The sequence below is a fragment of the Roseisolibacter agri genome (assembly GCF_030159095.1).
Taxonomy (GTDB): domain Bacteria; phylum Gemmatimonadota; class Gemmatimonadetes; order Gemmatimonadales; family Gemmatimonadaceae; genus Roseisolibacter; species Roseisolibacter agri.
Genome location: NZ_BRXS01000009.1, coordinates 1 through 57671, shown reverse-complemented (window position 1 = coordinate 57671; position 57671 = coordinate 1). Strand labels below are relative to the sequence as shown.

Sequence of the window (57671 nt, the reverse complement as noted above, 5' to 3'; positions counted from 1 at the left end):
CGCTAGGGCGCGTTGAAGCGGAGGACGGAACGGCGGAGGACGGACGGGCGGAAGACGATGAAGCGTGAAACGATGAGGCGGACCCTTCGAGCTTGACGCTTCAAGCTCGAAGGGTCCGCCTCTCCGTTTCACGCCTTTCCGTCCTCCGCTTCACCGTTCTCCGCCGTTCCGTCCTCCGCTGTCCGCCCTGGCCATTTCCGGACGTTCCCAGGCAACGAACCCCCCTCAGACAGCGTATATCCGGGGCCATGAAGCCCCCGTATTCCCGGGTCGCGCGCGCCCTGCGCGCCGCCCAGACGCTGTCCATTCTCGCGGCGCCCGTCCTCGGCGCGCAGCCGCCCGCCACTCCCGTGCCCCGCGCCGCCGTCACGGCCGCCGCGGGCGACTCCACCCGCACCGACGCCATCGCGCTGTCGCTCGCCGACGCCGTCGCGCGCGGGCTGCGCCTCGGCGACGAGGTGCGCCAGGCCGAGGCCTCGGTCGACGCCACCGACGCGCAGGTCGCCATCGCGCGCTCGTCCGCGCTGCCGCAGCTGCGCGCCACCGGCAACTACCAGCAGGTCCTCGAGAACGCCCGCGCGACCATCGTCGGCTCGGTGTTCGGCCAGGCCTACACCTACCAGGGCAACGCCGTCCTGTCGCAGTCGCTCTTCCAGGGCGGCCGCATCGTCGGCGGGCTGCAGGCCGCGTCGCGCGCACGCGCGGCCAGCCGCTTCGACCTCGACGAGGTGCGCGCCACGCTCACCGTCGCCGTCCAGCGCGCGTACCTCGGCGCGCAGGCGGCCGACCAGCTGGTCGCGATCCAGGAGCGCAACCTCGCGCTGTCCGCGGAGCGCGTGGGGCAGATCGAGCAGCTGGAGCGCGGCGGCCGCGCGGCGCGCTACGACGTGCTGCGCGCGCGCGTCGAGCGCGCGAACCTCGAGGCGCTCGTCATCCAGGCGCGCAACGATCGCGAGCTCGCGTACCTCGAGCTGCGCCGCCTGCTCAACCTCCCGACCGACCGCCCGCTGCGCCTGACGACGGCGCTGGCGTCCGACTCGAGCGCGGTGCTCGCCGTCCTCGCGAGCGCCGAGGAGATGGGCCGTGAGGGCGCCGCGCGCGCCGCCGCGGCGGGCGTGCGCGACGAGGCCGCGCCGCTGGGCGACCGGGCCGCCGTGCGTGCCGCCGAGGCCACCGCGGCCGCGCGGCGCGCCGGCATCCGCGTCGCGCGCGCCGACTTCCTGCCGACGGTCGGCGTGTCGTTCACCACCGGCGTCCTCGCGCTGCCGACGAGCGCGGGCTTCCCGACGCGCCTCGGCCGCTCGGGCCCCGAGTACTGCCCCGAGGGCTCGCCGGCGACGCGCATCTGCCAGAACAACGGCTTCTTCGCCGACCGCTCGTTCCGCGTCGACGTGAGCTGGCCGCTGTTCGATGGGCTGCGCGCGAAGGGGAACCTCGACCTCGCGCAGGCGCAGGCGCGCACGGCCGAGCTGCAGCTGGCGCAGGTGCGCGAGCGCGTGGCCGTCGAGGCCGCGCAGGCGCGCGCCGGCGTCGAGCGCGCGCGCGCCCTGTACGCCGCGCAGCGCGCCAACGCCGCCGACGCCGACGAGGCGTTCCGCCTCGCCACGCTGCGCTTCCAGCGCGGCCTCGGCACCCAGCTCGAGGTGTCCGACGCGCAGCTCGCGCTCCTCACCGCGCAGACCAACGCCCTGCGCGCCACCTACGACGTCTACCTGGCCGCCGCCGAGCAGGCGCGCGCGCTCGGGCGCCCGATTCCGATTCCATGAGCTCTCGTTCGATGCACTCCCCACGCGCGTCGAGCGTCGAGCGCCTGCTCGTCCTCGGTGTGACCATCCTCTCGCTCGCCGCCTGCGGCGACAAGGGCGCCAACGCCGCCCCCACCGCGAAGGGCCCCGGCGGCGCCGGCGGTCCCGGTGGCCGCGGACGCCCGCCGCTCGTGCTGGCCGCCAGCGACGTCGCCGAGATCAAGCGCGGCCCCATCGAGGCGGGCATCCCGCTCTCGGGCGACCTGCGCCCGCTGCAGACCGTCGTCGTGCGCGCGCGCCTCGAGGGCGACCTCACGGGCGTCTACGCGCGTCCCGGCCAGGCCGTGCGCGAGGGCCAGCTGCTCGCGCAGTTCGAGCCCAACCAGCAGACGAGCGATCGCCGCAGCGCCGAGGCGGACCGCGAGAGCGCGCGCACCGAGGTGAGCGCCGCGCAGTGGAACCTCGACCAGACGCGCGAGCTGTTCCGCGCCGGCGCGGTCGCCGAGCGCGAGGTCCGCGTCGGCGAGCAGTCGCTGGCGGCGGCGAAGGCGCGCCTCGCGGCCGCCGAGGCGCGCGTGCGCGCGACGTCCGAGGGGCTCGCCGACACGCGCGTGCTGGCGCCGATGTCGGGCGTCGTCGAGTCGCGCGCGGTCGAGGGCAACGAGCGCGTGACGCGCGGCGCCGAGCTGTTCACGCTCGTGCGCGGCGACCGGCTGGAGCTCGCGGCGTCGGTGCCCGAGCGCCTCGCGGGCACGCTGCGTCCGGGCCAGGCGGTGCGCTTCTCCGCGCAGGGCCGCACGCTCGAGGGCACGGTGGCGCGCGTCAGCCCCACCATCGATCCCGCCACGCGCGCGGTGACCGTGTTCGTCGAGGTGCCCAACCCGGGCGGCGCGCTGCGCGGCAACACGTTCGTCACCGGCCGCGCGGTCGGCCGCACGATCGACGACGCGGTGCTCGTGCCGACGACCGCGCTGCGCCAGGCGCAGGAGGGCGTCGGCGCCGGCCGCGGCGCGGGCTCCAGCACCTTCGTCTACCGCCTCCGCGGCCAGAACGCCGAGCGCGCGCCGGTGAACCTCGGCCTCATCGACGAGGCGGCGGGCGTCGCCGAGGTGCTCGACGGCCTGCAGCCGGGCGACCGCGTGATCGTCGGCAACGTCGCCGGCGTGGGCCCGGGTACCACCGTGCAGATCCTCGGCGGGGAGGGCGGCCGACCCGGGCGCCAGGCGGCCACGGGCGCCCGTCCCGCCACCGACAGCGGCTCCAAGCGGCCAGCGCCATGATCCTCTCCGACGTCTCCATCAAGCGCCCCGTCTTCGCCACCATGCTCATGGTGGCGCTGGTCGTCCTGGGCGTCGTCAGCTACCAGCGGCTGGCGATCGACGAGTATCCCGACGTCACCCGCCCCGTCGTCAGCATCCAGACGGCGTACCCGGGCGCCTCGCCCGAGGTGATCGAGCGCGAGGTCTCCAAGCCGATCGAGGAGGCGGTCAACACCGTCCAGGGGATCCGCGAGGTCTCCTCCACGTCGTACGAGGGGAACTCGAACGTCCGCGTCCTGCTCGAGCTCTCCACGAACCCGATGGAGGCGCTGCAGGAGGTGCAGGGCAAGGTCGCGCGCATCCGGCGGCAGCTGCCGCAGGACATCCTGGATCCGGTCATCCAGCGCTTCGACCCGAACGACTCGCCCATCATGTCGATCGCGCTGCAGAGCGCCGACCGGCCGGTGCGCGAGCTGACCGACATCGCCGAGGAGGTCGTCGCGACGCGCTTCGAGTCGATCCCGGGCGTCGGCGGCGTGAACGTGGTCGGCGGCGCGGCGCGCCAGATCAAGGTCCAGCTGGACCCGGCGGCGATGCGCGCCTACGCGGTCGCGCCGCCGCAGGTCATGGCGGCGCTGCAGCGCGAGAACCAGGAGGTGCCGGCCGGCCGCGTGCGCAGCGGCTCGGTCGAGCGGCTGGTGCGCGTCACGGGGCGCGTGCTCGATCCCAAGCACTTCGCCGACATCACCGTCGGCGAGCGGCGGACGGCCAGCGGGACGGTGCCGGTGCGCCTCGGCGACGTGGCGACGATCGTCGACGGGACGGCGGAGCGCCGCTCGGCGACGCTGATCGGGCGCGGCAACGGGCAGGACGCGATCGCGGTCGCGGTGGACGTGCTGAAGATCTCGGGGAGCAACACCGTCGAGGTGGCCGAGCGCGTGCGCGCGGCGGCGGCCGAGCTGGACGAGACGCTGCCGCCGGACGTCAGCCTCACGGTCATCCGCGACGACTCGCAGCGCATCCGCCAGGCGCTCGACTCGGTGGAGCACGAGCTGGTCCTCGGCGCGATCCTCTGCGTCGTCATCATCTACTTCTTCCTGAACTCCTGGCGCTCGACGGTCATCACGGGGCTGGCGCTGCCGATCTCCATCATGTCGGCGTTCTTCGCCATGTGGATCTGCGGCTTCACGATCAACACGATGACCCTGCTCGCCCTGTCGCTGGCGATCGGGCTGCTGATCGACGACGCGATCGTGGTGCGCGAGAACATCGTCCGCCACCTGGAGATGGGGAAGGACCACGAGCGGGCGGCGAAGGAGGGCACCGACGAGATCGGGCTGGCGGTGTTCGCCACGACGATGGCCGTCATCGCGGTGTTCATCCCCGTGGCGTTCATGGGCGGGCAGATCGGCAAGATCTTCTTCCAGTTCGGCGTCACCGTGGCGGCGGCGGTGATCGTGTCGCTGTTCGTGAGCTTCACGCTCGACCCGATGCTCTCGAGCATCTGGCACGACCCCGAGGTCGACCTGCACCACCGCGGCGCCGACGGGCACCTCGCGGTCGACGCGCCGGTCCGGAAGCGGAACTTCATCCAGAAGGTCGCCCAGCGCTTCAACGACTGGTTCGAGCGCGTGGCCGACCGCTATCCGCGCGGGCTGTCGTGGGCGCTGTCGCACCGCCTGACGGTGGTCGGGATGGCCGCCTCGTCGATCGTGGTCGCCTTCCTCCTGATCGGGAAGATCGGCTTCACCTGGCTCCCCGACTTCGACGGCGGCGAGTTCAACGTCGGCTTCCGCACCACGCCCGGCTCGTCGCTCGAGTACACGATGAACCGCGGGCTGGCCGTGGCCCACGCGCTGCGCAAGAACCCCGAGGTCCAGTTCACGTACCTGAACATCGGCGGCGGCTTCCGCGGCTCGCCGAACAACGGGTCGATCTACGTGCGGCTGAGCCCCAAGGCGGAGCGCACGCGCTCGCAGCAGGACATCCAGACCGCGCTGCGCCGGGAGCTGCCGCGCATCCCCGGCGTGCGCGCCAACGTGCAGGGCACGCAGACGATCTTCGGCGGCTTCGGGCAGCCGATCCGCATCAACGTGCAGGGCCCGGAGGCGTCGCGCCTGAAGCTGGCCGCCGCGGAGGTGCTCGAGGTGCTGCGCCGCGTGCCCGGCGTCGCCGAGCCGCAGTCGAGCGAGGAGGGCGACATCCCGCAGCTCGACGTGCGCGTGGACCGCGACCGCGCGTGGGCCGCCGGGCTCGGGATCGGCCCGATCTCGACGACCATCCAGCCGCTGTTCACCGGGCTGCGGGCGACCGAGTGGGAGGATCCGCAGGGCTACTCGCACGACGTCGTCGTGATCTACCCCGACTCGCTGCGCGCCTCGGCCGCCGACGTCGCCAACATCGTGATCCCCAGCACGCGGCAGGACCCGCGCACCGGGCAGGCCGCGATGGTGCCGCTGTCCGAGGTCGCGGAGGTGCGCCCGGGCGTCGGCCCGCAGCAGATCGAGCGCTCGATGCTGGAGCGGCAGGTGAGCCTGTCGGCGGGCGTGCTGCCGGGCTATGCGATGGGCGAGGTGGCCGACCGGGCGGCGCTGGCGATCGACTCGGTGGGGCTGCCGCCGGGCTACCGGACGGTGTTCCGCGGCGACGTGCAGAACCTCGAGGAGACCAAGGGCTACGTGCTCGAGGCGATCGTCCTCGCGGTGGTGTTCATCTACCTGATCCTGGCGTCGCTGTTCGGCAGCTTCGTCCAGCCGCTGGCGATCATGCTCGCGCTGCCGCTGAGCTTCATCGGCGTGGCGGTGGCCCTGCTGGCGACGGGCGGGAGCCTCAACGTCTACACGATGATCGGCATCATCATGCTGATGGGGCTCGTGACCAAGAACGGGATCCTGCTGGTGGACTTCGCGAACCAGCAGCGCGCGGCGGGGATGGCCCGCGTCGACGCCCTGCTGACGGCGGCCCGCACGCGCCTGCGCCCGATCATCATGACCACCGCGGCGATGATCTTCGGCATGGTGCCGCTGGCGATGGCGCTCGGCGAGGGGGCGGAGCAGCGGGCGCCGATGGGGCGCGCGGTGATCGGTGGGCTGATCACGTCGACGCTGCTCACGCTGTTCGTGGTGCCGGTCGTGTACACGCTGCTCGACGACCTGGCGGCGTGGCTGAAGGCGCGCTTCGGCAGCCGGCCGACGCCGGCGCCCACGCCGGCGACCGCCCCCGCGCCGACGCCGATGGCCGGCGACTGATCGCCGGCGACTGATCACCGGCGACCGATCGCGGACGGACGACGGCTCGATGCACCGAACGGGCGGCTCACACGAGCCGCCCGTTCGCGTTGGTGGCTGTCGCGTGATGCACGCGCGCGCCGACGACGCACGCATGGCACGCGGATGGCGTGTGCGGCGTGCGTGCGACACGTGCGCGCGTGCGTCGACACCGCGTCGAGGACGCGTCGAGGACGCGTCGAGGACGCGTCGAGGAGGTGTGCGTGAGGTGCTCGCGAGGTGCTCGCGAGGTGCTCGTGAGGTGCGTCGGATGCGATTTGGAGCACGTCGGAGACGTTTTTTCGCGCGATCCGCGCCTTTTTCGCGCCAATCTCTTGACGACGCGCTTTCCTGCCCTTACTACGTCGTCGTTGCGTTGCGCATCACATGCTGCACGAGGGCTGTCGATGCGCGCGCGGTGCCGAGGCGCCGCGCCCCCGCTTTCGTCGCTTTGTGAATCCAACACCCCGCCCTGCCCGCCCCTGCGTGACGCGCTGCCGGTGCGCGTCGTCAACGCCGCGATCCGCGTCCCGACGCGGTCGGCGGCGTCGGTCGGTCGCCCCCGTGTGCGGCCACCGCGCGGCGTGCACGCGGTGCGGGCGGTCGCGCAGGACGCAGGACCTGGCCGATGGCACGCCACCCCGCTCCCGCGACGCGCGGGTCCGCGACCCGCGGCCGCGCGGCACGGAGCGACCCGGGCGGACCGTCGAATGACTCAGAGGAGGCCACATGCCGATGGGTGACGAGTTGGACGAGGGCCTTCGCTTCAGGCGTCGCGGGAACGACGACGACGACGAGGACCTGGGCGGCTACGGCTACGAGGACGCCGAGGAAGAGGAAGAGGAGGAGGACGAGGAAGACGACGGATTCGGGTCGCTGCGGCGCGGACGGAGTGAGGCGCTGTTCGACGACCCGGTTGCCGCCGCCGAGGAGGAGGAGGACCTCGACGGGGACGTCGAAGAGGAGGAGCTGGACGTCGACGACGCGACGGACGCCGGGGAGGCAGCAGACGATGCCGGGGACGATGCCGGCGACGACATCGGCGACGATGTCGGCCCCGTGGCCGCCGACGACGAGACGGAGCAGGACGACGCCGACCTGTTCGGCGCGAGTGGCGCAGCGACGGATCTCGACGACGCAGAACCCACCGAGGAACCCACTATGGAAGACAACACGATGATGGGCGGCGCCGAGGGCGCTGGCACGGACAACGAGGGCGGCAGCACGTCGGGCCGCGGCCGCCGCGGCGGCGCCAAGAAGGGCGGCGCGCGCAAGGGTGGCGCTCGGAAGGGCGGCGCCAAGAAGGCGGCTGCCAAGAAGGGCGGCGCGCGCAAGGGCGCGGCCAAGAAGGGCGGCGCCAAGAAGGCCGCCGCGAAGAAGGGCGGCGCGAAGAAGGCGGCCGCCAAGAAGGGTGGCGCGCGCAAGGGCGCCGCGAAGGGCGGCGCGCGCAAGGGCGGCGCCAAGAAGGCGGCCGCGAAGAAGGGCGGCGCCCGCAAGGGCGCGGCGAAGGGCGGCGCGCGTAAGGGCGGCGCCAAGAAGGCCGCTGCCAAGAAGGGCGGCGCCCGCAAGGCCGCGTCGAAGGGCGGCGCTCGCAAGGGCGCAGCCAAGAAGGGCGGCGCGCGCAAGGCGGCGGCCAAGAAGGGCGGCGCCCGTCGCGGGCGCTGAACCACTCACCGTCCGTCCGCGCGCCAGCGACACGGCGGCGGTCCCACTCCGGGACCGCCGCCGTGTCGCATCCGCGCCATCCGCGCGGTAATATCGGACCATGACCCTCTCCACCGAGCGGTCGCTGCTCACGCCCGCCAGCGAGGCCCTCGTCGTCGACGCGGCCGCCGCCCCGAGCTTCGCGCGCGCCGTGCTCGACGCGCTCCCGCTCACCGTGTGGACGTGCGACCTCGAGGGTCGCATCACGAGCTTCAACCGCGCGTGGGCGCGCTTCGCCGAGGCGAACGGCGCGCCGCGCCTCGCCGACGCGGCCCTCGTCACCGGCCGGTCCATCTGGGACGGACTCGGCGACACCGCCTCGCGCGAGCAGCTGGAGCGCGGCCTCGCGCTGCTGCGCACCGGCCGCGCGCCGATGGTGCAGTGGGAGTTCCCGTGCGACGCGCCCGACGAGGAGCGCGTCTTCCTGATGCAGCTCTCCCCCGTGCGCGCGTCGCCCGACGACCCGCACGCGATCACGGGCTTCGCCTTCTCCACCGTCGACATCACGCCGAGCCACCGCTCGCGCGAGGCGCTGATCGACACGGGGATCGCGCTCTCGCGCACGCTCGACCTGGAGCGCGTCTACGCGGAGGTCGCCCAGCAGGTGCGGCGCGCCGTGCGCGGCGAGGCGTTCTGCCTCGCCATCGCCGAGGAGGAGACGGGCGCGTTCCGCGTGGTGCACCAGTACGGCTTCGACCGCGACGGCGACCGCGACGGCGACGAGTCGACGGCGGCGCTCGCGGCGCGCCTGGAGCCGGCGTGGCGGGAGGCGCTGGCCGAGGAGCACGTGGTGCTGCGCCACGGCGACCGCGGGCTGGAGCTCACCGCGCCCGTGACGAGCGCCGAGGGCGTGCTGGGGGCGATGACCGTGCGCGCCGACGACATCGAGAGCCCGCAGCGGCTGGACGAGGCGACGCGCCTGCTGACGACGCTCGCCGCGCAGACGGCGGCCGCCATCGAGCGCTCGGGGCTGGTGCGGCGGGTGGAGCAGAAGCGCCGCCTGGAGGCGATCGGCGAGGTCGCGGCCGGCGTCGCGCACGAGCTGCGCAACCCGCTGTTCGGCATCTCGTCCGCGGCGCAGCTGCTCCGCTTCCGCGTCGCCGACGATCCGGTGGTCGAGCGGAACGTCGGCCGCATCCTGCGCGAGGTCGAGCGGCTGAACCGCATGGTCACCTCGCTGCTGGAGTACGGGCGGCACAGCGCCGCGGTGCTCGCGCCGGGCGATCCCGAGGCGGTGTGGGACGACGTCCTGGAGGGCGAGCGCGGACGGCTGGAGAGCCGCGGCCTCGTGCTCGTGAAGGAGCGCGTGGGCGCCGTGCCGCCCGGGGGCGTCGTGTGCCGGATCGACGCGGAGCAGCTGGCGCAGGTGTTCGTCAACGTGCTGGTGAACGCGATCGACGCCGCGCCCGAGGGGAGCGACCTCACGCTGACCTTCGCGTCGCTGCCGAACGGCGCGTGGCGCTGCCGCCTGCACGACGGCGGCCCCGCGATCCCGGCCGAGGTGCAGGCGCGCGCGTTCGAGATCTTCTACTCCACCAAGCCGGGGGGCACGGGGATCGGGCTCGCGCTCTGCCAGCGCATCGTCGACGAGCACGGAGGCACGATCACGCTGGAGAGCGCGCCCGAGGCGGGCACGGCGCTGACCATCACGCTCCCTCCGGCCTGACGTCGCACGGGATGCTGTCGGTGCTGGTCGTCGACGACGACGACACGATCCGCGAGACGCTCGTCGACTTCTTCGACTCGCTGGGCCACGTCACGCGCGGCGCGCGCACGGCGACCGAGGGCCGCCAGGTCGCGGCGGCGCACTCGCCCGACGTCGCGCTGGTGGACCTGCGCCTCCCCGACGCCGACGGGCTGCGGCTGATGGAGGCGCTGCGCGCGGACCATCCGGAAGTCGCGGTCATCCTGCTCACCGGCCACGGCGACGTCGCGACGGCGGTGCGCGCGATGCGCGAGGGCGCGGCGGACTTCCTGGAGAAGCCGATCGACCTCGCGGCGCTCGACGCCGCGGTGCGACGCGCGGCGGAGCATGCGCGGCTGGCGCGCGAGGTCGCGGTGCTGCGCGCGCGCGAGGCGGGTGCGCTCTGGACCGAGACGGCGCCGGCGGCCGAGCGGGCGCCGGTGCCCGATCTCGACCGGCTGGTGGAGCTGGCGGCGCGCAACGACGACGCGCCGGTGCTCGTGATCGGCGAGACGGGCACGGGCAAGGGCTACGTCGCGCGGCAGATCCACGAGCGCTCGCCGCGCCGCGCGCAGCCGTGGGTCGAGATCAACTGCGCGTCGCTGTCGGCGACCTTCGTGGAGAGCGAGCTGTTCGGCCACGAGAAGGGCGCGTTCACCGACGCGCGACAGGCGAAGCGCGGCCTCGTCGAGGTGGCGGGGCGCGGCACCCTCTTCCTGGACGAGGTGGCGGAGCTCGCGCCCGAGGTGCAGCCGAAGCTGCTGAAGGCGATCGAGGAGCGCGCGTTCCGGCGGCTGGGCGGCACCGCGACGCTGACGAGCGACGCGCGGCTGATCGTGGCGACGAACGTCCCGCTGGCGGACGCGGTGGCGCGCGGGCGCTTCCGCGCGGACCTGTACTACCGGCTGCAGGTGCTGACGATCGCGCTGCCGCCGCTGCGCACACGGCGCGACGAGATCCCCGCGCTGGCCGCGGCGCTGCTCCCGCGCGGCGCGCGGCTGGCGGAGTCGGCGCGCGCGGCGCTGCAGGCGTACGACTGGCCGGGGAACATCCGCGAGCTGAAGAACGCGCTGTGGCGCGCGAGCATCCTCGCCGACGGCGCGCCGATCACGCCCGCGCACCTGGGCCTGACGCCGTCGAACGGCGCTGCCGTCGCACCACTCGACGATCCGGTGACGCTCGCGGACGCCGAGCGCCGCGCGATCGCGGCCGCGCTGGCGGCGACGGGCGGGAACCGCGCGCAGGCGGCCGCGCGACTGGGGATCGCGCGCTCGACGCTGCAGGAGAAGCTGAAGCGCGGCGGCTGAGACCTCCGCGTGCTGCGGCACCGTCGCGCCGGACCCGAACCGCAACAGCAGCAAGGATGAAAGTCTGACAGGATCTGATAACGACGGATGGCTCCGGTGGAGTGCGAGCGACATCGCACCCACACGGAGCCATCCGTCGTTATCGGACGTTATCCGATCTTCATCCTTGCAATGCCGTTCGCCGTTCGGGTCCGGCGCACCGACGCGTCCCGAGCGGCCCGACACGCAGCACGCACTACGCAGCCGCCCGATTTCCGGTCAGCCCGGCGGCCCCTCGTCCGGAATCCGGACGCTCGCGCCGCGCGCCGCGCACGGGCGCGAACGCACAACCCGCTGGCGCGCAAGCACTTCCGGAAATCCCACGACGCGGCCCGGTTGTCGCCTTGAGGATGGCCGTGCGACGACCACCTCGGTCGATCCGCCGCCTGATGTCCGCCGCCCGCAGCCCCTCATGCGCCAGGTCCTCATCGTCGAAGACGAGCAGTGCATCCGCGACGTGCTCGCGGAGCTGTTCGACGTCGCGGGCAGCGCGGTCGACACGGCCGGCACCCTCGACGAGGCGAAGGCCGCGCTCGCACGCCACGCCTACGACCTGATCGTCACCGACATCCGGCTCGGCGGGAAGCGCGACGGCGGACTGCAGGTCATGGCCGCCTCCGGGCTGCTCTCGCCCGACGCGGCGGTCATCGTCCTCACCGCCTTCCCCGACGCCGACAACCGCCACGCCTCGCTGCGGCTCGGCGCCACGCACTTCCTCGAGAAGCCCGTGGACCTGTCGACGATCGCCGGACTCGCCGCGTCGGCCGGCGTCGCCAGCGCGCTCGTCCCCGCCACGACGCTGCCGTCCGCACGCCCGGAGGCGCCGACGCTCCACTAGCGCTCCACGAGCTCCGGCACGGCGACGGGCCACGGCCCGTCGCGATCGCTAGCGCCGCTCCCGCAGGTGGGGAAAGGGTGTTGTGTGGGCGGGACGGCCTAGCGATTCCGGCGCTGCTCGTGGACGTCGGCGACGTCGCGCGCGAGCACGAGCCGACCCGCCGTGCGCTCCCACATCGCGCTCAGCGAGCCGCGCCCCTCCAGCACGACGCGATACCCCGACGGCGACGGATCCAGCAGGTCGCCGTCCAGCCGCGCCAGCTCGTCGCGCAGCGCGCGCTCCAGACGCCGCGTCCGATGCGCGGCCGCGCGCATCGCCCCCGCCAGCGCGGGCGGACCGGGCTCCGGCGCCACCGGCGCGCCCACGCGCACGAACAGCTCCGGACGCTGCTCCGCGCGCAGCTCGTAGCGCAGCGCCACCGGCACCACGACCGCCTCCGGCACCGCGTGCTGCAGCCGCGCGAGCCCCGACCGGAACGCGAGCGGCACGCGCGCCGGCAGCAGCGCCCCCTGCGGGAAGATCCACAACGTGCGACCCGGCGCGTCGCGCAGCAGCGCGGACGCATGCGCGACCACCGCCCGCGCGTCGTCGATCCCGTCGCCCGTCGCGCCGAAGCAGCCGATCTGCCGGAAGAACGGGAAGCGCCGCAGCTGCTCGCCCTGCATGAGGCCGAAGCCGTCGCACCGGAACACGTCGTGCGAGAGGAACAGCAGGACGATCGGGTCCCACCACGCGCTGTGGTTCAGGAAGCCGATCACCGGGCCCGCGCCGGCGTCCGGCCACGGCGCACCCCCGACCCACACGCGCGCGAACGCGCGACGCAGCAGGCGCCGGCCGTAGCGGGCGTACAGCGGCAGCAGCAGCGGCGACTTGCGGGCGGGCAGCAGCATGGCGGCACGTTGCGCCGCGCACCGGACGGGCGCAACGCGACACCGCCACGCGTTCGCGCGGTACGACCACCACTCCCCGACGACGACATCCTGCGATGCGGTGGCGAACGGTCGCGCTCTCCGGTGGTGCAGCACTCGGCGTCGCGGCGCTGTTCAACGCGGTCGCGGAGACCGGCGTCACCCCCCTCGCCAACCCGCTGGGCGGCGAGACGGGGACGTGGCACTGGCGCGGCCACCGCATCGCCTGGACGCGCCGCGGCGACGGCCCCGCGGTGCTGCTGGTGCACGCCCTCCACGACTCGGCCTGGAGCCACGAGTGGCGGCACGTCGTCGCGCCCCTCGCCACCGACCACACCGTCTGGACGCTCGACCTCCCCGGCTTCGGCCGCTCCGCTCGGCCCGCCGCACGGTACTCCGCCGCCCTCTACGTCGCGCTGCTCGACGAGTTCGCGCGCACCGTGATCGGCGCGCCCTGCGCGCTCGTCGGCAGCGCGCTGGGTGGCGCGTACACCGTGGCGCTGGCCGCGCGTGACGCCCGGCGCTTCCCCGCCCTCGTGCTCGCGTGCCCCGCGGGCGTCACGCACCTCGCGTCGGCACCCACGGCCGCCAGCGACGCCGCACGCACGCTGCTCGAGAGCCCCGTCGTCGGCACGGCGGCGTTCAACGCCCGCGTCACCCGCGCCAGCCTGCGCCACGCCCTGACGCGGGCCTACGCCGACCCGTCGCGCGTCACGCCCGCGCTGCTCGATGCGCACCACGCCACCGCGCACCAGCCGGGCGCGCGCTTCGCGCCGGCGGCCTTCGTCGGCGGCGCGCTCAACCTCAACGTCCGCGACGCGCTGCGGCGGCTGGAGCAGCCCGTGCTGCTGACGTGGGGGCGCCGCGCCCGCGACCTCCCACCCACGGAGCGGGACGCCTACCGCACGCTGCTGCCGGATGCCGAGGTCGCGACGTTCGCGTCCGGCAGCCTCCCGCACGACGAGTGCGCGGACGAATGGGTGGCCGTAGTGCGCGACTTCCTGATGCGCGCTGGGGCAGTCGGAGGGGCGCACCAGGTGCGCTGAGCGTTCGGAAACGCCGCTCCGGTACGATCCGCTCTGGACGGGCACGCGCACCGGACCGCACAATAGCGCGGCCCCGCGATCGGGCCTCCCCGTTGGCCGTCCCCGCCGCCGCGCCACATGCCCCAGCGCCCTACCGCACGCCCGCGCCCCGTCCGGCGCGCGCTGCTCCTGCTGGCGTTCCTCGCGCCCCCCGCCGCGGCCCAGGGCGTCGGCGACGGTGTCCTCCTCCCCGCCCGCACGCTGGCCGCCGCCGTCGAGTACGACCTCGAGCGGTGGGACGAGTACTGGGAAGGCACCCTCCTCCGCCGCAACGAGAACATCGGCACGCTGACGACGCGCCGCGCGAGGCTGTGGACCGGCTACGGCCTCACCGACCGCGTCACCCTCGTCGCGTCGCTGCCGTACGTGCGCACCGACGCCAGCGACGGCGTGCTGCGCGGCATGTCGGGCTTCCAGGACCTCAACGTCGCCGTCAAGCTGCGCGTGCTGCAGGCGGGGCTCGGCGGACGCGCGACGCTGCGCGGGCTGGTCGTCGCCGGCGCCGGCGCGCCCACTACCGACTACACGCCCGACTTCCTCCCGATGTCGATCGGCCTCGGGAGCCGCACCGCGCAGGCGCGCGGCACGCTGCGCGTCGAGGGCCGCAACGGCTGGTTCGCCGACGGCTCGGCCGGGCACACCTGGCGGTCGACCGTGCACCTCGACCGCCCCGCCTACTACACCGACGGGCAGCTGGTGCTGAGCGACGAGGTCGCGATGCCCGACGTGTTCGACTACGTCGTGAGCGCGGGCTGGCGCGGCCGCGGCCTCGCCGTCCCCGTGTCGCTCGTCGGCCAGCGCACGCTCGGCGGCGGCGACATCCGGCGCCAGGACATGCCCTTCGTCTCCAACCGCATGGACTTCACGCGCGTCGCCGCGCGCGTCGCGTACGCGCTCCCCGTGTTCTCCGCGCTCTCCGTCTCCGGCGGCGCGGCGCGCACCGTGGCCGGCCGCAACGTCGGCCGCGCGACCACCCTCACCGGCGGGGTGGCCTATGCGCGCCGCTTCTGAGCGTGCGCGGCGCTGGGTCGGGCTGGCCGCGCTCGCGCTGCTCTCCTGCGACCGCCACGTCGAGCCGACCGAGGTCCTTCCCCCGCTGCAGGCCCCGAGCGTCGACGCCGCCGCCGGCGCGTGGCGCATGTTCGTGCTCGACGCGCCCGACCAGGTCGCGGTCGCCGCGCCCGCCGCGGCCACCAGCGACGCGTTCCGCGCCGAAGTGGCCGCGGTCAAGGCCGCGCAGGCGGCGATGACCGACGCGCAGCGCGCCAACGTCGCGCACTGGAGCGGCGGCGGCGTGCTGCGGTGGAACCAGGTGATGCGCGAGCTGGTCGCGCGCTACAACCTGCCGCCTGTCCCGCGCCCCGACGGCAGCTACCCCGTCCCCGACGCCGAGAACCCGTTCGCCGACCCGCAGTTCCCGTTCGCCAACCCGCCGTACGCGGCGCGCGCGTACGCCTACGTCAGCGTGGCGCAGTACGAGGCGCTGAAGGCGGCGTGGCACTGGAAGTTCCGCTACGGTCGACCGTCGCCCGCGAAGGTCGACGCGGGCGTGACGACGCTCGTGCCGCCGGGCGACCTGCCGGCCTACCCGTCGGAGGACGCGGTGCTCGCGGGCGTGACCGCGGAGGTGCTGAAGCTCCTCTTCCCCGGATCGGTGGAGGAGATCACGCGGCACGCCGCGACGCAGCGCGAGGCGGCGCTCCTCTCCGGCCGCGCGACGGCGAGCGACGTCACCGCGGGGCTCGCCCTCGGCCGCTCGGTGGCGGCGCTGGTGATCGCGCGCGCGCGCGCCGACGGCATGGGCACCGCGGGCGGCACGCCGGCGCTGTGGCAGGGGATGGCCAGCGCGGCGGTCGCGCGCGGCGAGGTGGCGTGGGTCAGCCAGGAGTCGCCGGCGCGCCCGCCGATGCTGCCGAACTTCGGCAACACGCGGGCGTGGACGTTCACCGCCGCGGAGCTCGCGGCCACCTCGCCCGGGCCGCCGCCGTCGACGTCGTCGGAGCGGATGCGCGAGGACCTCGCGGAGGTGAAGCGCGTGGCCGCGCACCTGACGCGCGAGCAGCAGGCGATCGCGATGAAGTGGAACGACGGCGCCGGCACGTACACGCCGCCCGGGCACTGGAACGACATCGCGGCCGAGCACGTGCGCGACGCGCGGCTGAGCGAGGTGCGGGCGGCGCGCGTGTTCGCGCTGCTGAACATGGCGATGCACGACGCCGCGGTCGGCTGCTGGAGCGTGAAGTTCCAGTACTACAACCCGCGCCCCTCGCAGCTCGACCCGACCATCAAGACGATGATCGGGCTGCCGAACTTCCCGGCCTACCCGTCGGGCCACTCGACCTTCTCGGCGGCGGCGGCGGCGGTGCTGGGCCACTTCTTCCCGGCGTCGGCGACCGAGTTGGCGGCGATGGCCGACGAGGCCGGGATCTCGCGCCTCTACGGCGCGATCCACTACCGCAGCGACGTCGAGGGCGGGAAGCTGCACGGCCGCCGCATCGGCGACCACGTGGTCACGCTGGCGCGCGCGGACGGGGGCGGCTGAGCGCCGCCGTCGCTCAGCGCAGCTCCGGCCGCCCGAGCGCCGCGCGCACCGCCTCGCGCATCGCGAGCAGCGCCTCCTCGCGCGCCGCGGGCGAGTCGTCGCGCACGTGCAGCTCGATCCCGTCCGCGACGGCGACGCGCCGCCAGGTGGCCGGCCCGTCGTCCTCGCGCGGCTGGATGCCCGCGCCGTTGGTCACCAGCGCCGGCGCCAGCGACGTCGCCACGCGGCGCTCCAGCGCGTCGCCCGTGACCTCGCGCATCTCCTTCTTGATCGCCTCCAGCGTCTGCCCCTCGCGCTGGCGGATCTTGATCGCGAGCAGCTGCAGCAGGTGGCGATAGTTGTACGTCGCGGAGGTGCCCGTGCCCTCGGGACGATCCAGCAGCCCCGACGCGACGTAGAACCGCACCGCGCGCGCGCTCGGCGCCGCGCGCGCGGAGGCGTTGGTGGGACGGATGCCGGCCGCGTCGGCGAGCGCCGTCGCGTGCGCGGCGAGCCCGCGGGCGTTGAACGGCGCGTGGCGCGCGTGGAGTCGGAGCAGCTGGACGGGAGACTCGGCCATGCGCGTACGATAGCGGCGCGCTCCGGCGGCAACCAGAGCACGACCGCGCGAGCGTCCGCGCGGTGGCGCGCCCGTGGCGCCCGGCTGCGGGACCTGCGCGCGGCCCGCGCCCTGCACCGCGCGTCGGGCCCCGAACCCAGGAGACCCGATGAAGGATGGCGCACAGGCGCTGACGGACCGCGTGGCGCTCGTGACCGGTGCCGGCTCCGGCATCGGCGCCGCGGCGGCCGAGCGACTCGCGGCGGCGGGCGCGCGCGTCGCGCTGGTGGGACGCACGGCGTCCGAGCTCGAGGCCGTCGCCAGGCGCATCGGCGACGCCGGCGGCACCGCGCGCGTGGAGGTCGCCGACGTCGCCGACGCGGCCGCGATGCAGCGCGCCACCGACGCCACGGCGGGCGAGTGGGGGCGGCTCGACGTCGTCTTCGCGAACGCGGGCGTGAACGGCGTCTGGGCGCCCATCGAGGAGCTGGCGCCCGAGGAGTTCGAGTCGACGCTGCGCACCAACCTCCTCGGCACCTTCCTCACCATCAAGTACGCGACGCCGCACCTCAAGCGGCAGGGCGGCAGCGTGATCGTGTGCGCGAGCATCAACGGCACGCGCGTCTTCAGCAACACCGGCGCGACGGCCTACTCGGCCTCCAAGGCGGCGCAGGTGGCGATGACGAAGATGCTGGCGCTGGAGCTGGCCAAGCATCGCGTGCGCGTGAACGTCGTCTGCCCCGGCGCGATCGAGACGAACATCGACGAGAACACCGAGAAGCGCGACGTCGAGCGCGAGGAGGAGCCCGTCGAGTTCCCCGAGGGCGAGATCCCGCTCACCGACGGCAAGCCCGGACGCGCCGGGCAGGTCGCGGACCTGGTGCTGTTCCTGGCGTCGGATGCCTCCAGCCATGTCACCGGGACGGAAGTCTGGATCGATGGCGGGCAGAGTCTGTTGATCGGGTGAGGCGGAGGACGGAACGGCGGAAACCGATACCGCGGAAGACGATGAAGCGTGAAACGGAAAGGCGGACCCTTCGAGCTTGGAGCTTCAAGCCGAGAGTCCGCCCCATCGTATCGCGCCGTTCCGTCCTCCGCCGTTCCGTTCTCCGCCGTTCCGTCCTCCGCCTTAAAGGACTCGCTGGAGGGTGGCGGCACCGCCATCGCGCGCCTTGATCCACCACGGCCGCTTCGCCATCTCCGCCACGGTCATCTCGCGCGAGTGCCGCAGGTCCTCGAGGAACATGCGGTCCATGCCCGCCACGACGGCCGAGTCGTGCACCAGCAGCGTCGTCTCGTCGTTGAAGGCGAGCGAGCGGTTGTCGAAGTTCATCGACCCCACGCTCCCCCACACGCCGTCGACGCTCATCGTCTTGGCGTGCATGTTCGCCGGCTGGTACTCGTACACCTTCACGCCCGCGCGCAGCAGCTCCTCGTAGCGGAAGCGGCCCGCGAAGCGCGTCGTCTGCACGTCGGTGCGGGGGCCCGTCGTCATGATGCGCACGTCCACGCCGCGCTTCGCGGCCGCCGCCAGCAGCCGGCGGAAGTCGTCGTCCGGGACGAAGTACGCGTTCGTGATGTAGAGCGTGCGCCGCGCGCCCGCGATCGTCAGCGCGAGGAAGCGCTCCGCCTGCGTACTCCCCGTCGACGGCACCGCGTGCAGCAGGCCCGCGCGCACCGTGCCCTCCGCGACCGCGCGCGCGACGACCGGCGCATCCGCCGGCGGCGGCCGCTCCGCCGACGCCGCCCGGCCCGGCCCCGAGCGCAGCACCGGACGCTGCACGCCCACCGGGCTCACCGAGTCGCCGTCCGCCACCGGCTTGAACGACACCGGCGGGAAGAACGCGTCGCCCGTCAGCAGCTCGCCCGTCGCCTCCGCCCACGTCGACCCGAACGCCGCCTGCAGCTGCGCCACCGCCGGCCCCTCGAAGCGGACGTTCGTCTCGCGCCACTCGTCCGGCTTGCGCCCCGCGCCCAGCCAGTAGTCCGCGAGCCCGAAGCCGCCCGTGTAGCCCACGCGCCCGTCCACCACCACCACGCGCGCGTGCGAGCGCTCGGCCGCCTTGTGCAGCGTGTACCAGCGCAGCTGCCGCAGCCACGCGATCTCGACGCCCGCCGCCTTCAGCTTCTCGACCCACTTCTCGGCCAGCGTCTGCGCGCCGAAGCCGTCCAGCAGCAGCAGCACGCGCGCCTTCTTCCGCGCGCACTCGGTCAGCACCTGCGCCATCGTGTCGGCGATCGCGCCCGGCTGCGCGAAGTACATCTGCACCGTCACGGCGCGCTGGCAGGTGCGCAGGTCGCGCCACAGCAGCGGGTACGTCCCGTCGCCGTTCTCCAGCACCTGCACGCGATTGCCCGGGTGGAGCGACGTGCCCGCGTACAGCTCGACGGTGCGCACGAACAGCGTGTCCGCGGGCGCCGGCGGCCCCGCCGGGTCGCCGCGCGCGATCACGTACTCCACCGGCGTGCCGCGCGTGACCGACAGGACGCCGATCAGCGCCAGCAGGGCCAGCGCCAGCAAGAGCCCCCAGAGGGCCAGTCGTCCCGCCACGCGTTTGAACACGCGACCGCGTAGAGCAGGGCTCGTTCCACACGGCCGGGCCCCACGCCCATGGCGTCCGGGCCGCCACCTCCCCAGTTTGGCAGCCGGAGCCCTCACCGCCTCACCCGTCGTCGCCGAGCGCTGCGCCCGCACCGCCGCCTCCTGCCTGCCCCTTCGCCGTCGCCCGACGGATCGCCGGGCACCGCGCGCGTCGCGCTGCCCGCGCCGGTGCGCTCGGGGCGTCCGTCCGCGCGCGCGACGCGCCAGGTGGGCCCGCCCGACGTCGCGCCCACCGCCGGCACCGTCGCGCGCCTGCCCCTGCTCGCGCTCGCGGCGGCCGCGGTGGTGCTGCACGTCGTCGTCAACCGCGTCAGCGTCTACGGGCTGCACCGCGACGAGCTGCTCTATCTCGCGATGGGCCGCCATCTCCGCTTCTGGGGGATGGACTTCCCGCCGGGCATCGCCGTCCTCGCCGAGACGACGCGCGCGCTGCTCGGCGACACCGACGGCGCGCTGCGCGCGGGGCCCGCGCTCGCCCACGCGGCGCTCGTGCTGCTGGCCGGGCTGCTCGCGTCCGCGCTGCGTGGCGGCCGCGGCGCGCAGCTGCTGGCCGCCGTCGCGGTGCTGGCGTCGCCGCTCTTCCTGCGCGCGGGCCATCTGTTCCAGCCGCTCGTCTTCGACCAGCTGTGGTGGACGCTCGCGCTGCTGGCGCTCGTGCACATCGGGCGCGCGGCCAGCGAGGGCGTGGACCCCGCCCGCCCGTCGAGCGACGCATCGTGGACGACGCCCGGGGGACGGCGGCGGCGCCTGGCGTGGAGCGCGCGCTCCGGCCAGTGGCTCTCGCACGCCACCGCCAGCCCGTGGATGCTGCTCGGCCTCGCGGGCGGCCTCGGGCTGCTGACGAAGTTCAGCATCCTCTTCCTCGGCGCGGCGGTGGCGGCGGCGCTCGTCGTCGGGCCGCTGCGCCGGTCGCTGCTCACGGTGCGGCCGTGGCTCGCGCTCGCGGTCGCGCTGCTCGTGGGCGCGCCGAGCATCGTCGGACAGCTGCGACTGGGCTGGCCCGTGCTGGGGCAGATGCGCGAGCTGCGTGGCACGCAGCTGGTGCACGTCGGCGCGCTGGACTTCCTGGGCGGCCAGCTGCTGCTCGGCCCCGCGGTGCTGCTCGCGGTGCTCGGCGTGTGGACGCTGCTCGCGGCGCGGTGGACGCGCGGCGCGCGCACGGCGGGGCTGGCCTGCGCGTTCGCGTTCGCGCTGCTGCTCGCGCTGCGCGGCAAGGCGTACTACGTCGCCCCGGTCTACCCGCTGCTGTTCGCGGCCGGCGCGGTGGCGCTGGAGCAGGGCACGCGCGGCTGGCGTCTGCGCCGCAGCGGCGCCGCGCCGCGCCTCCGGATCGCCGGCGCGCTGATCGTCGCGTACGGGCTCGTGACGCTGCCGGTCGCGCTGCCGATGCTGCCGCCCGCCGCGACCGCGCGCTGGGCCGCCACGCTCGGCGTCGACGCCGCCACGCGCACCAACACCGGCCAGTCGCTCGCGCTGCCGCAGGACTTCGCGGACATGCTCGGCTGGCCCGAGCTCGCGGCGACGGTGGCCGAGGCGTACGCCGCGCTTCCGGACAGCGCGCGCGCCGACGTCGCGGTGCTGGCGGGGAACTACGGGCAGGCGGGCGCGCTCGAATTCTACGGCCCGCGCGTCGGCCTGCCGCCGGTCGTCAGCCCGGCGGGCTCGTACTGGTTCTTCGGCCCGGGCGACCGCGTCGCCGACCCGGTGCTCACCGTCGGCGTCCCCGAGGCCGCGCTGCGCGGCCGCTGCACGCGCGTCGTCCCGCTGGGCGTCGTGCGCCACGCCGACACGAGATGGCTGGTGCCGGAGGAACGTGACGTGCCGCTGTTCCTGTGCGAGGGGCCGAATCCGTCGCTGCGCGCCAGCTGGCGCACACTCAAGAGCGAGTGACGATACGGCGGAGAACGGTGAAGCGGAGGACGATGGAGCGTGAAACGATAGGGCGGACCTTCGCTTCAGGCTTCGAGCTTGACGCATCCGCGTTATCGTCTCACGCTCCATCGTCCTCCGCCGTTCCGTCCTCCGCCCCATCGGCATCGTGGTAGTCCTCATCACAGGCGTCGGCCGCGAAGGCCAAGTGGGTGAATCGGTAGCGCGCGCGTTCGCGGCGCATGGCGCTCGTCTCGCCCTCGTCGACCGCACCGCCGCGCAGGCCGAGCGGCAGGCGGCCGCGCTGCGTGCGGAGGGGCACGAGGCGCACGGCTTCGGCTGCGACCTGGCGGACGTCGAGCAGGTGGACGCGATGATCGCGCAGGTGCACGCGATCGTCGGCGACGTCGACGCGCTGGTGTGCGCGGCGGGCGGCTTCGCGCCCACCGGCCCGCTCGACGAGACCGCGGTCGAGGACATCGAGCGCCAGCTCGGCATCAACCTGAAGACCGCGGTGCTGGCGACGCGCGCCGCGCTGCCGATGCTGCGGCGCACGCGCGGGAGCATCGTCTACTTCGGCTCCGCGGCCGTGCTGCCCGGCGCGACCGGCGGCGGCATGCTCGCCTACGCGATGGCCAAGAGCGGCGTGCTGGCGCTGATGCGCGCCGTGGCCGAGGACGAGCGGGCGCACGGCGTGCGCGCCAACGCCGTCGCGCCCACCAGCATCCGCACCGCCGCCAACGTCGCGGCGATGGGCGACCGCGCGGACTACGTGTCGCGCGAGGAGGTGGCCGCGTCGGTGCTCTGGCTCTGCTCCGACGCGGCCCGCGCGGTCACCGGCCAGGTGCTGCGGCTCGGCTGATCGTCAGGCCTCGCGCAGCGCCTCGGTGGGCGCGACGCCGGCGGCGCGGCGCGCGGGAAGCCAGCTCGCCAGCACCACCGCGCCGCCCAGCAGCGCGACGATGGCCGCGAACGTCGCCGGGTCCGACGGCGCGACGTCGAACAGCAGCGAGCGCAGCACGCGCGTCGCCGCCAGCGCGGCCACCAGCCCGATCGCCGCGCCCGCGACCGCGATCGCGACCCCGCCGCGCACCACCAGCCGCACGACGTCGCGGCGCGTCGCGCCGAGCGCCACGCGCACGCCGATCTCGCGCGTGCGCTGCGCGACCGCGAACGACACCACGCCGTAGACGCCGAGCGTCGCCAGCACGAGCGCGACCGCGGCGAACAGCGCCAGCAGCGTCGCGCCGAAGCGCTGGAACGCCATCATCGCCCCGACGCGGTCCTCCATCGTGCGCACGTCGAACGCGGGCGAGCCGGGCGCCGCGTCCAGCAGCGCGCGCCGCACCGCGCCCACCTGCGCCAGCGGATCGCCCGCGGTGCGCACGAACAGCATCGCGCGGCCGTTCGGCGACTGCGCGTACGGCAGGTAGACGTCGGGGCGCGGCAGCGAGTCGAGCGTGCCGTAGCGCACGTCGCCCACGACGCCGACGACCGTCGCGGTGTCGTTCCAGAAGCCGCCCTGCCCCACGCTCACCGGCTTGCCGATCGGGTCCTCGCCGGGCCAGAACGTCTGCGCGGTGCGCGCGCTCACCAGCACGACCTTGCGCGCGCCGCGGCGGTCCGCGGCCGTGAACGCGCGTCCGCGCTGCAGCGGCACGCCCATCACCCGCGGCCACTCGGGCGTGATCCAGTGCACGCCGACGTCCGGGCCCTCCTCGCCGTCGCGCGGCGCGGGGCGGTCGCGGCGCACGAGCGCCGTGCCGTTGCAGCCGCCGTTGAGCGGCGGGCAGTCCTGCAGCGTCACGCCCGTCACGCCGGGCAGCGCGCCCACGCGCGCCAGCACGCGGTCGAACACCGCCGGGAACGAGTCGCGCTCGGTCACCGCGCGCGGATCGAAGCGCAGCGTCAGCATGCGCTCCGGACGCATGCCCGGATCGACGTCCAGCAGCTTGCCGAGGCTGCGCAGCATCAGCCCCGATCCCGCCAGCAGCACGAGCGCCAGCGCGACCTCCGCGACGGCGAACACGGTGCGCGTCGCGGCGCGCTGCCCCGGGCGCCCGCCGCCAGGCGCGCCGTCCTTGAGCGCGCCGGTGAGCGACGGCCGCGTCGCCTGCAGCGCGGGCACGAGCCCGAACAGCACGCCCGTGCCGAGCGCCAGCGCCGCCGCGAAGGCGAGCGCGCTGCGATCGAGGCGGATGCCCGCGAAGCTCACCATCCGCAGATCGGAGTAGCTGGCGAGGCGCAGCGACTGCGCCGGATCGATGGCCGCCAGCGCGTGCACCCCCCACCACGCCACCAGCACGCCCGCCGCGCCGCCGAGGAGCGCGAGCAGCACGCTCTCGGTGAGGAGCTGGCGCACGAGGCGCCCGCGCCCCGCGCCGATCGCCAGGCGCACCGCGATCTCGCGGCGGCGCCCCGCCGCGCGCACGAGCAGCAGGTTGGCGACGTTCGCGCACGTGATCAGCAGCACGAGCCCCACCGCGCCCGAGAGCACGAACAGCGCGCGGCGCAGCGTCGGGTCCACGCGCGTGGCGTCGAGGGGGCGGGCGGCGGCGCCGTCGTGCCACGCGCCGCCGCCGCCGGGATCGGGGTACGCCGCGTCCACGCGCGCGCCCAGCGTCTCCACCGCGGCCGCGGCCTCCGCCTCCGACACGCCCGGGCGCCGCCGCGCGACCAGCGTGTAGCCGTGGCTCCACGGCTCCTCGATCTCGGCCGACGACTGGCTGAGGATCGGCACCAGCACGTCGGCCTCGCCGCTGAGGCCACGGAAGCCGGCGGGCAGGACGCCGACGACGGTGTACGGCTGGCCCGCGACCGTGAGCGCGCGTCCTATCGCGGCGGGATCCGCGTCGAAGCGCGTGCGCCAGAGCGTCTCGGAGATGAGCGCGACGCGCGGACCGTCCGCGGCGCGGTCCTCCTCGGGCGCGAGGTTGCGGCCGACGAGCGGCACGATGCCGAGCGTCGGCAGGTAGCGCGAGTCCACGAGCTCACCGCGCACGCGCTCCGGCTCCCCGGCGCCGACGCGGATCGTGTACGGCATCCCCTGGTAGAGCGTGAGGTCGCGGAACACCGTCTGCGCGTCGCGCAGCACGCGGAACTTGGGGTAGGACCAGGGCGCGTCGTCGCGGGCGGGGCGGTCGCCGCGCGCGGGCCGCGTGAGGCTCACCTGCATCAGCTCGTGCGGCGCCGCGAACGGGAGCTGGCGCAGCAGCAGCGCGTCGACCGCGCTGTAGATCGCGACGTTGGCGCCGAGGCCGATCGCCAGCGTGAGCACGGCGACGAGCGTGAAGCCCGGGCGCGCGCGCAGCGTGCGGACCGCGAAGCGCACGTCCTGCCGCAGCGCGTCGACGGCGCTGATGCCGCTCGCGTCGACCAGGCGCTCGCGCACGCGCCTTGGGTCGCCCAGGCGGCGCAGCGCCGCGCGCCGCGCGTCGTCGGGGGTCGCGCCGGCGTGGCGCTGCTGCATCTCCTCGAGGGCCAGGTGGAAGCCCAGCTCCTCGTCCATCTCGCGGCGCCATCCCTGCCGGTCGAACAGCGCGCGGCGGAGGACGCCCAGCCGGTAGCGCATCGCATCGACGACGGACATCGGGGCCTCCCGGTCAGGTGCGCTGGAGGACGCGGGCGATCGCGAGCGACACGCGGTCGAAGCTCGCGAGCTGCTCGCCGAGCTGGCGGCGGCCGGAGGCGGTGATCGTGTAGTAGCGCGCCCGCCGCCCGGTCGGCGACTCGCCCCACTCGGACGTCACCCACCCCTTCTTCTGGAGGCGCTCCAGTGCGGGGTAGAGCGACCCCTGCTCGATGGTGAGCACGTCCTCGGAGAGGCGCTCGATGTGCTGCGCGATCGCGTAGCCATGCATCGGCTGCAGCGTCAGCGTCTGGAGGACGAGCATGTCGAGCGTGCCCTTGAGCAGCTCGTCCTTCCGCGCGTCCGGGGAATCCGATCGGGGCACCGCGGCCTCACATGCAGGAGTTCTAGGTGTCGAACCTCTGGGTGTCTATGTAGGACTTCTACCCATGTCCGTCAAGAGCCGGCTGCGGGCTGCCTGGCCCTCGCCCCTCTCGCCAGAACCTTTGACCGTTGGAGAGGACGCGGATGCTCCGGATGCGGCGGATGCTCCGGATCGCGCCGTGTGGCGGCGACGTCCCGTGCGCGACACGGAGCGATCCGCATGATCCGTTCAGATCCGGAGCATCCGCATCCCTCCCAACGGGCAACAGGGGTCCCGCACGCCGAGGCGTCCCGAGGCCGTCCACGCAGCACGAAGCACGCAGCACGCAGCACGGAGCCACCACGGCGACGGCTACACAGCTTAGGTTGGCAGTCATGCTCGCCCGCCGTCCGTCCACGCGTCTCGTGACGCTCGACCGTGCGCTCGAGCGGCTGCCGCTGTTCCGGCTCAGCGACTCGGCCGCCGACGACGGGGCGCTGCAGTGGGTGCCCGCGCCGGCGCAGCGCTGGCGGGTGCTGCCGGCCCCGGGCGACCGGCTGCCCGGGACGTTCGACCAGGACGTCTGGGTCGGCCTCATGCACCGGTGGGCCGAGTCGGGGCGGCCGGACGACGGGGCGATCACGTTCCGGCTGCACGCCTTCCTGCGGTCGCTCGGGCGGAAGGCGGACGGGCGCACCTACGAGCAGCTGCGCGCCTCGCTGGCCCGGCTGGAGCGGACGACGCTGGAATCGACGGCCGCCTACCACGCCGCCGCGCCCGCTGCGCCGGCCGTGCCCGTGGACGTGCGCTTCACCCTGCTCGCCTCGGTCGTGATCGAGCGGCGGCGGCAGGAGGACCACGACCAGCTCGCCCTCTTCCCGGCCTTCACGGCGAACGAGCCGGGCGACGCGCGCGTGGTGCTCTCCCCCACCGTGCGGCAGAACCTGGCCGCCGGCTTCGTGGCCGAGCTGTCGTGGCTGCGCTACCAGCAGCTCGGGTCGCCCGTCGCGCGGCGGCTCTACCGGCTGCTGGCCGCGCTCGGCCCCGATCTCCCGGAGCGGCGGGGGCGGTGGCCGCTGGAGCAGTGGGCGGAGCAGCTGCCGCTGGCCCAGCGCTACCCGTCGCACCTCCAGCGCGTGCTCCAGCCGGCCCACGAGATGCTCATCGCCGCCGGCGCCGTGCGCGCGGCCGCAGTGGTGCAGGAGGGGCGCGACCGCTGGGTCGAGTACGCGTGGTGACACGCCCGGTGACACGCCCGGTGACACGCCTGGTGACGCCGCGCACGCGCTGAACGCGGCGCGAACGCCCGCCCCCTCCCGCCGGCCGCGCGCGCCCCCCATCGTCCCCCTTTCGCGATCGTCCCCATGGCCCTACCCCTGGAGCGCACGCTCAAGCGCGAGGTCGTCATCGACGGCACGCCGTACACCGTCACCGTCTCGCCGCTGGGCGTGAAGCTGGTCCGGAAGGGCTTCCGGAAGGGGCGGGCGGTGAGCTGGCGCGCCCTGCTCGCGCAGGCCGAGCCGACCGCCGAGCCCGAGGAGTCCGACGAGGAGGCTCCCCCGGCGGGGGGGTGACGGGCACGCATCGCGCATCGTCGTCCGCGGAACCCCGCCGGTCCGGGACGGTATTCCTCACGTCATCGCCAAGTCTCTCCAGCCCGAGCGCGCGCCCATGCGTCGTCCGACTCGTACCGCCGTCCTCGCCACCGTCGCCACGGCTCCGTTCCTGGCCGGCGGGTGGATCATCCAGTCGCGCGCGCAGCGCGACGGCGCGCAGCTCCTCGAGCAGGTGATGGGGCTCGTCTCCCAGCGCTTCGTCGACACGGTCGACGCGCCCGCGCTCTTCGAGAAGGCCGCCCGCGGCCTCGTGAAGGAGCTCAACGACCCGTACACCGAGCTCTTCACGCCCAAGCAGATCGCCGACTTCTCGCGCCAGACCAACGGGCGCTACGGCGGCATCGGCATGGAGATCACGGAGCAGAACAACTACGTGACGGTCGCGCGCGTCTTCCCCAACACGCCGGCGGAGAACGCGGGCATCCAGGAGGGCGACCGCATCGTCCAGATCGACACGCAGTCGACGCTGCGCTGGAAGACCACGCAGGTCTCCAACGTGCTGCTCGGCACGCCGGGCACGAAGGTGAAGGTGACCTTCGCGCGGCCGGGCGTCGCGGCGCCGATCACGCACAACTTCACGCGCGCCGAGGTGCACATCCCGGCCGTCGCGTACTCGATGACGTTCGACGGCAACGTCGGCTACATCCCGGTGACGCGCTTCTCCGAGGCGACGGCGCAGGAGATCGGCGACGCCGTGCGGAAGCTGCAGGCGCAGGGCGCCAAGGGCGTCGTGCTCGACCTGCGCGACAACCCGGGCGGCATCCTCGAGCAGGCCATCTCGACGAGCAACCTGTTCCTGCGCCGCGGCCAGGAGGTCGCCAGCGTGCGCGGGCGCCAGGGCGACGCGCAGACCTACGTCGCGACCGCGCAGCCGCTCGCCCCGACGCTCCCGCTGGTCGTCCTCGTGAACGGCTACTCCGCCTCAGCCTCCGAGATCGTGGCCGGCGCGCTGCAGGACCACGACCGCGCGGTGGTCGTCGGCACGACGAGCTACGGCAAGGGCCTCGTGCAGACGCTCTTCCCGCTCGACGGCGGCTACGCGCTCAAGATGACGACCGCCAAGTGGTTCACGCCGAGCGGCCGCTCGATCCAGAAGGAGCGCAAGCTGATCGACGGGCAGTACGTCGAGGTGCACCCGGACTCGCTGGAGAGCGACTCGGTGCGCAAGGCGCGCCCGAAGTACCGCAGCGACGCGGGCCGCGTGGTCTACGGCGGCGGCGCGGTGACGCCCGACGTCATCGTGAAGCCCGACACCATGAGCACCGCCGAGCAGACGCTGGCGCGCGCGCTGGCGCCGAAGTTCCCGGAGATCTACACGGCGCTCTCCGAGATGGCGTTCGAGCAGAAGGGCAAGCTGCGTCCGGACTTCACGGTGCAGCCGCAGTGGCGCGACGACCTCTTCTCGCGCATCACGAAGGCGGGCGTGAAGGTCGAGAAGGCGCAGTGGGACGCGGGCAGCGCCTGGGTGGACCGCCAGATCGAGCAGCGCATGGCGCGCGTCGCGTTCGGCGACTCGACGGCCAAGCGCCACGACCTGAACGACGACGTGCAGCTCCGCCGCGCGATCGACATGGTGAAGAAGGCGCAGGCGCAGCGCGACCTGTTCGCGATGGTGCCGGCGCCGGCGCAGGGCGTGCTGCCGAACGACCGCCCGACGGCGCAGGGCACGGCGGCGGCCAAGCCGTAACCGGGCACTCCCGCACACGCACGAACGACGAGGGCCCCGCGGCATCGTGCCGCGGGGCCCTCCGTCGTTCCAGGCTCTGCTGGCCTGGTCTCGGTACGCCTCGGCGCGCCGGACCCGAACGACAACGGCGGCAAGGATTGAAATCTGAGAAGATCGGATAACCGTCGATGCTCCGTGTGGCGGCGAGGAACGTCGCCCGACGCGGAGCCATCCGTCGTTATCAGATCTTCTCAGACTTTCATCCTTGCAAATGCAGTTCGCAGTTCGGGTCCGGCGCGCCCGTCAGGACCCCGACACCTGCACGCACCCGCGCGGCGGCGGCGTGCGCTGGTTGCACTCGTCGATCGGGATCGGCACGATCGGGAAGACGCGGTGCGACGGCAGCGTCTTCGCGAGCGTGGCCAGCCGTCCGTAGCGGCGCGCGTCCACCCAGCGGTGGCCGTACTCGAAGAACAGCGAGTAGCGGCGGTCGTAGAGGATCTCGTCCACCAGGTCGCCGGCGAACGTCGCGGCCAGCGGCGCCAGCCCGCCGGACACGGTGCGTACGAGGTTCAGGTCCGCGATCGCGCCCGCCCGGTCGCCCGTCCCCAGGCGCGCCTCCGCGCGCAGCAGGATCAGCTCCTCGTTCTTGATGATCGGCACCGGCGCGACGTTGCTGGCGTACGCGGTGATGCGGACGTTCGACGTCACGCCCTGCGTGCTCAGCGAGACCGGGCCCACCACCGCCTTGGACGATGCGCGCCGGTCCGGTGTGCCGTCGGGCTGCAGCCGCGCCTCGGTGAGGAACGACGGCACCGCCGTGAGCGCGCGCGGCGCGGGATCGAACAGCGGGTTCACCGCGTCGCCCGACGTGGTCGAGAACGAGTGGTACACGCCGGCCGCGAGCGTCGCGGGCGTCGGCGACGCCGTGTTCAGGAACGACTCGCCGAGTGCCGCGAGCGCGTCCGCCCAGCGCTGGCGGTAGACTTCCAGCCGCCCCTTGAGCGCGCGGTTGAAGCGCACGAAGGTGGCGGGCGTGTTGAAGCCCGCGAAGCCCGCGGGCAGCGCGAACGGGAACGCCGTCCCGCCCGCGGCCAGGTGCGTGCGCGCCTCGTCCAGCAGCTGCGCGGCGCGCGCATAGCCCTCGTCGCGCGTCACGAACGGGCCGAGCTCCCGCGCGCTCGGATCGACGTCGAGCACGATGCCGAAGGTGTCGCGGATGCGCAGCTGGTCCATGTAGGCCAGCGCCATGAAGGTCTTGGTGAAGCCGCGCACCGCCTCCTTCTGCGCCGCCGTGTAGTCGGCGGCCTTCTCGACCGCGTCGAGGACGGTGAACGCCGTCAGCAGCTGGCGGTACGTGGCGGTCCACCCCATGTCGGTGCCGAAGCCGCCCGGCTCCAGCGGCCCCACGAGGAAGCCGAGCACGTTGCGCGGCTCGGCGCCGTCGAGGTTGTAGACCTCGCGTCCGAGCACGCCGAGCGTGGTGGCGTACGCGCCGACGGTGGCGCGCGCGCCCACCAGGAGGCCGAGCGCGGTCGTGTTGACCGTCGCCGCGTTGGGGTTGCTGGTGAGCTGGTCGACGTTCGGCGAGTTGTAGTTCGGGACGGTCACCTCGCGGCACGCGCCCGCGCCGCCCGCGACCAGGCAGGCGGCGGCGACGAGACCGCACAGGAGGGCGCGCATCGTCAGAACTCCACGTTGAGGTTGAGCCAGTACTGCCGGCTCGCCGGATACGCCGCCAGCTCGCGGTTGCGCTGGATGGAGGACGGCACGTTGGCCGCGCCGAAGTTCTCCGCCTCCGGATCGCCGCCGCGGAAGTCGGTCCACCAGTACAGGTTCCGGCCGCTCAGCTGGAGGCGCGCGGACTGCGCGCGCGACCAGAGGCGCTGCGTGAGCGCGCGCGGCAGGTCGTAGCCCAGCGTGACCTCGCGCAGCTTGGTGTACGACGCGTCCTGGTAGTAGATGCGCGTGACCTGCAGGTACGTCGTGCGGCGCACCTCGCCCAGCTTCTGGCCGGTCGCCGTGGTCGCGTCGTAGTCGCGCGAGTTCTGCCCGAGGTCGTAGTGGCGCCAGGTGCCGTTGGCGAGCATGCCGCCCTGCTGCCGGTCGAGCAGCGCGTACGCGGACAGCCCCCTCCAGCGGATCTCGTTCCCCCAGCCGGCGTTGTACTTCGGGTTCCCGTCGCCCATCACCACGGGGACGACGACGCGCCCGCCCGGCTGCGGCAGCGTGTCGTTGCCGATCAGCTGCGTCGCGCTCTTCCCCTCCTCGATGCGCACCGCGCCCACCTGCGGGGTGCCGAGCAGGAACGCGGGCACCGGCAGCTTCGTGATGCGGCTGCGGTTGGCGCCCAGGTTGAAGCGCGTGTTCCAGGTGACGGCGCCCTGCACCGGGAACGCCGACAGCGAGGTCTCGAAGCCCCACACCTTCATCGCCGCGCCGTTGGACGTCTCGGAGGAGTAGCCACTGGTGGGCGGCAGCGTGCGCGTGATGAGCAGGTCCGAGATGCGGCGCTGGAACGCGGTCAGGTCGAGCGTGGCGCGGTTGCGGAAGAGCGCGAGATCGAACCCGCCTTCCAGCTCGCGCTGGCGCTCGGGGCGCAGGTCGCTGGCGGCGCGCGCGGTGCCCACGCGGAACGCGCCCGCGCCGCCGATGTTCGACAGGTCGAGCGGCGTGAACTTCTGCCCGTAGAGCGGCTGGTTGCCGGTCTCGCCGTAGGCCAGGCGCACCTTCAGCTCGTCCACCAGCCCGGCGAGCAGCCCGGGCATGCGGTACGACGCCGACGCCTTGGGGAAGAGGAAGAACTTCGACGGATCGCCGTTGTTGCTGCTGCGGTCCGCGCGCGCGCCCGCGGTCAGCAGCAGCCGTTCGGCCAGCAGCAGCTCGGTCTGGCCGAAGAGCCCGAAGTCGACGACGCGCAGGCGCTGCTCGTCGACGTCGCGGATCGTGCCCGAGGTCACGACCTCGAGGCCGCCGAGCAGGTTCTGCGCGCTGGCGCGGTTGAGCGCGAAGCTGCGCCGCTCGTACTGCGTGCCGAGCTGCGTCGTGGCGGAGAGGCGGGCGAGCGGCCGCCAGACGTGCACCAGGTTGAGGTTCGCGTTCGCGTTCTGGTTGGTGGCGTCGGAGACGACCGAGGTGCCGGGAAGGTTGTCGGCCGGCTCGTACTGCAGGTCGGGCGGCGAGAACACCTCGTTGCGCTGGCTCAGCACGTCCGTGCCGCCGTAGGCCACGAAGCGCAGCTCCTGCGACCCGCGCTGCGCGATGTCCCAGGTGAGGCGCCCGGTGGTGATGTTGCGCCAGACCCCCTCGCTGTTCTTGAAGCGCGCGATGGTCTGCAGCGGGTTGGACGGATAGAACGGGTTCACCGGCCAGGTGCCGTCCTCGCGCTGGCGCAGGTCGAGGAACGACGGGACCTTGGTGAGCGTGTACGCTACCGAGTTGCCCGCGTTGTCGTTGCCGAACAGCCCGCGGTCGCTGAGCGTGCGCAGCACCTCGGTGCCGGCCTGCAGCTGCAGCCGGTCGGTGAGGCGCTGGTCGACGTTGATGCGCGCGCCGTACTTCTTGGCGTACGTGCGGGCGACGATCCCCTCCTCGTCGCGCGCCGAGCCGGCGACGAAGTAGCGGGTGGCCTCGTTGCCGCCGCTGACCTGCAGGGCGACGTCGCCGTTGATCGGCTCGTTGCCGTAGGCCAGCGACTCGTAGTCGATGAAGCGCGAGGCGTCGAAGTACTGCGGCGCGGTGGGCCCGAAGGCGCGCGTCGCGTCCTCGACCGAGGGGAAGCGGCGCTGCCCGTTGCGGTACGCCAGGCGCGGCGTTCCCACGCCGCCGCGGAACAGCCACTTCGGCGCGCCGGCGACGCCGCGCTTGGTGGTGATGATGATGACGCCGCCCGACGCCTTGGAGCCGTAGATCGCGGCGGCCGCGGAGCCCTTCAGGATCTCGACGTTCTCGATCTGGTTGGGATCGAGGTCGGCGATGCGGTTGACCGGCGACTCCTGCGTGGCCGCGGAGATGGCGGTGCCCGCCGCCCCCGTGACCTTGTTGGTGCCGGTGCCGATGGAGACGTCGCTGACGATTACGCCGTCGACGACGTACAGGGGCGTCGCGTTGCCGAGGATCGACGAGATGCCGCGGATGCGCACGCGGTTGCCGCCGCCCGGCGCGCCGGTGCTCTGCGCGATCTGCGCGCCGGCGATCTTGCCCTGGAACGCCTGCTCGATGGTCTGCGACGAGACCTTCGTGACCTCCTCGCCGCTGACGCTGGCGATGGAGTTGGGCAGGTTGCGGCGCGAGATGCCCGTCGCCTGGCCGGTGACGACGATCTCCTCGAGCTTCAGCGCGTCCTTGCGCATGCTCACGCGCACCGTGCCCTGGTCGGCGGCGACGCGCGCCTCGACGGCGGGATAGCCGATGCGGCGCACGAGCAGCACGACGTCGCCGGCCGGCACGCGCAGCGTGAACGTGCCGTTGTCGCCGGTGATGGTGCCGACCGTCGTGCCGCGCAGCTGCACCTGCGCCGCCGGGAGCGGCGCGCCGCTCCCCTCCTCGACGACCGTGCCGGTGACCGTGCGCGCGGGCGCCTGCGCGCGCGCCGGCCCGGCGGCGAGCGCACCGGCGCACGCGGCGGCGAGCGCGCAGACGACGACGGAGTTCCCTCGCATGTGGCCTCCTGGGAGTCAGGGCAGCACACCGACCACCGCGCGCGACACGCGCGCGGGCCGAACGCGTCGTGGTCCGGACGCGGCGGATGCGCCGTGGTCGCCCCCCCGCGCGGCGGGTCGAATCCCGCGCGGACGTCGAACGTCTGCGCGAGCGTGAACGCGGCGGCGTGCGCGGGGGGCGCGTCGATCAGCCCCGCCGCGGCGCAGCAACCCGGCACCGAGCGCGGCGGGGCGCGCAGCCGGGAGCGCGAGGGCGAGCAGGCCGCCGACGACAGCGGCGGGCGTGCGGGCACGGCACGGGAGCGACGGCATCGTCGTGCGTCCTCCTGTGAAGGACGGACCGGGCGCGAGCACGAGGCGTCACACGAAGCGTCACACGTCGCGGGGGACTCGGTCGTGCCGATCCCCCGCTCCGCGAGCCCTACGGGGGCGACGATAGGGCCGCCCGGAACACGCCGCAAGCGCGCGCGGCGCGCCTCAACACCGCCTCAACGCCGCGTCGCGGCGTGCATCAGCGGGTCAGGCCGCCACCGGCCGACGCTCGTCCTCGCCGTCCTCCACCACCTCCAGCGCCCGCCGCCGCGCCCGCGCCAGCAGGCGGCGCAGCGTCAGCGCGAGCCCCGTCCACACGAGGCCGACGCCGGCCGCCGACGCCAGCCCCGCCAGCGTCTGCCCGACGACGCCCGCCGCCTCGCCGGTGTGCACCGGGCGCACCCACGACCGCACCTTCTGCGCGACCGGCAGCTTGGCATAGGGCTGGACCTTCGTGATCTCGGCCGAGCGCGCGTCGACGGTCAGCGTGGTGCGCCCGTCGGGGCGGTTGCTGGCGGTCGCGGACGCGGTGAGGGTGGCCGTCTTGGCGCCGTTTGCCGGGTAGCGGAGCTGGAGCTGCTTCCACCCGGGCGCCGCCGCGCCGGCCTTCGCGAACAGCGCGTCGAGGTCGGGCGCGAAGGCGGGTCCCTCGGGACGTGCACCGCCCGGGCGCCCACCGCCCTCGCGCGGCGCCTCCGCCTTCGGCGGCTCGCCACCGAAGGCGCGGATCACCAGCGCCGCCGGCCAGGCGTACGAGATCATCGCCGCGGTGAAGACGACCAGCAGCATCACGGGCGCCGTCCACGCTCCCATGACGTGGTGCCAGTTCCAGTCGCGCGCGCGCCCGCGGGCCCGGAACGTCGGGACCAGCACCGCGCGCAGCGAGCGGCGGCTGACCTTCCGCGGCCACCAGAGGAAGGCGCCGCTGATCAGCAGGAAGAGGAAGGCCAGGTTGCTCGCGCCCGTGATCTTCACGCCCAGCGGGTCGCGCACCGACGGGCCGGTCGCGAGCGAGCGATGCCACCGCTCGACGGCCGCGAAGAACGCCCGCACGTCCGGGCTCCCGGGCAGCACCGCGCCCGTGTACGGATCGAGGGCGATGGTCCGCCGCGGCTCGACGCCGACCGCCACGGGCGCGTTCGGCTCGTCGCGCACGGTCACGCCGGTCACCTTCACCCCCGGCTCGGCCAGCCGCACGCGGGCGACCAGCGTGTCCAGCGGGAGGCGCGTCGCCCCGGCCGGCACCTGCACCGTCCCGGTGGACCACGTCGTGATCTGCCGCTGGTAGGTCAGCAGCACGCCGGTCAGCGACATGATCAGCACGACCGCGCCGGCCGCGACGCCGGTGACGAGGTGCAGCCAGAACAGCGTGGGGCGGACGACGCCGGTCCAGAGACCGCGGCGCCGGGTGGTGGGGGCCGTGGAGGCGATGGGCGCAGGCATGGCGGGGAACCTTGCCGGCAATCCCGACCTTGTCAATCGGAATTGAGCACAGGGCTCCCCGGCGCGGCCTCGCGCGCTTTCTTTCCGGCCACCCCTTCCCCGCATCGCATGCCTCGCCCGCGCCTCCTGCTCGCCGCCGTCTTGGCCGCCGCCGCCTGCTCGCGCGGCGTCGTGGTCTCCACCGGTGGCGAGCCGCCCGCCCAGTCGCCCGCGCGCGCGGTGACGCCCGACAGCGGCGAGACGCACCTCGCGAACGTCCGCCAGATCACCTTCGGCGGCGAGAACGCGGAGGCGTACTTCAGCCACGACGACCAGTGGCTAACCTTCCAGAGCACGCGCGACGGGCGCGCCTGCGACCAGCAGTACGTGGTGCGCGTCGACGGCACGCAGCTCGCGCGCGTCTCCAACGGCGAGGGCAAGACGACCTGCGGCTGGTTCCTGCCGGGCGACCGGCGGCTCTTCTTCGCCTCGACGCACGCCGCCGGCGCCGCGTGCCCGGCCAAGCCCGATCCGTCGAAGGGCTACGTGTGGGGCATCGACCCGTACGACATCTACACGGCCAACCGCGACGGCTCCGACCTCAAGCGCCTCACCAACTACGGCGTGTACACGGCCGAGGGCGTGCTGTCGCCCGACGGGACGCGCATCGTGTTCACGTCGCTGAAGGACGGGGACCTCGACATCTACACGATGAGCGTCGACGGCAGCGACGTGCGCCGCCTCACGACGACGCCGGGCTACGACGGCGGCCCGTGGTGGAGCCCCGACGGCACGAAGATCGTCTACCGCGCCTGGCACTACGCGCCCGAGGACTCGGCCGGCCTGCGGCAGTACCGCGAGCTGCTCGGCCAGCGGATGATCCGCCCCAACCGGATGGAGCTGTTCGTGATGAACGCCGACGGCAGCGACCAGCGGCAGATCACGCGGCTCGGTGGCGCGAACTTCGGCCCGTCGTGGACGCCGGACGGACGGCGCATCGTCTTCTCGAGCAACCACCAGAACCCGCGCAGCCGCAACTTCGACCTGTTCGCGGTGAACCTCGACGGCACGGGGCTGGAGCAGATCACGCGCAACCCGGAGTTCGACGGCTTCCCGATGTTCAGCCACGACGGCAAGCGCCTCGTGTGGGCGTCGAACCGCGGCGCCGACCGGGCCGGCGACACGAACCTGTTCATCGCCGAGTGGCGCCCGTGAGGGCGTTCGTGACGCCGCGAGCGACGCGCGCGTGACGCCGACCGCGGTCTTCCTCGTCCTGATCTCGGCGGCCGCGCACGCGTACTGGAACTACCTGCTGAAGCGCGCCGGCGGGACGCGCGCCTTCATCGCGCTCAGCAAGGCGGCGGAGGCGGTGGTGTTCCTGCCCGCCGCGCTGGCGCTGGCGTGGCGCGCGCCGGCGGGAACGCTCGCGGGCGTCGGGCCGTTCATCGCCCTCGGCACCTTCTTCGTGCTCGCGGGCTACGTCACGCTCGGCGCGGCGTACCGCGTCGGCGACCTGTCGTTCATCTATCCGATCGCGCGCGGCGGCGCGCTGCTCTTCCTACCGCCGCTCGGCTGGCTCGCCTTCGGGGAGCGCGTGGGACCGCTCGGGTGGATCGCGATCGTCTGCATCGTCGCGGGCGTGCTGGTGATGCAGCTGCCCGCGCTGCGGCGCGAGGCGTGGCGCGAGCTGGCGACGCAGCTGCGCGGCCCCGCGACGCTGCTCGCGCTGCTGATGGCGCTCATCCTGGGCACGAGCACGATCTGGGACAAGTACGCGGTGCGCAGCGTCTCGCTGTGGGCGTACTTCTACGGCTACACGGCGTGCGCGGGCGCGGGCTACCTCGCATGGGTGGTCCGCGCCGAGGGCGTGCCCGCGGTGCGCGCGGAATGGCGCGCACACCGCGGCGCGGCGATCACGGTCGGCGTGCTCAACACCCTGAGCTACGGGCTCGCCCTGGCGGCGCTGCGCACCGGCGGCTCGACGTACGTGGTGGGGCTGCGGCAGTTCAGCATCGCGGTCGGCGTGTGGCTCGGCGCGCGGCTGCTGGGCGAGCACGTGTCCGCTCCGCGGCGGCTCGGCGTGTCGCTGCTGCTCTGTGGCTGCCTGCTGATGGCGTGGGGGCGATAGAGCCGGCTGCGTGCTGCGTGCTGCGTGCTGCGTGCTGCGTGCTGCGTGCTGCGTGTGGCTCCATGCCCTCGGCGACCGACGTCGCAGCCGGCCTGCACGCACTGCGCGTCTGGATACGGATGCTTCGGATGAGGCGGATCAGACGGATCTCCTCCGCACCGGCGCATGGGACGTCGCCGGCAGGAGGAGGGATCCGGAGCATCCGTCTCATCCGGAGCATCCGTAGTCCCCGGTTCGCAGACTCCGGCACAGCGCGCGGGACCCTGAACGGCGAACGGCACTGGGCAGGATGACGGGATGACCAGGAGGCTCCGCATGGCGCATGGAACGGCGCGCCGCACGGAGCCTCCTGGGTCATCCCGTCGACCGATGCAGTGCTGCTCCATCGCGTCGATGGCGTCCACGCATCACGCAGCTGGCCTGCACCACAGCTGTCGACGAACGCACGCTGCTGCATCGCGCAGCGGCAACCTGATGGCGTTCACGGGCACTCCGTGCACGATCGACGCGTTCATCCGCCTGAGCTGATGACGCACGCCTCATCATGGCTCGTCGCTTGCCAACGGTGCCGCGTCGCGCCGAGATGCGTGTCAGGTCTCGCGACACATCCATCGTGCGGCGAGCGCCGTACACGATCGGTCGTTGGTGCACGCGTCGGCGTGAGCGACGCGCGTGCGCCGACGTCTCACGGCCTCACGAGAGGCCCACGCTTCCACCGGCCGGCTGGTGGAGGGCGACGACGCAGCGCCGGGTTCAGGGGAGGAGGGGAGCACCATATGGACGGGACGCAACAGGGGAACCCGCGCGCTGTGTCGGCGCCGCCGGCGGAGCGCAGCCGCCGCGACTTCCTGCGCGCCGCGGGGCTCGCGGGCGTGACGCTGACCGTCGGAGGCGCGCTCGCCGCGTGCACCGACACGTCGACCGCGCCGCTGGCGCCGCGCGACGCCAGCTTCGCGGTCGTCAACGGCAACAACGTGACGCTCGACTTCTCGAGCGACGTGGACGTGCTGAACTACGCCTACGCGCTGGAGCAGCTCGAGGCGGCGTTCTACACGCAGGTCGTCGCGACGAGCGGCTTCACCTCGCGCTTTACGCCGAGCGAGCAGTCGATCCTGCGCGACCTCCGGGACCACGAGATCGCGCACCGCGAGTTCTTCCGTGCCGCCCTCGGCACGAGCGCGATCCCCGACCTCTCGGTGAACTTCGCGAGCATCAACTTCACGAACCGCGACTCCGTCCTCACGACCGCGCAGACGTTCGAGGACCTCGGCGTGGGCGCCTACAACGGCGCCGGCCGCTACCTGACGAACGAGGCGTTCCTCGCCGTCGCCGGCAAGATCGTCTCGGTCGAGGCGCGCCACGCGTCCGCGATCCGCGCGGTGCGCAACGGCAACACCTCGTCGGCCTTCGCGCCCGACGCGTTCGACCCGGCGCTCACGCCCACGCAGGTCCTGTCGGCGGCGCGGCCGTTCGTCGTGCAGAACATCACCGTCGTCAACGCCTGAGCGCGAGGACCCCATGGACCAGCACCAGCCGCTCCTCCCCGCGCTCGCCGCCAGCGATCCCGAGCTCGTCGGCCGCCTCACCGCGCCGCTCACGCGCCGCGCCGCCCTCAAGGGCGGGGCCGCCGCGTCCGTCGGCCTCGCGACCGCGCTGCGCGTCGCATCGGCGCCCGTGGCCCTGGCCGCGCTCGCGCGCGAGGCGTTCGGACAGACCGGCGGCCTGCCCGCGGCCGTCGTGAACATCTTCAACTTCGCGCTCACGCTTGAGGAGCTGGAGGCGGAGTTCTACGTGCGCGCGGTGAACTCGGGCATCGTCCCCGAGCGTGACGCCGCGGTCTTCGCGACGATCCGCGACCACGAGCGCGCGCACGTCGACTTCCTGCGCCGCACGCTCGGCGCCGCCGCGGTCGCCAAGCCGACGTTCGACTTCACCGGTGGCAACGGCTCGGGACGCGGGCCCTACGCGGGCCTCTTCAGCCCGGGCGGCTACGGCACGCTGATGGCCGTGGCGCAGGCGTTCGAGGACACGGGCGTGCGCGCGTACAAGGGCCAGGCGCCCGCGCTGCGTCCGTTCCGCGGCCCCGACGGCAACAACTTCGCGCTGCAGGCCGCGCTGCAGGTCCACTCCGTCGAGGCGCGCCACGCGGCGCAGATCCGCCGCATGCGCGGCGCGTTCAGCGAGACCGACCCGCTCTACCAGGGCTGGATCACGCGCAACGTCACCGACGTCCCGGGCGCGAACGCGGTCTACGCGGGCGAGCAGAACACGACGCACGCGGGGGTCAACGTCGTGCCGCTAATGGCGCGCCTGCGTCCGGACTTCGACATCGGCCAGGACGCCGTCACCGAGGCGTTCGACGAGCCGCTGACGATGGCCGAGGTGCTGGCGATCGTCGATCCCTTCATCGTCTGAGCGGATCCCCCGACGACGCGGGGCCGGTGCGCGACGATGCGCACCGGCCCCGCGTCGCGTGTGCGCTCGACTCTCAGCGCGCGAACGCCGCGCGCACCGCCACCGTGCGCCGCAGCTCGTCGGCGCTCTGCAGGATCTTGCGGCGCAGGTCCGCCGGCAGCGTGGGATGCGTGCGCAGGAAGTCGTCGACCTCCGCCAGCGCCCCGGCCGTCCCCTGCCCGCCCACCAGCGCGTCGAGCCAGCTGCCGAGGAAGAAGATGCGGCGGTTGCGCTGGATCCATGGCAGCGAGTCGAGCGCGGGCGCGACGTACGGCCGCACGAGCGCCTCGTGCCCCGGCGCCACGAACGCACCGAGGCTCGCCGTCACCCACTCCTCGTTGAGGGCGCGGTCGGCGAAGTAACGCGCGAAGTACGCGCGCTTGACCGCGCTGTCCGCGCGCGCCGCGCCGGCGACGAACGCGCGCCGCTTCCCCTCGCTCGTCGAGTCGCGGCGCGACTCCTCGGCCAGTCGCCGCTCGGCGGTCGGTGCGCCGCGCGCGACCAGCGTGGTGACGATCGCCCAGCGCGTCGGCCCGCGCAGCGGCGCCCCCGCCGCCGTCGCGGAGTCGAGGCGCGCGTCGAGCGCCGTCAGCGCCGCGGGCGTCTGCGCGACCGACACGAGCGCGTCCAGGTGCGCCTTGCGGATGCCGTACGGGCGCGTCGTGTCGTCGGCCGCGCGCGCCAGCACGGCCTCCAGCGCCGGCAGCACGGAGTCGCGCTGCGCGGGCCCGAGCCAGCGCGTCGCCGCACGCGTCACGCGCGCGAGCACGAAGCCCGCGATCTGCTCGTCGCGCTCGGTGGGGAGCGCCTGCTGAGCGAGCGCGAGGAAGCGCGTCGGCGCGTAGCGGGCCTCGCGCGCCAGGTCCCACAGCGCGCCCCACAGCTGCGCGCGCAGCAGCGCGTCCCCCACGTCGCGCGCGTCGCCGAGGTGCCGCTCGGCCCACCGCACGGAGCCGGAGTCGAGCAGCGTCAGCGCGTAGGCGTGGTCGCCCGCGTTGGGGAAGAGGAGCGCGGCGGCGTCTGGCGCGACGGGCACGCGCGTCGTGCGGCCGGCCAGCGTGACCGGACGCCGCAGCTGCGACGCGCCGTCGCCCTTCACGAGCAGCTCGGCGCGGATGGGCCACGGATCGCCGCCCGAGAGGTCCTGCGCCGCACGCTGCGTGATGGTGACGCCGCCGTCCGCGGCGGTCGCCTCGAGCACCGGGAGCCCGGGCCGCAGGATGTACTGCGCGCCCCAGGCCGAGAGGTCGCGGCCGGACGCCTCGCCGACGGCGGCGAGCAGGTCGCGCCACGTCGCGTTGGCGTAGGCGTGCCGCGCGAGGAAGCGCCGCACGCCGTCGCGGAACGCGCGCTCGCCCACGACGTACTCGAGCTGCTTCAGCACCGACGGCGCCTTGTTGTAGACGATCGCGCCGTAGTTGCTCTTGGCCTGGTCGAGGTTCCCGAGCTCCTGCCAGACCGGCGTCGTGCCGAGGGAGGCGTCGACGGCGTAGGCGGTCGGCTTGTTGCGGAGGTAGAAGGTCTTCCACGCCTCCGATGCCGGGTCGAGCGCGGCCTGCATGCGCGCCGCCATGTACGTCGCGAAGCCTTCCTTGAGCCACAGGTCGTCGAACCAGCGCATCGTCACCAGGTCGCCGAACCACTGGTGCGCGACCTCGTGGTAGATGGTCGCCGTGCGGCCGATGCGCTGCGGCTGCGTGGGCCGCTCGCGGTAGACGAAGCTCTCCTCGTTGTAGAAGACGGCGCCCGGGTGCTCCATGCCGCCGAACGGGAACGCCGGCGCCAGCACCATGTCGTACTTGGCGAACGGATACGGGCGGCCGAAGTACGTCGTGAGCCACGCCAGCGCGCGGGCGTTGGCGTCGATCAGCGAGTCGACCTCGACCTCGCGGGCGCGCGACGCGCGCGAGTAGAGCGAGATCGTGCGGCCGCCGACCGTGCGCGTCGCGACGTGCCACGGCCCCGCCGCGAACGCGACGAGGTACGTGCTGATGGGCCGCGTCTCGGCGAAGCGCAGCAGGCGGTCCTCGCCCGCGACCGAGTCGGCGACGGCGGGGCCGTTCGCGACGGCGGTCCACGCGGCGGGCACGCGCAGCGACAGCGTCACGCGCGCCTTCAGGTCCGGCTGGTCGAAGCAGGGGAAGAGCGCGTTCGCGTCGGACGGGACGAGCAGCGTGTACAGGTAGTCGGCGCCGTCGGTCGCGTCGCGGTAGCGGATGACGCTCGCACCGGCCGGCGCGATGGCCGCGGCGAAGTCCAGCGTCACGGTGTTCTCGCCCACGCGCAGCGCGGCGGCCGGCACGCGCACGTGCGCGCCGTCACCGCGCACGTCGGGGAGCGCGCGGCCGTTCGCCTGCACGCTGGACAGCGCGAGCCCCCGGAAGTCGAGCACCGCGTCGCCGTCGCCGCGCCGCACGAAGCGGACGGTCACGCGGCCGGTCGCGGTGTCGGGGCGCGTGACGTCGAGCGCGAGGTCGTAGCGCACGTCGCGCACGCGCGCGGCGCGCCATGCGGCCAGCTCGCGCGAGACGCCGGCGCCGAGCGCGGGCATCGCGTCGGCGCCGGCGTCCTTGGCGACTGGCTGCGCGACGACCGGCGCGGCGACCGCCAGCGCGGCGGCGAGGGCGAGGCGGGAGAGGAGTGTGGTCACGACCGAAGCATACCGCGCGGTCGCCGGGTCGCGCGACGGGCTACCGGGGCGCCGGACCCGAACGGCAACGGCAGCAAGGACGAAAGTCCGAGAAGATCTGATAAGAGCGGATGGCTCCGATGGAGTGCGAAGATGATCGCACCACGCGGAGCCATCCGTCGTTATCAGATCGTGTCCGATCTTCATCCTTGCAAACGCCGTTTCAGTCTCGATTCATCGCGTTCCGGCCGTCCGCCCCACGGCCTTCGCGCGCTGCACCATCCCGCGCACGTCCGCCCGCAGCGCCTCGGCGTCGAAGACGATGCCCTGCTTGATCGTCCACTTCACGCCGCCGGCCTGCACCAGCTTCCCGTCGCGCTCCGTGAGGACGCCGGTGCCGTAGAGCACCTTCAGGTTGTGCAGCGGGTTGCCGTCGACGATCGCGAGGTCCGCGTCGAAGCCCGGGCGCACGACGCCCGTGCTCTTCAGGCCCAGCGCCTTCGCGCCGTTGGAGGTCGCGTGCTGGATCACCTCCAGCGGGTGGAAGCCCGCCTCCTGGTGCAGCTCCATCTCGCGCACCGTGCCGAAGCCGTACAGGTGGTAGATGAAGCCCGCGTCGCTGCCCACCGTGACGTTGCCGCCGCGGCGCGCGTACTCGCGCACCCAGCGCATCCAGATCGCGAAGTTGTCGCGCCAGCGCACCTCGTCGGCCGTCGTCCAGTCGGCGTGGTACGAGCCGTGGCGCGTCGGGTCGGGCTCGAAGTTGGCGAGCACCTGCGGCAGCGCGTACTCGGTGAACCACGGCAGCGCGCGGGCGCGCGTCAGGTCGCGGTTCGCCTCGTAGACCGCGAACGTCGGGTCCCACGTCATGCCGTGCGCGCGCATCGTGTCGAGCACCGCCGACAGCCGCGACGAGTCGGCCTGCCGCCACAGGTCGCCCGCCCAGCGGAAGCGATCGCGCTCGTCGTCGTAGTTGTAGCCGGCCGGGAAGTCCTGCGGCCCCGGGAGCGCCGCGTCCGGGATGCCGTACCAGTGCTCCAGCGACCGCACGCCCAGGCGCGCCGCGTCCAGCACGTCGTACTCCTGGATCTTCATGTCGGTCGCGATCGGCAGGCCGAGCTTCCGCGCCTCGTCGGCGAGCGCGTCCCACACGTCGGGGCGCGCGATGAAGACCTTGAGCCCCTGCGCGCCGCGCGCCTTCAGCGCGCGCACCGACGCCCGCGCCTCGTCGGGCGTGTCGGCGCTCGGCGTCGCGTACGGGATCAGCGTCGGCGCGTTGATGCGGTTCTCGGCCGACAGCCGCGCGTGCGCCACCATCGTGTCGATCCCCTCGCCCGAGCCCGGGTCGCGCACCGTCGTGATGCCGTGCGCGAGCCAGAGCTTGTAGACGTAGTCCTTCGGCATCGGCTGGCCGGCGCGGCTGAACTGCGTGTGCCCGTGCACGTCGATGATGCCGGGCATCACGTACAGCCCGCGCGCGTCGATCACGCGGTCGAACGGCCCGCGGATGCGCCCGGTGCCGACGCTGCTCCCGCTGAACTCGACGTCGGTGGACGGCTGGATCGCGGCGATGCGCGTGCCCTCCACGAGGATGTCCATCGGCCCGCGCGTCGGGTTGCCCGCGCCGTCGATGACGAGCGCGCCGCGGATCAGCAGCCGTCCCACACGCTGCCCGATGGATGGCGTGGGCGGCTCGCCCACGGCGGCCGGCTGGGCGTGCACGACGGACGTGGCGAGCGTCAGGACGACCGCGAGGTGACGGAGGAGGCGCATGGCGCAGGGCTGAGTGGTCGTCGTGGTGCTGCGTGCTGCGTGCTGCGTGCTGCGTGGTTACACCATCGCGCCGGACCTCTCTTGGCTTTTGGGGAGGACGCGGATGGTTCGGATGCAGCGGATGCCGCGAATCGCTCCCCGTGGCAGCGACGCGCCATGCGCCACTCGGAGCGATCCGAATGATCCGTTCCGATCCGGAGCATCCGCGTCCTCCCCAATAGGCGAACAGGTCCGGTGCACCGACGCGTCCCGAGTCCGTCCACGCAGCACGCAGCACGCAGCCTATTTCACTTCGGTTCCGCGTCCCGCGTCACTCACGCGCGCCAGCCCCGCGCGCGCCTCGCGGCGCTGCGCCTCGAACGCGGGGTCCGCGTCCTTCCACAGCGCGAGGAAGCGCTCGTAGGCGGCGGCGGCCTTCGCGCGGTCGTTCAGCTCCTCGTACAGCCGGCCGCGCGCGAGGAAGCTGCGCGCGTAGAGCGCGAAGCCCGGGTCCACCATCCCGAACTCGCTGAAGCGGCGCGGGTCGAGCACCTCGTACATCGCCACCGCGCCGCGCACGTCGCCGAGGTCGGCCAGCACCTGCGCGCGCGCCGTCCAGCGCGTCGGGTTCATCCCGCCCGTCGCCGCGCGGATCGAGTCCGCCGACGGGAAGCCGCGCGCGATCGTGCGGGCGCGGGCGCTGTCGCCGGCGGCGAGCGCCTCCAGCGCGTCCAGCTCCGGCCAGGGCTGCGCGGTCGCGCCGCGCCAGCGCCGCAGCGTCGCCACGTAGCGCGGGTCGCGCGAGGCCAGGTAGGCGATGTAGAGCAGCGGCGCCGACTGCTGCGGCATCCCCGGCCCCATCTCCGCCGCACGCCGGTCCACGAACGCGATGCCGCTGTCGAGCAGCGCGCGCTGCGACCCGATCGGCATCCCCATGCCGAGCCGCGCGGCGGTGGTCCACCAGTCGATCACCTGCTTGCTCGGCGCGCCGAGCCCCGGCAGCGTCGGACGCGCGGCCGCCAGCAGCGCGCCCACCGCGTCCGCGTCGCGCGCCGAGCCGCCCATCGCGCTGATGCCCGCGGCGCCGAGCACCAGGGGGAGCGCGTCGGCCACGCCCTCGCGCCGCAGCCCCTCGGGCGTCGCCTGGCGCAGCGCGTTGCGCACCGCGACCACGCCCTCCTCGGGACGCAGCCGCGCGACCACCTGCGCGCGCAGGAACGGGAGGATCCCCTGTCGCAGCTCCGGGTGCGCCGCGAGCGCGGTGTCGAGCACCATCACCGCGGTGTCCACGCGGCCGATGCTCAGGTAGGCGCGCGTCAGCGCGAGGTACGCCTGCGGCACCGGGTCGCTGTCCGCCCAGCTGCGCGCCTCGCGGGCCGCCAGCTCGGCGGCGCGGCGCCGTGCGGGACGGAGCGCGGAGTCGGCGGCGAGGCGCGTGGCGTCACCCCCCACATAGCGCAGCGTGTCGCCCGACAGCACCACCGGCGAGGCCGGATCGGCCGCCGCGCGGTACATGTCCAGCTTGTGCGAGTACGCGAGGTGGAACGACGAGTCGAGCGCCAGCGTGCGGTTGAACGCGCGCAGCGCGCCGCTCCAGTTCACCGTCGCCGTCGCGCTCGCCCAGCCGCCCGGCCGGTGGTGCCAGAGCGCGTCGCCCAGCCCGTACCACGCCTCCGCGTCGCCGGAGTCGCGCGCGACGATCGCGCGGTAGCGCTCCTGCGCCGCGAGGAACGCGGGCCCCTCGGTCAGCGTGTCGCCGCGCTGCTGCGCGCGCATCGCGTCCGCGAAGCTGGCGTAGGCGTCCACCAGCGCGCGCTCGCGCTGCGGTAGGCGCGCGGCGTGGCGCTGCGCGGCGCGGATGGCCTGCTGCTGGTCGCCGCTCCCCGACGCGCCCCAGCCGAGCGTGAGCGCGCGGCGGTAGTGCGCGAGCGCGAACGTGCTGTCGAGCGTCGTCGCGCGCTCGAACAGCGAGTCCGCGCGGCCCAGCTGCCAGGCGTTGAGCGCGCGCGACGCGTCGAGGTACGCGCGGTACGCCTCCAGCGACGACGTCGTCGACTGCGCCAGCGCGACCGTCGTCTGCGGCGCGCGGGCGAGGTCCAGCAGGTCCCGTGCGAGCGCGTCGAACAGCCCGCGCGGATCGGCGCTGCGCGGCGCGGCGCGCTGCGCCTTGTCGATGCTCTGCCCCGACGCGACGTCCCACACCGTCGCCGCGACGAACAGCGAGTCCGGGGTGCCGGTGACGACGCCCGTGACCGCGGTCCACACGCCCGCGCGGCGCGCCAGCCGCAGCGCGTCCTCGCGCGTCAGCCGCCGCGCGTCGTCCAGCTCCAGGTCGCGCAGCAGGTCGAGCGCGCGCTCGTAGTCCACCACCTGCAGGTCGCGCCACTGCGCCAGGTTGAGCGCGAGCATGCTGACGCTCCCCTCGCGCAGCCAGCCGAGCTGCGGGTCGCCGCTCTGCACGTCGAAGGGGGCGACGAGGTACGACTTGCGCGGATCCACCCCACGAGGCGCGCCACCGCTGCCGCCGCGGCCCAGCACCCACCACCCCGCGATGCCCGCCGCCGCGACGACCGCCAGCGCGCCGGCCGCGAGCAGCGCGCGCTGGCGGCCCGACGACGCGGCGGCCACCGGCGCCGTCGTCGCGCCCGGGCGCCACGCGTCGCCGCCCAGCGGGCGCGCGGGCGGCGGCACGCCGTCCCACGCCGCCAGCGCGTCCTCGAGCGCGTCGGCCATCGCGTCGGCCGTGGGCCAGCGCTGCGCGGGGTCCTTCTCCAGCGCGCGCTCGATCACCGCGGCCAGCGCCGGCGTCACGCGCGCGCTGCGCGTGGCGATCGGCACCGGCTTCTCGGTGAGGTGCTTCATGAGGATCGTCGGCGCGCTGGTCGCGGTGACCGCGGGCTCGCCGGCGAACATCTCGTAGGCGATGAGCCCGAGCGCGTAGACGTCGCTGCGCCCGTCGAGCTGCCGCTCGCCCGCGGCCTGCTCGGGGCTCATGTAGCGCGGCGAGCCGAGGACGATGCCCATCCCCGTGAGGCGCCCGTCGCCATCGTCCTGCGCGGCCAGCGCCTGCGCGACGCCGAAGTCGGTGAGCATGCCGCGCCCCGAGTCGCGGTCGAGCAGCACGTTCTCGGGCTTCACGTCGCGGTGCACGATCCCCTGCGCGTGCGCGTAGCCGAGCGCGCGCGCCAGGTCGCGCAGCAGGAGCAGCGCGCCGCGGTCGTCGTGGCGGCCGTCGCGCGCGAGGCGGTCGCGCAGGCTCTCGCCCGGCACGTACTCCATCACGAAGTACAGCGTCCCCTCGGCCTCACCGGCGGCGTGCACCGCGACGATGTGCGGATGGCGCAGCCGGGCCACGGTGCGCGCCTCGGCGAGGAAGCGCGCGCGCACCGTGGGCGCGAGCGCGACGTCGGGGTTCACGACCTTGATCGCGACCGGCCGGTCGAGCGTGACGTCGCGTCCGTAGTAGACGCTGCCCATGCCGCCGGCGCCGAGCAGCCGCTCGACGTCGAAGCGGCCGGCGAGGGCGCGGCGCAGGTCGGCCAGCAGGTCGGGCGTCGAGCCGTCGGGCGTCTCGTCGGGCGGTTCGCGGCGAGGCTCGTCGGACGGCGGTCGTGCGCCCGCGTGCGGGCCGGAGGAACCGCTGCTCATGCGCCGAAGATGGCCGCCGCGCCGCAGCGGCGCCAGCGCGGCCCAGCAGCCCTCACAACAGCGTCACGCGCCGCGTTGCCCGGCGCTCCGCCGGCCGCGTACCTTGCGGGACCCCCTTCGGAGCACGTCCGCATGGTCGGTCTCGTCATCCTCGTCGTCCTGCTCGCCCTCCTCCTCTCGCTGGCGGCCGCGTCGTTCAAGATCGTGGGCCAGGCCGAGGTCATGGTGGTCGAGCGGCTGGGGCGGTTCCACCGCATCGCGCCCTCGGGGCTCAACATCCTCATCCCGCTCATCGAGCGGCCGCGCGCGATCGACGTGCGCTACCTCGAGGCGGACCTCGCCGGGGCGAAGAAGATGGTCGCCCGCACGACGACGCGGATCGACCTGCGCGAGCAGGTGCTGAACTTCCCGAGCCAGCCGGTGATCACGAAGGACAACGTCACGATCGACATCGACGCGGTCCTCTACTACCGCGTGGCCGACCCGCAGAAGGCGACGTACGCGGTGCAGAACCTCCCGTACGCGCTGGAGACGCTGACGCGCACGACGCTGCGCAACATCGTCGGCGAGATGGAGCTCGACCAGACGCTCGCCAGCCGCGACATGATCAACCGCCGCATGCGCGAGGTGATCGAGGAGGCGGCGATCAGCTGGGGCGTGGACGTGACGCGCGTCGAGCTGCAGTCGATCGACCCGCCGCGCGACATCCAGCAGTCGATGGAGCTGGTGATGCGGGCCGAGCGCGAGCGCCGCGCCGCCGTCACCAACGCCGAGGCGCACAAGCGCGCCCAGATCCTCGAGGCCGAGGGCGCGCGCGAGAGCCAGGTGCGCCGCGCCGAGGGCGAGCGCGAGGCGGCGGTGCTGCGCGCGCAGGGCCAGGCCGAGGCGCGCCTGGCGATGGCGGAGGCCGAGTCGGAGGCGATCCGCCGCATCGCCGCGTCGCTGCCCGAGGGCCAGGCCGCGAACTACCTGCTGAGCGTGAAGTACCTGGAGGCGCTGCCCGGCCTCGCGCAGGGGAAGGGCTCGACGATCTTCCTGCCGAGCGAGGCGGCCGGCGTGATGGGCGCGCTCGGCGGGCTGCGGCAGCTGCTGGGCGCCGGCGGGCCGGTGACGCCGGGCCCCGCCGCGGGCGACGACCGCGCGACGCCGCGCCTCGGCCCCACGGGCGCGACGGGCGCGCATCCCGCGCTCGGCGCCGGCGGCTACTTCCCGCCGCCGACCGTGGCGCCGCTGCCGGCGGTGGGGCGCTCGGAGCTGCAGCCGGTGCGCGCGTCACCCACCGACTCGGGCGTGCCGCGTCCGGGCGACGCGGGCCAGGGCTGAGCCGACGTGCCCACGGAGCCCGTGCCGGACGAGCCGACGACGATCCCGCGCGAGCGCGCCGAGCGCATCGCGCGGGCGCACGCCTGCGTGCGCTGCAGGGAGTACACGTATCGCCGCGTGGTGGTGAAGCCGTCGACGGCGTCGCTCCAGGAGGCGCTGGGCGAGGTCTGGCACGCGCTGCTGGTGTGCGGCGTGTGCGGCACGACGCAGGAGCTGGGCATCGACGCCGACGGCGACGTGGTGTACGTCGGGTGAGCGGCCGTCCCGAGGGGCGCCGCGTCTGCCTGGTGCTGCTGACGGGCCTCGGCGACGTGGTGCACGGGCTGCCGATCGCGAACGCGCTGAAGGACAGCGGCTACGCGCGCCACCTGACGTGGGTCGCCGAGCCGATGCCGGCGTCGATCCTGGCGCACCACCCGAGCGTGGACGACCTGGTCGAGTACCGCCGCCGCGACGGCGTGGCGGGCGTGCGCGCGCTGCGCACCGCGCTGGCCGCGCGGCGCCGCGCGGACGGACCGTTCGACCTCACGATCAACCTCAACGTCTACTTCAAGAGCGTCTGGCCGGTGCTGTTCTCCGGCGCGCGGCACCGCCTCGGCTTCGACCGTGGCCGCGCGAAGGACGGCATCTGGCTGGCGACGAACGACATGGTGCCGCCGCGCCCGCGCGCGCACACCCAGGACATGTTCCTGGAGTTCCTCGCGCACCTGGGCGTGCCGCACCACGCGCCGCACGCGCCCGAGGACTGGCGCATCACCTTCAGCGACGCGGAGCGCGCCGCGCAGGCGGCGTGGATGGCGGAGCGCACCGGGCGCCCGATCGCGGCGATCGTCCCCGCGTCCGCGAACGCGCGCAAGGACTGGCCGGCCGAGCGGTGGGCGCGCGTGGCCGACGCGCTGCACGCCGACTTCGGCTACGAGGTGGCGCTGGTGGGCGGCCCGGGCGGGCGCGAGACGGCGATCGCGCGCGAGGTCGCGGAGCGCGCGACGGTGCCCGTGACGTGGGCGATGGGCGACGGCGTGCGGCGCGTGGCGTGGATCCTGGAGCGCAGCGCGCTGGTGCTCGCGCCCGACACGGGCCCGCTGCACATCGCGCGCGCGCTGGGCGTGCCGGTGATCGGGCTGTTCGGCCACACGAACCCGTGGCGCGTCGGGCCGTACCGCGCGTGGCAGGAGCTGTGGGTGGATGCGTACACCGAGGCGGGGACGGAGCCCGATCCGTCGCGGTTCGATCCGCCGGCGGATGACCGGATGCAGACCATCACCGTGGATCAGGTCGTCGAGCGCATCGGACGGGCGCGATCGCCGAACGGCGGAGGACGGTGAAGCGGAGGACGGAAGGGCGTGAAACGCAAGGGCGGACGCCGTGCGGTTCGAGCGCGAAGGAACGGGTAGTGCGAAGCACGCCGTTCCGTCTCACGCTCCATCGTCCTCCGCCGTTCCGTCCTCCGCCCCACCGTCCTCCGATGTTGAGCGCCCTGTTGTTCGATCTAGACGGTACGCTGGTAGACACCAACGCCGCCCACGTCGACGCCTGGGTGCGCGCGTTCGCGCGCCACGGCTACAAGGTGCACGCCGACCGCATCGGGCCGGAGATCGGCAAGGGCGGCGACAACCTCGTCCCCGACGTGCTGGGGGCCGAGGCGGAGGCGAAGGACGGCGAGGCGCTGCGCGCGGCGTCGCAGGAGGAGTACCTGCGGCTCGCGAAGGAGCGGAAGCTGCGCGTGTTCGACGGCGCGCGCGCGCTGCTCGAGGAATTGCGGCGGCGCGGCATCCGGACGGCGCTCGCCACGTCGTCGGGGAACGAGCACCTCGACGCGACGTTCGCCAGCGCGGGCGACGACCTGCGCGCGCTGATGGACGTCGTCGTCGGCAAGAGCGACGTCGAGCACTCGAAGCCGTATCCCGATCCGGTGATCGCGGCGGTCGAGCGCCTGGGCGTCTCGCCGGCCGAGTGCGCGATGATCGGCGACACGCCGTACGACGCGCTCTCCGCCAAGCGCGCGGGCGTCATCACGCTCGGCGTGCTCTCGTCCGGGCTCGGCTTCGACGAACGGGCGCTGGTGTCGGCGGGCGCGCGCCGCACGTGGCGCGACGTCGCGCACCTGCACGCGGAGCTGGACGACGCGCTGCGCGTGGCGTCGCCGGGCAGCGCGCGTCTCACGTCCGAGGTGCTGGAGCGGCTGATGCGCGACGCGCTCGCGGTGGCGCAGGAAGGGATGGGCGCGGGCGAGGCGCCGATCGGCTGCGTGATCGCCGACGGCGGCGGACAGGTGCTGGCGCGCGCGCACAACGCGATGAACCGCACGCAGGACAAGACCGCGCACGCGGAGATCCTCGCCTTCCGCGCGCTCGCCGGGAGGGTGCCGCTCGACGCGCGCGACCTGCTCATGGTGAGCACGCTGGAGCCGTGCGTGATGTGCACCGGCGCGGCGATGGAGAGCGCGGTCGACACGATCGTCTTCGCGCTCGACGCGCCGGCCGACAACGGCACCGCGCGCGTGCGCCCGCCCGAGAGCCCCGAGAGCCAGATGCCGCGCATCGTCGGCGGCGTGCTGGCGGCCGAGAGCCGACGCCTGTTCGAGCGATGGCTGGAGGCACATCGCGGCGAGCCGCAGGCCGCGTACGTCGAGCAGCTGCTGGCGCGCACGCGGAACGTGCCGGCCGATCCGGCGGAGGCCGCGCGCGCGACGGGCGAGGCGATGGACGCGCGGCGCGGCGCCGCCGACGCGCAGGGACCGGCAGCGGCCGTGCAGGGCTGAATGCCGCCGCTCACGGGCGTGCTCGAGACGGCACTCTACGTCGCGGAACTGGAGCGCGCGTCCACGTTCTACCAGCGGCTGCTCGGCGCGCGCGAGCTGCTGGCCGAAGCGGACCGGATGCGTGCGCTGGACGTCGCGGGGCGGCAGGTGCTGCTGCTCTTCCGCACGGGCGCGTCGGACGCGCCGAACCCGGTGCCGGGCGGCGTGGTGCCGCCGCACGACGCGCACGGGCGCATGCACGTCTGCTTCGCGATCCCGGCCGACGCGCTCGAGGCGTGGGAGGCGCACCTCGCCGCGCTCGGCGTCGCGGTCGAGGGCCGCGTGCACGCGGAGCGCGGCGCGACGTGCCTGTACCTGCGCGATCCCGACGGGCACCTGGTGGAGCTGGCGACGCCGGGGCTGTGGGAGATCTACTAGGGCTGCGGACGGCGGCCTGCGGATCTCCTGGAGCTGCGTGCTCCGTGCTGCGTGCTGCGTGGACGGCCGCTCGGGACGTGTCGGCGCAGCGGACCTGTGGGCCTGTTGGGGGGACGCGGATGCTCCGGATCTGAACGGATCATGCGGATCGCTCCGTGTGGCGCACGGGACGTCGCCGCCGCGCGGGAAGATCCGGAGCATCCGTTCCGATCCGCAGCATCCGCATCCCTCCCAGAGGGAGGAGGGGCCGGGCGTATCGGTGCAGGCCACGTAGCACGGAGCCGTCGTCGTCAGCACCCCGTCTCGGTGCGCGCCGCGATGCTCAGGAACCGCTGATCCGCATCCACGCGGAGATCGTACGTGAAGCATCCGGCGCCGAGCGGCTGCTCGCCGACGTAGTCGATCGGCTGCAGCACGATGTGACGACCAGCCACGCTCGCCTCGACGTAGGCGTAGCGATACGCCGTGCGCACCGCGACGTAGCCCGTCGTGCCGCCCGCGGCCAGCGACACGGCGGCGATGCGCTCCTCGGTCGGGAGCACGACGAGCAGGTTCTGCAGCTCGACCGTGCTCGCGTTGCGCACGCGCAGGCGCGTCGCGCCGTCGGGACCGGATGGGCCGTCGTCGCAGCCGAGCAGCGAGGTCGCCAGCACGGCGGCCACGATACCGCGCGGCGGGCGGACGAGGAAGGAGAAGCGGGACACGCCGATTCCTACCCGTGGGCACCAGAACGGGTCACGGCGCCGCGAGCACCGCCGCGACGTCGGTGCGCCGCCGGACGCCCAGCTTGCGCAGCACCTTCTCGCTGTGGTGCCGCGCGGTGTGCACGCTGATCCCCAGCGCCGCCGCGATCTCGGGGTCGCGGGCGCGGCGCGCCAGCAGCTGCGCGACCTGCGCCTCGCGCGCCGTGAGGCCGTGCGCCCCCGTCGTGGCGAGCACGGCGACCGCGGGCGTCTCCGCGTGCTCGACGGCCAGCTGCACCACGCCTTCCTGCCCCCACAGCGCCGCCGGCGCGAGCGAGGCGCGCAGCGCGTAGCGTCCCAGCGCCGTCGTGATCGTGCGCGCCGGCGTGGCCAGCGCGAGCACGCCGCGCGGTGCGCGCAGCTCGGCCGCCATCGCGTGCAGGGCGCCGAGCACGCGCTCGCGCTCGGGCTCAGCGGCGAGGAGCCGCTCCAGCGCCGTGTTGCGGTGCAGCGTGCGCCCGTCGGGCCCGACGACCAGCAGCGCGTCCGGGATCGCGTCCAGCTGCGCGTGGAGCGCCTCCTGCCGCTCCCCGAACGTCACCCACGCGTGGTGGCTGGCGCGCACCATCGGCATGAGGACGCGCATCAGCTCCAGCTCCTCCTCCGCGTCGCGCGGCGCGCGATGGCGCGCGTCGTAGCCCACGCACAGCACCGCCTCGCCCCGCCGGTGCTCGCTCGTCGCCCCGCTGAAGGTGCGCATCCCGGCGGGCACCAGCCCCTCGTTGTACCACAGCAGCCGGCGGATGTCCGTCCCCATCTCGCGCAGCAGGCGCGCGTTGACGGCGTCGTTCCAGAGCGTGAGGTCCGCGGCGCGCCGCGCGCGGTGCCAGGCGGCGAGCCCCGGATCCTGCGAGCGCGTGAGGCCCGTCGCCGGGTCGATGCCGACGATCTCGCCCATCTGGCGGCGCATGCCCGCGTCCACGCCCTCCGACAGGTGCAGCATCCGGTCGCCGTGCGGCACCGAGTACATCACCGTCGCGCCCGGGAAGAGCGCCCGCAGCGGCACCTCGGCCGCCCGCCACCACGCGTCCAGCCGCTCGACGCCCGCGGCCGGCGCCAGCAGCGCGGCCGTGAGGTTGGCGAGCGCCGTGGCGTCGCGGGTAGTCAGGTGCAGGCCCACGCCCGCGAGATAGCACCGTCGACCCCGACCGGCCAGCGCCCTTGGCGCATCAACATTTTTTGTTGTATACTCGCGCCGTGACCGCCGCTGCCTCCCCCACACCGACCGCCGACCTCGCGCGCGCCGCGGAGCTCTTCCACGCGCTCTCCGACGAGACGCGGCTGGCCATCCTCGCCATGCTCCGCGACGGCGAGCGGTGCGTCTGCGACCTGCAGGACGCGCTCGACGCCGCGCAGTCCCGCCTCTCCTTCCACCTCAAGGTGCTGAAGGCGGCGGGGCTGGTGACCGACCGGAAGGAGGGCCGCTGGTCGTACTACGCGCCGGTGCCCGGGGCCCTCGACGAGGCGCACGCGATGGTGCGCGCCCTCGCCGACGACCGCCCGGCGGGCGCCCGCCCGCCGCTGCGCGTCCTCGGCCGCTGCTGCGGCTGACGCACGCCTGAGCGATCCCGAAGGACCCGCGCCACCCGGCGCGGACGATCCATCAACATTTCTTAATCGGACCAGGAGCGCCCCATGTCGACGGCGACCGGCAGCACCCCGGACTCCACGATCACCGAGATCGTGCGCGAGAAGTACGGCGCCGCCGCGCGCCGCATCCTGGCCAGCGAGCCGTCGGGCGGCTGCGGCCCGGTCAGCTCCTGCTGCGGCGGCGCGGCGTTCAACGGCAGCGTCGATCCGATCACGTCGAACCTCTACGTCAGCGGCGAGAGCGAGGTGCTCCCCTCGGCCGCGGTGCTGGCGTCGCTCGGCTGCGGCAACCCGACCGCGCTCGCGCAGCTGGAGCCCGGCCAGGTGGTGCTCGACCTCGGCTCCGGCGGCGGCATCGACGTGCTGCTCTCGGCGCGACGCGTGGGCGCCACCGGAAAGGCGTACGGCCTCGACATGACCGACGACATGCTGGAGCTGGCGCGGCGCAACGCGGCCGAGGCGGGCGTCACGAACGTCGAGTTCCTGAAGGGGCAGATCGAGGCGATCCCGCTCCCCGACGCGTCGGTGGACGTGATCATCAGCAACTGCGTCATCAACCTCTCGGGCGACAAGCGGCGCGTGCTGGCGGAGGCGTTCCGCGTGCTGAAGCCGGGCGGCCGCTTCGCGGTGAGCGACGTCGTCGTGCGCGGCGAGACGCCGGCCGCGGTGCGCCGCAGCATGGAGCTGTGGGTGGGCTGCGTGGCGGGCGCGCTGGAGGAGTCGGAGTTCCTGCGCCTGCTGACCGACGTCGGCTTCGTCGCGCCGTCCATCGAGCCGACGCGCATCTATCGCAGCGAGGACGCGCGCACGTTCCTCGGCGAGGCGGGGCTCGACGTGGACGCGAGCATCGCGCAGATCGACGGGAAGTTCATGGCGGCGTTCGTGCGCGCGACCAAGCCCGTCGCGCCCGCACCGGCCGCGAAGTCCTGCTGCGGCCCGGAGTGCTGTCCATGATCACGCACGACACGACGGCGACGCCCGCGCTGCGCGTCGCCACGCCGTCGGACCTCGCCGCCGTGCGCGAGCTGCTCGCGGCGAGCGCCCTCCCCGACGCGGGGCTGGACGACATCTTCACCGAGCATGCGGGCGACTTCGTGCTCGCTGAGGCGGGGGGCGCGTTGGTGGGCGTCGCGGGCCTCGAGGTGCGCGGCGACGACGCGCTGCTCCGTTCCGTGGCCATCCATCCCGCATGGCGCGCGCACGGCGTGGGCCGCGAGCTCGTGAAGCGCCTGGTGTGCATGGCCGACGCGCGTGGGCTGCGCGCGCTCTACCTGCTGACGATGACGGCCGAGCACTACTTCCCGCGCTTCGGCTTCGAGGTCGTCGAGCGTGGGGCGGTGCCCGCGGCGATCGCCGACACGCTGGAGTTCCGCAGCGCGTGCCCCGCGTCGGCCGTGGCGATGGCGCGCGCGTGCGGCACGACCGGCAGCGTGGGAGCGACCGCGTGAGCGACGGCCGTGCACCGTACCGCGTCCTCGTGCTCTGCACCGGCAACTCGGCGCGCAGCCAGATCGCCGAGGCGCTGCTCGCGACGCGCGGCGCGGGGCGCGTGCAGGCGGCGAGCGCCGGCGCGCGGCCCGTCGCGCGCGTGAACCCGTACGCGGTCGAGGTGCTGGCCGCGCACGGCATCACGTGGGAGGGGCGCACGCCGCAGCACGTGGACGCCTTCGCGGGCGAGCGCTTCGACCTCGTGGTGACCGTGTGCGACGACGCGCGCGACGCGTGCCCGTACTTCCCGAACGCGCGGGCGCAGGTGCACTGGGGGCTGCCCGACCCGGCCGACGCGTCCACGCCCGACGACGCGCGGCGCGCGTTCGCCGCGACCTACGAGGCGCTGGCCGCGCGCGTGGACGCGCTGCTCGCGCTGCCGCTGGAGACGCTGGATGCCGACGCGCTGCGCGAGCGCGCGCAGGCGGTCCATGCCGTCGGATCGACGACGTGACGCGCGACCCGAGGCGCTGGGTCGCCGAAGCGGCAGGGACGATGCTGCTGGTGACGTTCGGCGCCGGATCGGTGATGACCGACGCGATCACGGGCGGCGCGCTGGGGAGCGTGGGGATCGCCGCGACGTTCGCGATCGTCGTGACGGCGCTCGTGACGGCGCTCGGCCACGTGTCGGGCGCGCACCTGAATCCCGCGGTGACCATCGCGTTCTGGTCGATGCGGCGCTTTCCCGCGCGCGAGGTGCCGCCCTACGTGCTGGCGCAGTGCGCCGGCGCGACCGGCGGCGCGCTGCTGCTGCGCGCGGCGCTCGGTCGCGTCGCCCAGGTGGGCGCGACGGTGCCACACGTGCCCGTCGCGACCGCGTTCGGCGTCGAGCTCGTGTTCTCGTTCGCGCTGTTCCTCGTGATCGCGGCCGTCGCGACCGACGCGCGCACGCCGCCCGCGCTGGCGCCGTTCGCCGTCGGCGGCACGGTGGGGCTGTGCGCGCTCCAGGGCGCGCTCACCGGCGCGTCGATGAACCCTGCACGCTCGCTCGGGCCCGCGGTGGCCTCGGGCACGTTCACCGCGCACTGGCTGTACTGGGTCGCGCCGATCGCGGGCATGCTGGCCGCCGCACGGCTGTTCGACTGGCTGCGCGACACGCGGGCACATCCCACGTCGCCGCGCGGTGCGGCGCTGGGCGTCGAGGGGCCGATCGACTGACACGGCGTCGAAACGTCGCGCTGGTCGCGTTTGCTGGCCGCGTTTGCTGGCCGCGTTTGCTTGACGCGATTCCCCGCGGCGTGAGAGTTGGACGCTCCTCTGGCACGCCCACCGCTCAGCACGGAGGCATCATGTCCAGACTCGTGCCCATCCTCGTCGCGCCGGCGCTGCTCCTGGGGATGGCGGCATGCACCGACCCGCTCGCGGTCGACGCGAGCCCGCGCGCCGCACCGCTCCGGGCCGCGGCCGGGGCGGCGCGGGCGCCCGACGCGCGCGGCACCCTGACGGAGCCGGCCGCCTACAACGGGCGCATCTGCGAGCTGCGGTTCCCCGGCTCGTCGTCGCGCACGGCGGAGTTCTACGCGATCTGGAACGTGGGGCATGGCATCCTGGACGAGCCGTTCGACACGGACCGCCCGGACCTCTTCGCGATCCTGCCGGGGACGATGCACACCGTCCTAGGTAGTGTCTGAGAAGTACCGCGTTGCGTAGCGGGCGGCGAGGACGAGGCAGATGGCGGCGCGGTAGGTGACGGCGAGCTTCTCGGCCCGCGTCGCCACGCGCCGCCAGCGCTTGAGCCACCCG

At 74.3% G+C, this 57671-nt stretch carries 45 protein-coding genes (1 of these 45 running past the window's edge); 32 read left to right on the top strand and 13 right to left on the bottom strand.

The features are described 5' to 3' along the window. The 8 genes from rosag_RS24175 to rosag_RS24140 form a co-directional block, all read left to right on the top strand. A protein-coding gene (locus rosag_RS24175) for a hypothetical protein (RefSeq protein ID WP_284352760.1) crosses the window boundary here: on the top strand, positions 1-6 show its final stretch. Its footprint begins 1329 nt before the window's first position; the window shows 6 of its 1335 coding nt (coding positions 1330-1335); its start codon lies beyond the left edge, outside the window; it ends in the stop codon at positions 4-6. A 242-nt stretch (positions 7-248) separates the two neighbouring features. Next, entirely contained in the window at positions 249-1766 is a 1518-nt protein-coding gene (locus rosag_RS24170) for a TolC family protein (protein ID WP_284352759.1), read from the top strand. An 11-nt stretch (positions 1767-1777) separates the two neighbouring features. After that, entirely contained in the window at positions 1778-3025 is a 1248-nt protein-coding gene (locus rosag_RS24165) for an efflux RND transporter periplasmic adaptor subunit (protein WP_284352758.1), read from the top strand. Then, on the top strand, positions 3022-6252 hold the full coding sequence (locus rosag_RS24160) for an efflux RND transporter permease subunit (RefSeq protein ID WP_284352757.1): 3231 nt from the start codon (positions 3022-3024) through the stop codon (positions 6250-6252). The genes rosag_RS24165 and rosag_RS24160 overlap by 4 nt, the downstream gene beginning before the upstream one ends. A 747-nt stretch (positions 6253-6999) precedes the next feature. Continuing rightward, a complete protein-coding gene (locus rosag_RS24155; protein ID WP_284352756.1) occupies positions 7000-7935 on the top strand; it encodes a histone H1-like repetitive region-containing protein in 936 nt (311 codons plus the stop codon). 100 nt (positions 7936-8035) lie between these two features. Next, positions 8036-9640, top strand: coding sequence for an ATP-binding protein (locus tag rosag_RS24150; protein ID WP_284352755.1), 1605 nt, complete (start codon positions 8036-8038; stop codon positions 9638-9640). Positions 9641-9651: 11 nt separating this feature from the next. Further along, positions 9652-10965, top strand: a complete 1314-nt coding sequence (locus rosag_RS24145; RefSeq protein ID WP_284352754.1) for a sigma-54-dependent transcriptional regulator — start codon at positions 9652-9654, stop codon at positions 10963-10965. A 451-nt stretch (positions 10966-11416) separates the two neighbouring features. Next, entirely contained in the window at positions 11417-11842 is a 426-nt protein-coding gene (locus rosag_RS24140) for a response regulator (protein ID WP_284352753.1), read from the top strand. A 98-nt stretch (positions 11843-11940) separates the two neighbouring features. On the opposite strand, the gene rosag_RS24135 is transcribed toward rosag_RS24140, so the two are convergent. Beyond that, positions 11941-12732: a lysophospholipid acyltransferase family protein gene (locus rosag_RS24135; RefSeq protein WP_284352752.1), complete on the bottom strand. Its 792-nt coding sequence runs from the start codon at positions 12730-12732 to the stop codon at positions 11941-11943. A gap of 95 nt (positions 12733-12827) precedes the next feature. Between rosag_RS24135 and rosag_RS24130 the strand changes: the two genes are divergently transcribed. From rosag_RS24130 to rosag_RS24120, 3 genes are all read left to right on the top strand, one after another. Continuing rightward, the gene (locus rosag_RS24130; protein WP_284352751.1) at positions 12828-13796 is read left to right on the top strand and encodes an alpha/beta fold hydrolase; all 969 of its coding nucleotides are present in this window, start codon (positions 12828-12830) and stop codon (positions 13794-13796) included. 117 nt (positions 13797-13913) lie between these two features. Continuing rightward, entirely contained in the window at positions 13914-14846 is a 933-nt protein-coding gene (locus rosag_RS24125; RefSeq protein WP_284352750.1) for a hypothetical protein, read from the top strand. Then, the gene (locus rosag_RS24120) at positions 14830-16377 is read left to right on the top strand and encodes a phosphatase PAP2 family protein (RefSeq protein WP_284352749.1); all 1548 of its coding nucleotides are present in this window, start codon (positions 14830-14832) and stop codon (positions 16375-16377) included. The genes rosag_RS24125 and rosag_RS24120 overlap by 17 nt, the downstream gene beginning before the upstream one ends. 13 nt (positions 16378-16390) lie before the next feature. Here rosag_RS24120 and rosag_RS24115 read toward each other — a convergent pair whose 3' ends face one another. After that, positions 16391-16936, bottom strand: coding sequence for a MerR family transcriptional regulator (locus rosag_RS24115; RefSeq protein ID WP_284352748.1), 546 nt, complete (start codon positions 16934-16936; stop codon positions 16391-16393). Positions 16937-17084: 148 nt separating this feature from the next. Here rosag_RS24115 and rosag_RS24110 point away from each other — a divergent pair, with 148 nt between their 5' ends. Further along, positions 17085-17882 carry an SDR family oxidoreductase gene (locus rosag_RS24110; protein ID WP_284352747.1) on the top strand — a complete coding sequence of 266 codons (798 nt, stop codon included), beginning with the start codon at positions 17085-17087 and terminating at the stop codon, positions 17880-17882. 162 nt (positions 17883-18044) lie between these two features. Here the strand turns inward: rosag_RS24110 and rosag_RS24105 are convergent, their stop codons facing one another. Continuing rightward, a complete protein-coding gene (locus tag rosag_RS24105; RefSeq protein WP_284352746.1) occupies positions 18045-19478 on the bottom strand; it encodes a phospholipase D-like domain-containing protein in 1434 nt (477 codons plus the stop codon). A gap of 207 nt (positions 19479-19685) precedes the next feature. Between rosag_RS24105 and rosag_RS24100 the strand changes: the two genes are divergently transcribed. After that, complete coding sequence (locus rosag_RS24100) at positions 19686-21407, top strand: glycosyltransferase family 39 protein (RefSeq protein ID WP_284352745.1); 1722 nt, start codon at positions 19686-19688, stop codon at positions 21405-21407. Positions 21408-21555: 148 nt separating this feature from the next. Continuing rightward, entirely contained in the window at positions 21556-22248 is a 693-nt protein-coding gene (locus rosag_RS24095) for an SDR family NAD(P)-dependent oxidoreductase (protein WP_284352744.1), read from the top strand. A 3-nt stretch (positions 22249-22251) separates the two neighbouring features. Here the strand turns inward: rosag_RS24095 and rosag_RS24090 are convergent, their stop codons facing one another. Then, positions 22252-24975: an ABC transporter permease gene (locus tag rosag_RS24090; protein ID WP_284352743.1), complete on the bottom strand. Its 2724-nt coding sequence runs from the start codon at positions 24973-24975 to the stop codon at positions 22252-22254. Positions 24976-24988: 13 nt separating this feature from the next. Next, on the bottom strand, positions 24989-25339 hold the full coding sequence (locus rosag_RS24085) for a PadR family transcriptional regulator (RefSeq protein WP_284352742.1): 351 nt from the start codon (positions 25337-25339) through the stop codon (positions 24989-24991). A 374-nt stretch (positions 25340-25713) separates the two neighbouring features. Here rosag_RS24085 and rosag_RS24080 point away from each other — a divergent pair, with 374 nt between their 5' ends. The 3 genes from rosag_RS24080 (at position 25714) to rosag_RS24070 (ending at position 28621) form a co-directional block, all read left to right on the top strand. After that, the gene (locus tag rosag_RS24080; protein ID WP_284352741.1) at positions 25714-26556 is read left to right on the top strand and encodes a replication initiator protein A; all 843 of its coding nucleotides are present in this window, start codon (positions 25714-25716) and stop codon (positions 26554-26556) included. Positions 26557-26682: 126 nt separating this feature from the next. Further along, positions 26683-26892, top strand: coding sequence for a hypothetical protein (locus tag rosag_RS24075; protein ID WP_284352740.1), 210 nt, complete (start codon positions 26683-26685; stop codon positions 26890-26892). A gap of 97 nt (positions 26893-26989) precedes the next feature. After that, on the top strand, positions 26990-28621 hold the full coding sequence (locus rosag_RS24070; protein WP_284352739.1) for a S41 family peptidase: 1632 nt from the start codon (positions 26990-26992) through the stop codon (positions 28619-28621). Positions 28622-28903: 282 nt separating this feature from the next. Here rosag_RS24070 and rosag_RS24065 read toward each other — a convergent pair whose 3' ends face one another. From rosag_RS24065 to rosag_RS24055, 3 genes are all read right to left on the bottom strand, one after another. Beyond that, complete coding sequence (locus tag rosag_RS24065) at positions 28904-30283, bottom strand: RagB/SusD family nutrient uptake outer membrane protein (protein ID WP_284352738.1); 1380 nt, start codon at positions 30281-30283, stop codon at positions 28904-28906. 2 nt (positions 30284-30285) lie between these two features. After that, entirely contained in the window at positions 30286-33261 is a 2976-nt protein-coding gene (locus rosag_RS24060) for a SusC/RagA family TonB-linked outer membrane protein (protein ID WP_284352737.1), read from the bottom strand. Positions 33262-33780: 519 nt separating this feature from the next. Continuing rightward, on the bottom strand, positions 33781-35016 hold the full coding sequence (locus rosag_RS24055) for a PepSY-associated TM helix domain-containing protein (protein WP_284352736.1): 1236 nt from the start codon (positions 35014-35016) through the stop codon (positions 33781-33783). Positions 35017-35124: 108 nt separating this feature from the next. Here rosag_RS24055 and rosag_RS24050 point away from each other — a divergent pair, with 108 nt between their 5' ends. The 4 genes from rosag_RS24050 to rosag_RS24035 all read left to right on the top strand — a co-directional run bounded on the left by rosag_RS24050 (position 35125) and on the right by rosag_RS24035 (position 39538). Next, positions 35125-36210 carry a TolB family protein gene (locus tag rosag_RS24050; protein WP_284352735.1) on the top strand — a complete coding sequence of 362 codons (1086 nt, stop codon included), beginning with the start codon at positions 35125-35127 and terminating at the stop codon, positions 36208-36210. A gap of 31 nt (positions 36211-36241) precedes the next feature. Beyond that, positions 36242-37123 (top strand): EamA family transporter, encoded by an 882-nt coding sequence (locus rosag_RS24045; protein ID WP_284352734.1) that lies wholly within the window; start codon positions 36242-36244, stop codon positions 37121-37123. A gap of 809 nt (positions 37124-37932) precedes the next feature. Further along, the gene (locus rosag_RS24040; RefSeq protein WP_284352733.1) at positions 37933-38628 is read left to right on the top strand and encodes a ferritin-like domain-containing protein; all 696 of its coding nucleotides are present in this window, start codon (positions 37933-37935) and stop codon (positions 38626-38628) included. Between the two features lie 13 nt (positions 38629-38641). After that, a complete protein-coding gene (locus rosag_RS24035; RefSeq protein ID WP_284352732.1) occupies positions 38642-39538 on the top strand; it encodes a ferritin-like domain-containing protein in 897 nt (298 codons plus the stop codon). A gap of 73 nt (positions 39539-39611) precedes the next feature. Here the strand turns inward: rosag_RS24035 and rosag_RS24030 are convergent, their stop codons facing one another. From rosag_RS24030 to rosag_RS24020, 3 genes are all read right to left on the bottom strand, one after another. Next, entirely contained in the window at positions 39612-42227 is a 2616-nt protein-coding gene (locus rosag_RS24030) for a M1 family metallopeptidase (protein ID WP_284352731.1), read from the bottom strand. Positions 42228-42440: 213 nt separating this feature from the next. Next, entirely contained in the window at positions 42441-43979 is a 1539-nt protein-coding gene (locus rosag_RS24025) for an amidohydrolase family protein (protein ID WP_284352730.1), read from the bottom strand. A gap of 282 nt (positions 43980-44261) precedes the next feature. Next, positions 44262-47606: a serine/threonine-protein kinase gene (locus rosag_RS24020; RefSeq protein WP_284352729.1), complete on the bottom strand. Its 3345-nt coding sequence runs from the start codon at positions 47604-47606 to the stop codon at positions 44262-44264. Between the two features lie 132 nt (positions 47607-47738). Here rosag_RS24020 and rosag_RS24015 point away from each other — a divergent pair, with 132 nt between their 5' ends. The 5 genes from rosag_RS24015 (at position 47739) to rosag_RS23995 (ending at position 52107) form a co-directional block, all read left to right on the top strand. After that, entirely contained in the window at positions 47739-48929 is a 1191-nt protein-coding gene (locus rosag_RS24015) for an SPFH domain-containing protein (RefSeq protein ID WP_284352728.1), read from the top strand. Between the two features lie 6 nt (positions 48930-48935). Next, positions 48936-49184, top strand: coding sequence for a hypothetical protein (locus rosag_RS24010; protein ID WP_284352727.1), 249 nt, complete (start codon positions 48936-48938; stop codon positions 49182-49184). Next, positions 49181-50254: a glycosyltransferase family 9 protein gene (locus rosag_RS24005; protein ID WP_284352726.1), complete on the top strand. Its 1074-nt coding sequence runs from the start codon at positions 49181-49183 to the stop codon at positions 50252-50254. The genes rosag_RS24010 and rosag_RS24005 overlap by 4 nt, the downstream gene beginning before the upstream one ends. Before the next feature lie 155 nt (positions 50255-50409). Then, the gene (locus rosag_RS24000) at positions 50410-51690 is read left to right on the top strand and encodes an HAD-IA family hydrolase (protein WP_284352725.1); all 1281 of its coding nucleotides are present in this window, start codon (positions 50410-50412) and stop codon (positions 51688-51690) included. Next, positions 51691-52107 (top strand): VOC family protein, encoded by a 417-nt coding sequence (locus tag rosag_RS23995; protein ID WP_284352724.1) that lies wholly within the window; start codon positions 51691-51693, stop codon positions 52105-52107. Between the two features lie 290 nt (positions 52108-52397). On the opposite strand, the gene rosag_RS23990 is transcribed toward rosag_RS23995, so the two are convergent. Then, on the bottom strand, positions 52398-52811 hold the full coding sequence (locus rosag_RS23990; RefSeq protein ID WP_284352723.1) for a hypothetical protein: 414 nt from the start codon (positions 52809-52811) through the stop codon (positions 52398-52400). 31 nt (positions 52812-52842) lie between these two features. Further along, positions 52843-53970, bottom strand: a complete 1128-nt coding sequence (locus rosag_RS23985; RefSeq protein ID WP_284352722.1) for a helix-turn-helix transcriptional regulator — start codon at positions 53968-53970, stop codon at positions 52843-52845. A gap of 77 nt (positions 53971-54047) precedes the next feature. Between rosag_RS23985 and rosag_RS23980 the strand changes: the two genes are divergently transcribed. The 6 genes from rosag_RS23980 (at position 54048) to rosag_RS23955 (ending at position 57559) form a co-directional block, all read left to right on the top strand. Further along, the gene (locus tag rosag_RS23980) at positions 54048-54401 is read left to right on the top strand and encodes an ArsR/SmtB family transcription factor (protein WP_284352721.1); all 354 of its coding nucleotides are present in this window, start codon (positions 54048-54050) and stop codon (positions 54399-54401) included. Between the two features lie 84 nt (positions 54402-54485). Continuing rightward, positions 54486-55394 (top strand): arsenite methyltransferase, encoded by a 909-nt coding sequence (locus rosag_RS23975; protein ID WP_284352720.1) that lies wholly within the window; start codon positions 54486-54488, stop codon positions 55392-55394. Further along, entirely contained in the window at positions 55391-55888 is a 498-nt protein-coding gene (gene arsN2 / locus rosag_RS23970) for an arsenic resistance N-acetyltransferase ArsN2 (RefSeq protein WP_284352719.1), read from the top strand. The genes rosag_RS23975 and arsN2 overlap by 4 nt, the downstream gene beginning before the upstream one ends. After that, the gene (locus tag rosag_RS23965; protein WP_284352718.1) at positions 55885-56382 is read left to right on the top strand and encodes an arsenate reductase ArsC; all 498 of its coding nucleotides are present in this window, start codon (positions 55885-55887) and stop codon (positions 56380-56382) included. Before arsN2 ends, rosag_RS23965 begins: the two co-directional genes overlap by 4 nt. Beyond that, positions 56379-57086 carry an MIP/aquaporin family protein gene (locus tag rosag_RS23960; RefSeq protein WP_284352717.1) on the top strand — a complete coding sequence of 236 codons (708 nt, stop codon included), beginning with the start codon at positions 56379-56381 and terminating at the stop codon, positions 57084-57086. The genes rosag_RS23965 and rosag_RS23960 overlap by 4 nt, the downstream gene beginning before the upstream one ends. Before the next feature lie 131 nt (positions 57087-57217). Then, entirely contained in the window at positions 57218-57559 is a 342-nt protein-coding gene (locus rosag_RS23955; RefSeq protein WP_284352716.1) for a hypothetical protein, read from the top strand. Positions 57560-57671: the final 112 nt, after the last annotated feature.

What these genes read in the sequence shown, in the direction of transcription:
- rosag_RS24160 (WP_284352757.1), top strand. Translation starts at nt 3,022, where the DNA reads ATGATCCTCTCCGACGTCTCCATCAAGCGCCCCGTCTTCGCCACCATG.
- rosag_RS24060 (WP_284352737.1), bottom strand. Translation starts at nt 33,261, where the DNA reads ATGCGAGGGAACTCCGTCGTCGTCTGCGCGCTCGCCGCCGCGTGCGCC.
- rosag_RS24015 (WP_284352728.1), top strand. Translation starts at nt 47,739, where the DNA reads ATGGTCGGTCTCGTCATCCTCGTCGTCCTGCTCGCCCTCCTCCTCTCG.
- rosag_RS24065 (WP_284352738.1), bottom strand. Translation starts at nt 30,283, where the DNA reads ATGCGCGCCCTCCTGTGCGGTCTCGTCGCCGCCGCCTGCCTGGTCGCG.
- rosag_RS24155 (WP_284352756.1), top strand. Translation starts at nt 7,000, where the DNA reads ATGCCGATGGGTGACGAGTTGGACGAGGGCCTTCGCTTCAGGCGTCGC.
- rosag_RS24125 (WP_284352750.1), top strand. Translation starts at nt 13,914, where the DNA reads ATGCCCCAGCGCCCTACCGCACGCCCGCGCCCCGTCCGGCGCGCGCTG.
- rosag_RS24150 (WP_284352755.1), top strand. Translation starts at nt 8,036, where the DNA reads ATGACCCTCTCCACCGAGCGGTCGCTGCTCACGCCCGCCAGCGAGGCC.
- rosag_RS24170 (WP_284352759.1), top strand. Translation starts at nt 249, where the DNA reads ATGAAGCCCCCGTATTCCCGGGTCGCGCGCGCCCTGCGCGCCGCCCAG.
- rosag_RS24075 (WP_284352740.1), top strand. Translation starts at nt 26,683, where the DNA reads ATGGCCCTACCCCTGGAGCGCACGCTCAAGCGCGAGGTCGTCATCGAC.
- rosag_RS24090 (WP_284352743.1), bottom strand. Translation starts at nt 24,975, where the DNA reads ATGTCCGTCGTCGATGCGATGCGCTACCGGCTGGGCGTCCTCCGCCGC.
- rosag_RS24165 (WP_284352758.1), top strand. Translation starts at nt 1,778, where the DNA reads ATGCACTCCCCACGCGCGTCGAGCGTCGAGCGCCTGCTCGTCCTCGGT.
- rosag_RS24120 (WP_284352749.1), top strand. Translation starts at nt 14,830, where the DNA reads ATGCGCGCCGCTTCTGAGCGTGCGCGGCGCTGGGTCGGGCTGGCCGCG.
- rosag_RS24130 (WP_284352751.1), top strand. Translation starts at nt 12,828, where the DNA reads ATGCGGTGGCGAACGGTCGCGCTCTCCGGTGGTGCAGCACTCGGCGTC.
- rosag_RS24145 (WP_284352754.1), top strand. Translation starts at nt 9,652, where the DNA reads ATGCTGTCGGTGCTGGTCGTCGACGACGACGACACGATCCGCGAGACG.
- rosag_RS24135 (WP_284352752.1), bottom strand. Translation starts at nt 12,732, where the DNA reads ATGCTGCTGCCCGCCCGCAAGTCGCCGCTGCTGCTGCCGCTGTACGCC.
- rosag_RS24055 (WP_284352736.1), bottom strand. Translation starts at nt 35,016, where the DNA reads ATGCCTGCGCCCATCGCCTCCACGGCCCCCACCACCCGGCGCCGCGGT.
- arsN2 (WP_284352719.1), top strand. Translation starts at nt 55,391, where the DNA reads ATGATCACGCACGACACGACGGCGACGCCCGCGCTGCGCGTCGCCACG.
- rosag_RS24115 (WP_284352748.1), bottom strand. Translation starts at nt 16,936, where the DNA reads ATGGCCGAGTCTCCCGTCCAGCTGCTCCGACTCCACGCGCGCCACGCG.
- rosag_RS24035 (WP_284352732.1), top strand. Translation starts at nt 38,642, where the DNA reads ATGGACCAGCACCAGCCGCTCCTCCCCGCGCTCGCCGCCAGCGATCCC.
- rosag_RS23975 (WP_284352720.1), top strand. Translation starts at nt 54,486, where the DNA reads ATGTCGACGGCGACCGGCAGCACCCCGGACTCCACGATCACCGAGATC.
- rosag_RS23955 (WP_284352716.1), top strand. Translation starts at nt 57,218, where the DNA reads ATGTCCAGACTCGTGCCCATCCTCGTCGCGCCGGCGCTGCTCCTGGGG.
- rosag_RS24020 (WP_284352729.1), bottom strand. Translation starts at nt 47,606, where the DNA reads ATGAGCAGCGGTTCCTCCGGCCCGCACGCGGGCGCACGACCGCCGTCC.
- rosag_RS24140 (WP_284352753.1), top strand. Translation starts at nt 11,417, where the DNA reads ATGCGCCAGGTCCTCATCGTCGAAGACGAGCAGTGCATCCGCGACGTG.
- rosag_RS23995 (WP_284352724.1), top strand. Translation starts at nt 51,691, where the DNA reads ATGCCGCCGCTCACGGGCGTGCTCGAGACGGCACTCTACGTCGCGGAA.
- rosag_RS24080 (WP_284352741.1), top strand. Translation starts at nt 25,714, where the DNA reads ATGCTCGCCCGCCGTCCGTCCACGCGTCTCGTGACGCTCGACCGTGCG.
- rosag_RS24050 (WP_284352735.1), top strand. Translation starts at nt 35,125, where the DNA reads ATGCCTCGCCCGCGCCTCCTGCTCGCCGCCGTCTTGGCCGCCGCCGCC.
- rosag_RS24070 (WP_284352739.1), top strand. Translation starts at nt 26,990, where the DNA reads ATGCGTCGTCCGACTCGTACCGCCGTCCTCGCCACCGTCGCCACGGCT.
- rosag_RS24025 (WP_284352730.1), bottom strand. Translation starts at nt 43,979, where the DNA reads ATGCGCCTCCTCCGTCACCTCGCGGTCGTCCTGACGCTCGCCACGTCC.
- rosag_RS24110 (WP_284352747.1), top strand. Translation starts at nt 17,085, where the DNA reads ATGAAGGATGGCGCACAGGCGCTGACGGACCGCGTGGCGCTCGTGACC.